Raw genomic sequence first — 43,746 nt, 5'->3', positions numbered from 1 at the left:
GGAAGAAAGAAACACTCGAAGATCAGAACGGTGAACGCTGGGTCCATCGCAATACACCCGGTTCTTGACCGGATCGAGGCGACCTTTTAATCTACCGTCAACTCAGGCTCCAACTGATGGCTGTGGGTTAAACATTCTATCGAGATGATGCGATGCTACATCTGCCATGAACCAACCAACTGAACGACCTGCTGGCTTCCAGGGCTATGTCCATCAATCACAAGCAAGTGAGGACGAGGAACTGACCCATGTCGATCACGGTACAGCCGGCGGGGAGTACCTGCGACGATTCTGGCAACCGGTTGCGATGTCCAGCGAACTGGGTGACCTGCCACTGGTGGTCAAGATACTGGGTGAAGAACTGGTCCTGTTTCGAGACAAATCTAACAGCGTTGGACTGCTGCACAAACATTGCGCCCATCGAGGTGCGTCATTGGAGTACGGCATTGTCGCGGAGCGCGGGATCATTTGCTGCTATCACGGCTGGCACTACGACATTGACGGCACGCTGATCCGAGCAGGTTCCGAGCGACTCGACAGCCCAATCTGCAGACAAGTGGTCCAAGGTGCCTATCCGGTGACGGAAAAAGACGGCATCTTGTTTACCTACATGGGCCCACCGGACAAACGACCTGATTTCCCCGAGTACGATACACAACATCTTCCTGGTGTGGAAAAGATCCCGTTTTCTCTGACCACACCGTGCAACTGGCTGCAGGTCTATGAAAACACCCAAGACCCGATTCATGTACTCCATCTGCATACCCATTCGAGCGGTGTGCAGTTTGGTGTGGCCTCGGGTGTAGACCAGATCATTGAATATGAGACGAGTTCCGCTGGGATGATCAACATTCAGACTCGACAGGTCGGCGAATACACCTGGGCACGAACGGTCGAGTCTATCCTGCCTAACGCTAATCAGACCGGCGCGATCTGGGAAGAGGCTGAAACCGAAAAATACTTTCAGCGTATCGCCATTCTGCGCTGGATGGTGCCGATCGACAACTTTGCAACCCGTACCATTGGCTGGCGGTATTTCAGCTCCGAGACCGATCCGCGGAATCAGGGTGACCGATCTCTGGTCGGTAAAGAAAGCATCGACTTTATCGGTCAAACCGAAGATGAGCGCCCTTACCATGAACGCCAGCAACAGCCGGGTGATTTTGAAGCGCAGGTTTCGCAACGTCCGATCGCGATCCACGCCGATGAGAACCTGGCAAGCTCCGACGGCGGCGTCGCTCGTTTAAGACAACTCTTAAGGGAGCATGTCCGTAACGTGGCGCAGGGCAATGATCCGCCTCAGCCCCCTCGGGGTTATAAAGGGTGGGTGTCAACCTACACCCAGGACACCGTCTATCCTATCACATTGGACGCGTCACAGCGCCGGGTATTTGGTCGCAAAATTGCAGCTACAATTCTTGACAGTGGTCACCTGAGCCACCAGGACAGAGCACGAGCCGTAGAACAACGATGTAAACAATTTCTGCCCTCCACCTCATGGTAAATTACGAACTAGACGTACCTATATAGATTCACCCAAGGAGACAACAATGAAATTGTTTAAACGATACGTTTTGTTCCTGGCCTGCCTCATCGGTTTGGCCGCAATGCAAACGGCACAAGCTCAAGACTCACTACTCAACACTATACTCAAAGAAGGCGTCCTGAAAGTTGGCACCACGGGGGATTGGGACCCCATGACGATGCGCGACCCTGCTGACAATTCGTATAAGGGTTTTGATATCGATGTCAGCACCGCATTGGCAGCAGATCTTGGCGTCAAAATTGAGTACGTTCCGACCGAATGGAAAACACTGGTTGCTGGCGTCACATCCGGCAAGTACCACATGACCGGGTCAGCTTCCGTTAACCCCAAGCGCGCAAAAGTTGCGGGTTACTCGATGTCTTATGTTGATGTTGGTCAGTTACCGCTGATACTTAAAAAGAACGCTGACCGGTTTAACGGCTGGGAAGATATCAACCAGGAAGGTGTCACTGTGGCCGCAATCCTCGGCACCACCCAAGAGCAATATGTAAAGTCGTTCTTTCCCAAAGCTAAGCATGCAATCGTCGAAGCACCCGCAACTGACTTCTCAGAAGTATTATCAGGCCGGGCTGACGTACACATCACATCAAACATTGCAGCCTATAAACTTATTGGCAAATATCCCCAGATGATGATCGTGCCAGTAGGTCACGCAAGAGCTCGTACACCGCTCGCGATCCTTTTGCCACAGGCAGATCAGGTCTGGATCAACTATGTCAACCACTGGATAAGCCTTCAAAAAGCTCGTGGGCTTTTTGACAAACTGAGCGCCAAGTGGGGACTATAGGACTTCGCCGCTTCGTTTGAAAATATGTAAAAGAGCCCGCCATGCGGGCTTTTTTATTTCTGGCCGGCCACCGACGGCAAATTTAACATGTCTTTGATGTTTTTTACACGCATCCCTTAAGCACTTATTGTGTGAAAGTTCGGTATCACGATACTCGTCTTGAGCCCGCGCTAAGAGTTCTGTTTGGATTTATCGGTGAGACGGACGCCAATCGAGTCGACCCTGCGGTGTCAGTTCTAACAAACTGCCTCTCACGGCTGGCCAACTTGGTGGATCCAGCACCCAATCTGTGGGCAGAGCAGTTGTGTCTTACCGATTGCGCCCATCCGACAACACTGTTCATGGCCCAGGACTTGTCCGCAGCACTGGGAAAAGCAATCGAACTTCCAGCAAAACTTCAGGCATGGTAGTCTGCTCTGTATTAAGACCAAGTCATTCAACAGGTGGTTGATAACAACCGGGCTACGGTAGCGGCCTGGATTGACTCTAAACAAGAGAGCAAGATAACTTGAAACTTGAAACCGCAACCAGTCGCGAAGTTGCCGATTATCTCGAAGAGTGTTCGGGCATCGTTCTGCCAACCGGCTCCCTAGAGCAACACGGGCCCATTGGCCTGATCGGCACAGACGCGCTTTGCGTTACCACTATTTCTGAACGGGCAGCCACAGAATCCACAATGCTGGTTGCGCCGACTCTTTGTTACACACCAGCTCAATTCAATATGAACTTTGCCGGTACGGTTTCGGTGACGGCGCGAGCATTTGCTCAACTGTTTGAGGACATTCTTCGATCACTACATCGACAGAAGTTTCAGTTCATCTATGTATTGAACGGCCATGGTGCCAATCTGGCTCCCATGCGCAGTGCAGTGCACGATCTATATCTTGATCTCGATGACCGAGCACCAAAGGTCAAGCTGCGAAGCTGGTGGGAATATCCCACAGTAGACACTATACGGAAGGAACTTTACGGCCACTGGGAGGGCATGCATGGCACACCCTCTGAGGTTGCAATCACCCAAGCCAGCGTACGAGTGGTTGAGTCACCAAGCCATCTGCCACCCGCACCATTGAGTGAAGAATTTATCCGGGATCACACAGGAGATTTTCACGGCCCCGCGAGTGAACACGCGCGTGATTTTCCTGACGGCCGGGTGGGTTCACATTCGGAACTCGCCAGTATTGAGCACGGTGAGGCCCTGATTGCAGCAGCGGCAAGCGCCTTAATTGGCGAGTTCAAATCATGGATGGCTGAATCTAATTGAAGAACGCCTAGTATCCATCAATCGCCAGATGCCGCTCCAGCCAGCGCACACCCGACGACACGATCAGAATCAACACAAGGTATTCCAGAAGCAAAAAAGTATAGATTTCCAGTGGCCGGTACTCCGTAACCACCAGTTCGTTTGCCCGACGGGTGAGTTCCTGCATCCCGATTACAGAAATAAGCGAGGACATTTTTAGCATATAAATTAGCTGGTTACCTAGTGGTGGGAGTATGCGCCGGATAGCCTGCGGCAACACGATGAATCGCATACTCTGGAAATAGTTCAGCCCCAGCGCTTTCGCGGCTTCGATTTGCCCCCGTTCAATAGATTGGATGCCTGCACGAAAAATCTCGGCTTGAAATGCGGAATCTGATATCGAGAGCGCCAAAACGCCTGCCGCGAAAGCACTTATTGAGATACCGGCCACCTGCGGCAAGCCGTAGTAGACCCAAAGAATCATGACTAGGAGAGGTATGGCCCTAATCAGTTCCACATAAGTCCAATTGATGCCTTTGGCGAGTCGATTCTTCGAGATCCCAGGTAGCGCAATCAACAACCCAAGAACAATTGCTATTACGATCGCGGTCACCGACAGCAGAATGGTAAATTTAAGGCCGCCGAGCAGAAACTTGATGTTGATGATTCCTTGATCTGTCGTCGGTGAGATGACATACCAACCAAAATTGCCTGAACAGCCGGTCAAACAAATAACCCCGGTTGTCAACGTTAGCCAGCGCACTAGATTAGCGATGATTAATTTCCCGCGACTCATTCGTTTCCCCTAAACAACAATGACACTACCAACATTCCAGACAGCCTCAACCGACCTGGCTATATGTGAGCTGTTGCGAATCAGGCCGATCTTCTAGATTGTCTGGCAAAAGATTAGGTCACCCGATTGCAAGCCGACTTCTCCGATCTGCACACAATCGCTATGATCGCACAGAACGCTATCTCGAGGGCCGAAACCTGTATCGATTGTTCAGACGCCAACGAAAACAATTGTCAATGCCGGGCAATTATCCAGGATTGACTAATCTCCGGATCCTCACCGTCGTTAAGATCAATCATCACCATGTCTTTGAATGATAAATACAGCTCTCCGGGCTGGAGTACGTATGCCGGATTAAAATTCGGGGCTGACGCCAAGTGATACGCGTTAAACGTTTTGAAGGATAGCAGGCCGCCGGGCCAGTAGCTGTTACCCCGACTATTGCGTCAGTGAGATCTTCTCTGAGCATAGCTGAAATCTCTACGAGTGAAATCCGCCCCGCTCAACTCACAACCCGGACATTTGTTGAGCGCTTTAAACCTTTTTAGATCGTTTTCATCATAGGCATTAATTGGAAACGCAAATAGTAGAGCAGCTACAAACAATAATAATTTCATCTGATTGACTCCAAATCGCGTCATAACGCAATCATAGTCTTTTACTTCCCAGACGTTAAATAATGCGTGAGTGTGTGTACACGCTTTATGTTTCCAAGCTAAAAGTAACCCCAAGACCCTTAGAGAAAGTTCAATCCCAGTCGTGCCCACCATTTTTTCCACTGTTCCTGCGACTTTCATTCGCCATTGACCAAGTTTCTCTGGTTCCGACTGTTCGACTAAAGCAAAAACTTAATAAATTGTTACCGATTGATTGACCGAAGGGCTGCAACTGGCTGATGTAACTGCTGATCTTGGGAATGAAGATACGGGGTGGTCGTTCGGACATTCGTACCGGGCGGGAAGGCTATAATCGGGTTCTGTTCATGCAGCGGAAAACAGTATGACCGAGGTTCAAGGGCGCCCCATTTACTTCGATTTGACGGAAGAATCCCGTGAAATATTTGAGAGCATTATCATTTCCCGCTTTTCGGTACGGGATGACGATGACGAAGTCTTGAGGACCGATGGTGGCCTGGCGTTCGTTGAGCAAGGAACGACAAACTGGAAACTGGTGCTCGCTGAAACCGAGATACTCGTTCACACCACTGGCCAGTCTCCCGCAGAGAGCAGCAGTTGTGACAAACCAGATATGGTGGCGGTCAAGGCCGCATGGTATAGACCTGAAGATGCCCGTAAAGCCTACGTCAACGTACAGGCGGGCGGCAATGCCAACGTGTTCTATGAACTGGGGGCGATTTTAGTGCCAGACGGCTTTCGCATCCCGGTCGTGACAGCGAGCAAGGAAAACGTCATGTACTACGGCCTTACGCTGGTTGAGAACGACCAGGCGTTCGAACTTCTGTCAGACGAGTTCGACATGGTACTGGCGAAATACCGTTACGGTAAAAACTATCAGGAAGACTTTTTAACCGAGTTAGCAGGAGGCGGCGGTTATTTTGTCGAGACTCATAATTTCCCGCATGTTCATGCACCTCTGTCCCCCGATTGCGGTGGCTACATAACAATCGGCAAAAGAGTCTCACCCGACGAGTTCAACTTCACCGCGTTCACTATCCCTTACGGGTATGCGCTGCATACACCCGCCAATACCATTCACGGCGATGGAACAATAGTCGGCGAGCATGCGATCACCGTGGCGACAACGTCGGCCGAAGCCGACACGGTACTTTTCTACAACGAGCACACCAAGGCTATGGCGCGCGACCTCTTTTCGGTGGCGTAAATCTATAGCTCTTACGCGCGACGCTACTCCGTTGGCAGGATCTTCATACTGCAGGCCTTTGCCTTCTATTTCGGATTGACCGCTGGCTGCCCGATGCTGTAATAGCGAAACGGCCTGTTGGTAATCCATTCCAGGTCGTAAAGATTCCTTCCGTCGAAGATTACGTCCCCTGCCATCAGCTCGGCATCCTGGCGAAGTCCGGTGTTCGGAACTCCTGCCACTCAGTGCAGACTAGCAGTGCGTCTGCGTCCTTGAGCGGGTCGTACATGTGTTGGCAGTATTCGATCTGCTTATCGCCCAGGACGGCTTTGGCGGTTTCCATGGCTTGGGGATCGTGGACCTCCAGAGACGCCCCGGCCCCAATAAGTCGCTGGGCGAGCGTAATTGCCGGACTCTCGCGTACATCGTTGGTGAGGGCTTTGAACGCCAAACCCCAGACAACGATCTTGCAGTTACCCAACTGGTCACCGAAGTAGTGCTCTATGCGATTGAACATGACTTCTCCTCTGGCCGGATAATCTTTTGCAATCACAGAGTCGATAGCCTTCAAGATGTTACCGAAACTCGGTCTCGCAAACGGCATGGTCTGGACTATGGCGAAGTAGAGCGTCTGATTTGGACGGACCACAAAGATTCCCGGCTCTACAAATAACGAGGGCTCCTCGATGCCAGCCCCGGAAACCATCGTCCCGATGGACCAAAGGCAGGTCATGCACTAACATCTAAACTGAACCAGTTAACGGGGGCGGGCCAGGTGCAAAACTTGCACCTGCGACTGAGAAAATTCAGGATGAGTAACGGGGGAAAAATATTTCAGCCGGAAATATTGCGAGCGCTTCGAGAGCCAGTCCTAGATAAAGCTCGGGGGTTACCCGCTTTCGTTTATACCAGCCAAACATTTTTTGAACTCGAACAAGAGCGGTTGTTCCCTAAAACTTGGGTGGGGATTGCATTTGATACTGACGTACCAAAGCGCGGTGACGCTGTACCCCTGACAGTTCACGGATTGCCCTTGATTCTTGTTCGGGACGACGATGACAATATTAGAGTCCTGCAGAATGTCTGTCGCCACAGAGCAACAATTGTTCTTGACAAGCCTTGCGAGGGACTGACCAATTTCAAGTGTCCCTATCACGGTTGGACCTACGACCTAATGGGAAGTCTGATTGCAACGCCATTCTGGGATGGTACAGCTGGATCAAGGGATAATCCGGTAGATCCCTTGAAGAATAGTTTGGTTCCTGTGCGGAGTCACGTTTGGAACCATGTTGTATTCATTAACATAGACGGTAAAGCAGCCAGTCTGCCCGACTATCTCGAACCAATGGATAGAGAACTTGCCCACTTAGACATTGACTCTCTCGAGATCGGTCATCGCCAGACATGGGACTTCCGAGCCAACTGGAAGCTGGTCATGGAAAACTGGGAGGTCTATCACCACGTCTGGGTTCACGACGGTGTGTTTGACAAAATGTCGGATGAAGTCGATTTGGATAGTGGAGAGCCGTATACCGATATGATTGCGGAAGGGAATACTATGATGTTGCGGACAAATGATAGACGACCGCCAATACCACAACCGGTTGAAGGTTCAAGTGGTTATCTGCCCTCACTGCCCCAAAAGTGGGAACCTGACGGACACACGAGTGCTGCAAATGCAGTATTGCCTAACACCACAGTGACTATCGGATCTATGGCTTACGCTCCAGCCGTTTACGTTCCCATAGCTCCAGGGGTGACCCAAGCGAGGATGGCTTGGTTTTTTGCGCCAGGAGTGATGGGTGAAATTTGTTTCGAAGGCGCGGTGAATAAAGTTCTAGATCGCTGGTTAGGTCCTGCGCGTGAGTTAACGGATCGCCGGGGAATTCGCCCGCAAGATCACCGCTGTATGGAGTTACAGCAGGAAGCCCGTTCGTCCCCGATTGCCAATGATGTCAAGTTTTCAACGACCTGGGAACAGAATGTTCGTTATTTCCAAAACTGGCTGGCAAACCACATTGACTCGACCTGAAACTCAACAAATTGGTCGCTCGAGTTCCCCAAAATGGTGGAAGAGTCGAGCGTTTGATGTGATCCAGTTCATTGTTTTCACCTGTGGTCTGGTATGGATAACCCTGCAGGGTGCCGCCAACATGCACTATGCCTGGCAGTGGCACCGAGTGCCTCAGTACCTCTACAAAGTGATCGACGGAGAACTGATCTGGGGTCCGCTCGTCGATGGGTTGTTTGTGACTCTTGAGATTGGAGGATACAGCATCGTGCTGGGGCTGTTCATTGGGCTGATCACTGCTTTTCTGCGCTTGTCGGGATCTTTTTCCGGTAGATTGCTGGCGACCGTCTACTTGGAAATCGTCCGCAACACACCGTTGCTAATCCAGCTCTTCGTATTCTATTTTATCCTCGGGCCGATACTGCAACTGGATCGTTTCTGGATCGCAGTGCTGTGCATTTCTTTTTTTGAGGGCTCATTTGCTTCGGAGATCATGCGGGCGGGTATCTTATCGGTGCCCAAAGGGCAATGGGAGGCAAGCGACAGCGTAGGGCTGAGCCGTGGGCAGGGTTATCTTTATGTGATTTTGCCCCAGGCAATACCGATTATGCTTCCTCCTTTGGCGGGCATTATTGTTAACCTAATCAAGCACTCCGCAATTGTCAGTGTCATCGCTGTGTTTGATCTCACAACAGCGGGGTTGGATATTATTTCGGAAACATTCATGGCTTTTGAGATATGGTTATTGGTAGCGGTGATTTATTTGTCGATAACAGTTACGTTGTCGATACTCATTGGTTTTCTGGAACGTCACATGAAACAGTCGGTTTAGTGGGGGTCTTGGTTTGCCCATCAAATTCGCCGACCGCATCATGAGGCGCGCTGGAAAAAGGGCCACACATTGTGTGGGGTTGTGACGTGTTACTTTAAACAAGGAGAAAACTATTATGCGTCCTGTTAAACAACTGATAGCGGGCATTACCTTTATGCTTGGACTTTTGTTGATTGCTTCGCCTGTGATGGCTGGTGAACTTCAACTGCAACTGACCACCGAGAGCGTAATCGAAACGATTATGAAGCGTGGCAAAGTGAGAGTGGGTATGGCGACATTTGTCCCTTGGGCCATGCGGAATAAGGCAGGCGATCTCATCGGCTTTGAGATCGATGTCGCGACCAAGCTGGCTGCGGACTTAGGTGTCGAGATTGAATTCGTGCCCACAGCATGGTCAGGCATCATTCCAGCGTTAATTGCTGGTAACTTTGACGTCATTATTGGTGGTATGAGTGTCACGCCAAAGAGAAATCTAACCATTAACTTTAGTAGACCCTATGCCCACTCTGGAATGGGAATCGTAGCCAACACAAAATTGGCAGGTGATCTTACATGGCCAGAGGGATACAACAGCTCAAAGGTGACGTTTACCTGTCGCCGTGGCGCGACTTCCTGTACTGATACCCAGGAATTGTTCCCGAAAGCGAAGCTGCGCCAGTTTGATGACAGTTCACTGGTTCTCCAGGAAGTCGTCAACGGTAACGCTCACGCTGTCTTGACAAGTTTTCCAAAACCCACTCTCTGGCAGGGTCAAAATCCCGACGTCCTATTTAATCCGACGCTCGAAAAGCTGACCGAGGGCGATGAGTCATTCGGGATACGGAAAGGTGATCCTGATGCGTTGAATGTCTTTTCAAACTGGATCATGGTTAATACGAGCAATGGTTGGCTCGATAAGACTTGGAAGTACTGGTTCACGACCATGGACTGGTCGGATCAGGTAGATCTCAAGAAGTGATTGTATAAGGGGTCCGGCTCATAGCCGGACCCCGACCTTTTTGTCTAAGCGTTTCAACAGTTAAATCGCCCCATCTATTCAGCGATAGGCGTATCTCATCATGAGAACCAGTAAATACTCGATCCGTATTCGAAGTACCCACTTGATCGATATCGCGGTAATTTCGGCTGTCATCGGCTTTATTGTGTACGTCGTGTACCGGGTCGACACAGTCTTGGTTTATAACTGGTACTGGGGGTTCATCCCCGATTACATCCTACGGTGGGACGAAGAGCTTGGCCGATATGCACCCAATCTTCTGCTAAAGGGGCTTTTTACGACTTTCAGGCTCGCAGTTTGGTCACTACTACTGGCCAGTTTAATCGGGGTCATCATGGGCGTGATGCGCACGAGCAAGCGCCTCTTCCCGAGGATGGTCAGCAGGTTGTACGTCGAATTTGTTCGAAATATGCCGCCTGTGGTATTTCTTTTTATTTTCTATTTCTTTATCAGTTCGCAATTGATTCCGATATTGGGAATCGACGAGATCTCCGTCCGGGCATCCCCGACAACGCTGGTTTTTCTGGAAATGGCCTTAGGTCCGCCCGAACTGTTCTCAAATGTTATCTCGGGGATAATTTGTCTGGCCATCTTTGAGGCCGCTTATATCACGGAGATCGTTCGCGCTGGCATACAATCAATCGACCGTGGTCAGATCGAGGCGGGCCAGTCAATCGGTCTTTCGCAATTCCAGGTTCTTCGATGGATCGTTCTTCCGCAAGCGGTACAGCGTATGGTTCCGCCGTTGGCAGGCCAGTTCATCACTCTGATCAAGGATTCTTCACTCGTCTCGTTGATTTCTATTCAGGAGCTTACTTTCCTCGCTCAGGAGGTCGCGTATTCGACACAATACGTGTTTGAAATATGGATTTTCGTTGCCGTTATGTACTTTTGCATTTGTTACTTGTTGGCTTGGTTATTCGGCCGCCTAGAGAAACGCCTGTCTGTTTATCGCGCGTGATCTATTTGACTACCGCTTAAATGTGCGCATAAATTGCGGTGAGAGGTAAAAGGACAATGGTTATTAAAGGGGGGAAACAGTATTACGGTGAGGCAATTGGTATCGCCCTGTTTGACGGTCGTCGTTACCCTATCCTTCCTGGTGACGTGGCGAATGCCAGTACCTATGACTATCCCGTACGGCTAAAGGTGATCGAAGGGTTGTTTGATACGCCGACACCATGGGATAAAAACCGTGCTGTTCCTGCCGATATCCAGAAAATTATTGATGCTGTTAAGTCTTTAGAGGATGACGGCGTTCGAGCAGTGGTGACGGCCTGTGGTTTCTTTTCTGTGGTGCAGGAGATACTGGCTGATGCCGTGAATATTCCGGTGTTTACATCGCCGCTAATGATGGTGCCTCAGATTGTTAGGATGATCCGAAGTGACCGTAGTGTCTGCATCATTACGGCATCTGAGCGTTTGCTCGTGTCCGACTATTTGACTGCAGTAGGCATTGAGTTAGATATGCCTGTTCACATTGTCGGTATGGAAGCCTCTACTGAATTTTTTGCGACTCATATGGGTGGTACACAAATAACCCTGGATGTCGACCTCCAGAGAAGAGAGCTTGTGGAAATTGTGCGGAATGCAGTTATACGATTTCCAGACATCGGGGCCTTGTTGCTGGAATGTTCGCAGTTGCCCACGTTTGCAGCTGATATTCAGGATGTCGTAAATCTCCCGGTATTCGATTACATCGGTTTTATTGACATGATTTACTGTTCTGTCGTGCAAAGACGTTATACGGGAATTCTTTAGAGTACGGGACACCCGCATGACAGTTTCGATGACACCTCCACCAATGTCCTACGGTGGGTATTACCAAACTGGAACACCAGCCGACGATCAAGAGTTGACCCGCGTTGGGCCTGGTACACCATGCGGGGAGTACATGCGGCGTTTCTGGTGGCCTGTCTCGATGGTTGAGCAGGTCACAGATCTGCCCCTATTAATCAAGGTGCTTGGTGAAGAGTTGGTTTTGTTTAGAGATCTGTCGGGTCGCCTTGGTTTATTGCATAAACACTGCAGCCATCGTCGCGCATCACTCGAATATGGAATTCCAGCGGAGCGTGGCCTACGCTGCTGCTACCACGGCTGGCTGTTTGACATTGACGGGCGAATTCTCGAGGTGCCGGGTGAACCCAAAAACAGCACAATTCCCCAACGTGTCTGTCATGGCGCCTATCCCGTAATAGAGCACAACGGACTGGTGTTTGCCTATATGGGTCCCCCGGAGCAGAAGCCGCCTTTCCTGCATCTCGACACCATGAGCATTGCTGACCACGACATGGTGCCTTACGCGATTGATTACCCGTGTAACTGGCTACAGGTTGCCGAAAATCCGATGGATCCGTTTCATAGCGTGTTTTTGCATACCCGAGTAACGCGGGCACACTTTAATACTGCCTGGGGTACCTTGCCGATTGTTGAATGGCATCCCATGAACGATGACATCGGTCTATTTTTGACCAATGCAAGACGATGGAAAGACTACATGTGGGTGCGTACCGCCGAGATATTTTTGCCGGCCACGGCACAGCCACCTGATATTTACCAGAATCCAGATCGGGAGAAGTTTTTTCCGAGAGTCGGTATTACCAAGTGGACGTTGCCGGTAGACGATACGCACTGCAAGATCATTGCCTGGCGGCACTTTGGCGATGATCTTGATTTAGATGGAAAGGGGAGTCGGGCTAATGTCGGTTTGAATAAAGTCGATTTTGTTGGCCAAACAGGGGATGAACGAAGTTATGAAGAAGGTCAGAGAATGCCGGGTGATTATGAAGCTCAGGTCTCGCAAGGGACAATAACGAAACATGAGGGCGAGCATCGGGGGAATACCGACGGTGGCGTCGCTCGTTATCGTCGTATGCTCAGGCAGGCGATTCGTAACCTCCAGGAGGGAATAGAACCGACGCGGCCGGATGTCAATGCAGATGGACACATTCCAACGATGGCAGGCGATGTGATTGTTCATTGCCCGGGCAGCGAAGCCGACCACCTGGATTGGCAGAAAAAGTTCGCCAATTTGGTCGGCCAGATTGTATCTGAGACCAAATTTCTTTCGGCGAATGAACGCAGTCACGAGATAGAACTCAGAGTAAAGTCGGTTCTTGCTGGAGGTGATCTCTAGATTCAGCCTCTGCAGGTGATGGATAGAATCTGATAATGCAGCGTTACTCAGCCTTAAGCTTGCTCCGAAATTCTCTGAGCTACCATGAGCAATGGAAGCAGGCCTGGCAAAGTCCAGAGCCAAAACGTCAATATGATGTGGTCATCATCGGCGGTGGCGGGCACGGTTTAGGTGCTGCGCACTACCTTGCAAAAGACCATGGCATCACCAATGTCGCTGTGTTGGAAAAAGGCTGGTTGGGTGGTGGCAATACAGGTCGAAATACGATGACCGTCCGTTCGAATTTTCTTCGCGAAGCAAGTGTGCCTTTCCATGAAGAATCGTTGGCGCTTTACCATGGTTTGAGCAAAGAATTGAACTACAACCTTATGGTGGGCAAGCGCGGCATGATCTCATTATTGCAAAGTTCAGGTGCGTCCCGACAGGCTACTCAGATGGCCAATACCATGCATATCTATGGTGCCCGCTATGAAATGATGTCCTTGGAAGAGATCAAGCGCCGACTGCCTATCTTTGAACCCTCGGCAGACACAAGAATGCCGATTGTGGGTGGGGTTTACCAGCCTGATGCGACCATGGTACGGCACGACGCCGTCGCTTGGGGTTTTGCCCGTTCAGCGGACAGCCGCGGTGTGGACATTATCCAGAATTGCGAAGTGACTGGAATTCTTCGCAATGGTTCAGGCGTTACGGGTGTCGAGACCACCCGAGGCACGATTAAGGCTAAGAAAGTGGGCATGGCCGTCGCAGGTCACGGCAGTGTGGTCGCAGCAATGGCGGGGCTGCGGCTACCCATAGTGACCCAGCCCCTTCAGGCATGGGTCTCTGAACCCATCAAACCCGTATTAGATGAAATAGTAGTCATCCGCAATTACTTCGGTACCTATCTCATGCAGTCGGATAAAGGCGAAATTGTGATCGGGCAAGGATGTGATCCCTATTCGTCTTACGCGCAACGCGGCACGTTTCCGATTATTGAGAATGCAACCTCTGCAATGCTGGAAATCTTTCCTCGGTTTAAACGGTTGAAACTCCTTAGACATTGGGCAGGTATGCTGGATATGACTTACGATGGCAGTCCGATCATCTCTAAAACCGATATTCCAGGGTTTTACATCGACGTTGCGGGCTCTGGCGGATTCAAGACAACGCCGATTGCCGCGAAGACGCATGCACATTTGATTGCGACGGACCAGCCCCATAAGCTAACACGGGATTTGGGTCTAAACCGGTTTGGTACGGGACACCTTGTTGTCGAGGGCGGTGTGTCGGCAAACCACTGATTGAGTCGAAGAGCATAGAACAATGATGCTGGTTTCCTGTCCGTGGTGTGGGCCACGCAATGAGGATGAATTTACCTGGGGTGGTGAAGCATCCCGGGTGCGCCCTGATGACCCTTCGGAGCTGACTGATGGGCAGTGGACCGACTATATGTATAACAACGACAACGAAAAAGGTTGGGTTGTCGAACGGTGGTGGCATGCTAAGGGCTGCGAACAGTGGTTTGAGATCTGCAGAAACAATGTAACACACGAGATAGCCTCCACCGGAACGGATGGAGAGACCTCCTGAATAATTTTCTGATACTGATTGAGCGGATCGTCTTGCGATGAATGCCTACCCCAGTCGAAGGACCAAAGGGGGGCTGATAGATCGGGATCGCGTTATTCCATTTCACTTTAACGGTAGGCACTACAAGGGATACCACGGTGATACGCTGGCGTCGGCGTTGTTGGCAAACGGGGTTCGAGTGGTGGCACGAAGTTTAAAGTATCACCGACCTCGGGGTGTTGTGGGGGCGGGATTCGAGGAGCCAAATGCACTGGTGCAACTTCAGGGGACATCTGAAGAGCCGAATGTGCTGGCAACGTGTTTGCCCCTGACTGATCATCTACATGCGAAAAGTCAGAACTGTTGGCCGGGGCCTCGGTTTGACCTGGGGGGTGTCAGCGATCGGATATCCCGGCTTATTCCCGCCGGGTTTTACTATAAAACCTTCATGTGGCGGCCATGGAGCAGCTATGCACGCATTATCCGTAAAGCTGCGGGTCTGGGTCAGATCCCCAAGACAACGGAATCTGAACATTACGAAAAACGATACCATCATTACGACATCCTGATCGTTGGTGCAGGACCGAGTGGCCTAGCCGCCGCTCTGGTTGCCGGTGAAAGCGGTGCCCGGGTTCTGATCGTGGATGATCAGAGTCAGCCGGGAGGACGGCTGCTCAGTGAGCCGGCGCAGATTGACGGGCAGTCCGCAGTGAACTGGGTTCAGCATGTCACCGCAGAAGTGGACCGTCTGCCCAATATTCGTAGACTTGCCAACAGTACGGTTGCAGGATACTACGATCACAATATGCTGACGATCGTCGAACGGAATCCTGAACAATCCTGGCTGCGTGAGCGATTTTGGCGCGTGCGTACAAAGCAGGTGATCATTGCCACAGGGGCAGTAGAGCGGCCGCTTGTTTTTCCGAACAATGATCGTCCTGGCATGATGCTCGTCTCGGCAGCAAGTACGTATGTACAGCGTTTCGCTATTAATCTTGGTCGACAGATCGTTATCACGACAAATAACAATAGCGCCTACCAGGCTGCTTTCAATCTTGTTGAGGCAGGACAAAATATTCACGCAATCGTGGATACTCGTCAGACGATTGATTATGAACTGTTGAAAAGATCGACAGACCAGGGCATAGAAGTGTTGAGCGCCTCGGGTATCAGCGCGGTTCACGGGCGTTCAAACGTGCATGGTGTAGAGGTGGTGTCTCTGGCTGATTCGTCACAGGTAAGTAAGCTTGCGTGTGATGTGGTCTGCTACTCTGGCGGCTGGAACCCACTGGTACATCTTCATTCACATTCCGGCGCAAAGCCGGTCTACGACCAGGGCCTTGCGTGTTTTGTGCCGGGCGAATCCGTTCAGCCCTCGTTGTGCGCAGGCGCTGTTCATGGCGTGTTTGATCTCAAAGGTTGTTTGCACGAAGGTCTGGAGGCTGGAAGGTACAGTGTCGAAGCATTGGGTCTGCGGCCAATGACGCTGCCGCAGCTCGATGTATCCTATACACCAGCACTTCAGATAGAAGCCATTTGGGAGATTCCGACTACATCCAGAGCCAAAGCATTTGTCGACTTTCAGAACGACGTGACGAGCAGTGACCTGAAATTGGCAGTGCGTGAGAACTATGTATCTATAGAGCACGTCAAGCGCTACACGACGGCTGGGATGGGAACGGACCAGGGCAAAATCAGTAATACCAATATAATAGGCCTGATCGCGAATCAACTTTCGGTTGAGCCGGATTCAGTGGGCACGACGACCTACAGGCCCCCTTACAGTCCGATCAGTTTTGGAGTTATCGCCGGATCACATGACGGTCCGCTGATACTTCCGCTGAGAACGACACCCATTACCCAGTGGCATATCGATGCCGGCGCATCGATGAATGAAGCGGGCTCCAATTTTCGTCGACCATTTTATTATCCTGGACCCGAGGAGGACATGAGTTCAGCGGTCAGCCGGGAGGCGTTGGCCGTACGGGAAAAGGTAGGTATTTATGACGGTACGCCGCTGGGCAAGTTTGAGCTTCATGGTCCAGATGTGACAACATTTCTGAATCGCGTCTACACCAATAGCTGGGACGACCTGCAAATTGGGCAGGGACGATTTGGGCTGATGTTGCATGAGGACGGCCGTCTGCTCGATGATGGTGTGACGTTCAGGTTGGGTGAGAACCATTACCTGCTTTCTGCTGGATCAGGAACCGCTGATGCGGTGTATACCCATATCGTGAGGTTGCTGCAGGTCGTATGGCCGAACTTAAGAGTGTATGTCACAACAGTAACCAGTCAGTGGGCCAATATTTGCGTCTGCGGACCTAAAGCCAGGGAAGTCTTGGTTTCAACGGAGATTGATATCAACCTGGACTCCGATTCGTTTCCATTTATGTCGATGCGCGAAGGTCAGGTGGCAGGAAAATTCGCGCGAGTTGCCCGCGTGAGTTACACCGGTGAACTCAGCTTTGAGGTCAATGTTCGTCGGCGTGATGGGCTTGCAGTGTGGGAGGCCCTGATGAATGCCGGGGCCACTTTCGGTATTACGCCGGTGGGTTCGGAGACCAGCGGTGTCTTAAGGATTGAAAAGGGTTATATCTCAGCCGGCGCAGAAGGTGATGGCATCACCAACCCTTTTGATGCCGGAATGGGCTGGGTGGTCAACATGAACAAACCAGATTTTGTCGGTAAACGGAGTCTGGTTAGAGACCGGTCTGTCGGTGGTGTCCGACAGCAGGTGGTCGGACTCCTGCCACAGGACGAACAGTTCGTGATGGTCGAAGGTAGTGCCATTATCGAGCCCGCGGCCGTTGGTGAGGCACCCAGCTTTCTGGGCCATGTCACTGCGTCATGTTTTAGCCCAAATCTCGATCGCTCCATATCCTTGGCGCTCCTCAAGAATGGGCGTGACCGGCACGGGGATACGGTCACTGTATCGGGTCTGGATCGAACCATTGAAGCGCTAGTGGCACCACCGGTATTCATCGACGCCAAAGGCGAGCGCATGAGAAGCTGAAATGCCCTACGATGTGACCGTTGAAAAACAAACACCTTGCGGCATGTTACTGCTGAAAGGTGGTCGTACTGCACAGGGTCGCTTTGCTGAAGTCTTGGGGATAGACATTCCTCAGATACCGAATACCGTGACGGTCCATGACATATATTCCGTACTGTGGTTGGGCCCTGAGGAATGGCTGTTGATCCTGCCAGAAACCGATGAGTATCGTATTGCCAGTGAGCTTTCTCACGATGCCGCCGGTGGTTGGGGGGTAGCCATCATTGTTTCTGATCATTACAGTGTCATTACAATACGAGGATCTGAAACAGCCGAGGTGTTACAGCAAGCCTGTGGCATAGATATACATCCCCAGGAATTTTCGGTTGGCCAGTGTTGCCGCTGTGCTTTTGCCCGAACAACGGCGATCGTGCGACCGCTGGACAGCCAAGATACTTATGAACTGATCGTGGAATCGAGCTATGCACGGTATGCGGAGCACTGGCTCTTCAGGGCAATGGGAGCCTGACATCTCACCCAGCTGGTGCGAACATGGACAATGCGGCACTGATCAATACTGAAGAACATAAATACTGGAACTCAGATTCTGCAGACTACTGGGTCACCCAGAAACAAGCACTGGATCAGTTGTTAGAGCCCTGGGCTCGCCTCCTGCTGGATTCGGCTGAACTTTCCGGCGGAGAACAAATCGCGGATATTGGCTGTGGCACCGGTGCCACGACATTGAAATTTGCAGCTCCAGTGGGTACCGGGGGTAGGATTATCGGAATCGATCTCTCCAGGAAACTGATTGATTCCGCTGTTGAATCGGCACGGGAACGCGCTATAGAAAATGTGATTTTTGTCGAGGCCGATGCCGCAGAGTACCGTTTTCCCTGTCCCCAAGACCTAATAATTTCACGCTGCGGGGTGATGTTCTTTGGTGATCTGGTGGCTGCTTTTTCAAATCTGCGAGCAAGCCTGACAACCACGGGCCGGCTATTATTTGTTGTCTGGCGAGCACCAGAACAAAATGAGTGGTATCAGTTTCCAGTGCGCTGTGCCGCTGCTTATTCTGATCAAAAACCCGAACATGATCCGGACGTACCGGGGGCGTTCACACTGGCAGATTCATCGAAAGTCAAACACATTCTTGAATCAGCAGGATTTCGAAACATCCGGTTGCGTGCAGTGACAGAGAAACTATGTGTGGGCCAGACAGTGAAATCGGCTGCAGACATGTTTATGGCAATGGGTACGATTCGGAATTTACTGGATCATGCGGACACCGAGTTGCTGAATAAGGTTAAACGCCATATGATTCAGGGACTTGAAGCTTACCGGCAGGAATCAGGGGTTTACATGAACGGAACCTGTTGGTTGGTACACGCCAGTGCATAATAGATGTGGTGTGGTACTTTGTGCCCTAGGCCGCAGCCCAGGGGCCTACACTGAGTGCAGTAATCTCAGTGGTGAAAGATCTGCCTCGGGTAAAGACGTCGGCCGAAGTATTCAGAACAGCCGAGATCAACGATAACATAAGCTCTGCGCTCTGGCAGAAACTTCTGCTGCCGGGTTTCCCCCACTTGTGCGGGCTTGATCTGCCTGCTGTATCGTTCGATGTGGCCGAATTTCATGGTAGCTTTCTAAAAGTAAATTTGAATTTCTCATAAATTCTTGCAGCAATAGGTTATTGTTATTCAGCTGGATACAGCAGTACAGCCGGCTAAATTTGGAATTTCGCTATGGTTCTACGAAGATGAGCCAACAGTTTTGTTAAGTCTGGAACAACATCATAGTGTGCGCAACGACTGATATCCTCTTCAAGCGTATCCCACTGGATAGCATCAAGCTGGGCACTTGAGAATGCAGAGAACACTTTTGGATTTTCCATTTGCAAAACTGGGTTGCACGTGCCATCCAGAAAAGCAACTCGAATCGCAGTATCCGGTTCGACGAGGTAATCCAGAAACGGGTGTGCCCAAGGTGACAACTCCGGTCGCATCAATGCGCATGTTACTTCGATGAATACGATACCGCCCAAACCACTAATCGGGCCGTGCGATGGGGTGACTGCCCTAACCTGCCCATGACCTTCCATCCTCGCTGGTGACGCTGTATAGATTCCGCCGCTGAGATAAAAGTCGATTTGGCCATCGATAAGCGCTTTATTCAGGCTATGATGATTATTGGTGACCAAAGCTGCATTGCGAAACCAGTCTTGAGCAGTATTCTTGAAAACACGTTCTTGAAGAGAATTAAGTGGCATGAAAGGATCAATGTCGGCCGCAATGCAGATGTGAAAAATATTAAAATCCTCGTACAAGAGAATTCCATAGCGTTGAACAAAATCTGGTTCAGCGGCGAGTTTGAAACCTTCGTCTTTAGCCAAGTGCTCAGAAATTATTTTGTCATTGATAACCAAATTAAATGTTCCAAATCGTTGGCAGATTCCAATCTTGTGATCACCATCGTCGGACCAGCCCCAGCGTTTAAGATCAGCAAACCGAGACGACGTTACCCGGGTTGTACTAAGGTCGTTGTCTTGTAGTGTCTGAACTGCGCCGCGGGGATACAGAAATCTCTGCACCCATGCATTATTTATATTGAGAATATCTACTCGATCATTCGGTAACTGGTTATCTATCTCATATGCTGCTTGTACATCAGAGATTAGGGTATCAGCATGAACTTCAATGTTGTGTCTACGTTGAAACGGATTCAGAATGACTGGGCTGTCATAGCCCTCCCAGCAGTAGACCCGAAGACTCTCTTTACCGTCAGGCATATTGACTGTGCGGGGCACCTACAGCGAGTGGTTTCAGTGCGACAGGATCTGGCTGAGAAATAACGTGGTGCGATCGTTTTTCGGTGAAGTGAAGAACTGATCCGGCGGTGCAACTTCAACGATTTTACCGTAGTCCATAAAAACCATGGTATCGGCTACAGTTTTCGCAAAACCCATCTCATGGGTCACGACGACCATAGTCATGCCTTCCTGGGCCAGTTCGGTCATGACGTCCAGAACTTCCTTGATCATTTCTGGATCAAGAGCCGATGTCGGCTCGTCGAACAGCATGATTTTGGGTTTCATACACAGGCTGCGCGCAATCGCAACTCGCTGCTGCTGGCCACCTGACAGCTGGCCTGGATACTTGTCAGCTTGCTCGGGAATGCGCACACGTTCCAGGTACTGCTTTGCAATATGCGTTGCATCCCTTTTTGACATTTTTCGGGATTTCATTGGCGCCAGGGTTAGGTTCTCAAGGACGGTCAGGTGTGGAAAAAGATTGAACTGTTGAAATACCATGCCGACCTCACGGCGGATCGTGAGTACATTGCTCATATCTTCTGTGAGTTCGATGCCGTCGACGACGATGGTGCCAGAATCGTGTGCTTCCAAGTGATTAATGCAACGAATCATGGTTGACTTACCGGATCCGGATGGTCCGCAGACCACAACACGTTCACCAAGTCTGACCGTCAGGCTGACATCTCTCAATGCCTGAAAATCGCCAAAGAACTTGTCGACGTTGTTTAATTCGATTATTGGTTGTGCGGACATGGTAAGCGGTGGACCCCGGAGGTCGGACACCAGAATGGAGATTATAAGGGTAGTCTTCTGTCGCTTAATTAATTTTGTCGGCGAGCCAGAGTAATTGAAGATGGCAAAAAGACCCAAAAGAAATTTCTTTCCTCCCTCCAAGGCGAAAGTGGGCTGCTGGGTGGCAAGCACCGGAACTGAAATTCGATTAATATCGGATAATCGATTTCGTGTCCAGTTAAGACAAAATCGTGTCTTGAAAATTCTGTGAGGAATCGCTGATGAGCTATGCCAGAGTAGAGCGTATTGAGGCCGATGATATTCCCGTGATCGATATTGCGAGTCTGAAATATGCCGATGATCGACAGTTGGGCGGGATTGCCGACGAATTGATTCGGGCTGCCGAAGGTTTGGGATTTTTTTATGTCAAAGGCCACGGGGTGTCCAGCAATCTGCTGGACCAGACTTATAACCTTGCGCAGTCTTTCTTTCTATCAGCTGACGATATCAAGGATTCGGTTGCGGTGACCGGCGGTCATAGAGGCTGGCTGCGAATCGGTGAGGCCCGGATGGAAGGTAGTAAGCATTTTGATCTCAAAGAAAGCTTCATCTGGGGCTTGGACGTGCCGTCTGACGACGGGGATGTGATTGCAAAAGATCGGCTCTTGGCCGCAAACCGCTGGCCGGATGCACCGACGGGTATGTGTAAAGTGTTTAACCAGTTTTTTGTTGAAATGCAGCACTGCGGTGAACAGCTTTTGCGTGCATTTGCGGTGAGTCTGGGTATCCAGTCGGATTATTTCGTTCGCCAGATTGATCGGCCGGTTTCCCGGGCCGCAGCGGTCTGGTATCCACCGCAGGCGCCGGATCTTGGAGACCGACAGTTTGGAGTGTCACCGCACACCGACTATGGAACACTGACCCTGGTAAAGCAGGACGATGTCGGTGGGCTGCAGGTTAAATCCAGCTCGGGCGAGTGGGTAACTGCACACCCGATTGCCGATACTTTTGTGGTTAATGTCGGTGATCTACTGGCGCGTTGGACGAACGACCGCTTTAAATCAACACCACACCGAGTGATAAATAGCTCTGGAAATGAAAGAATCTCACTGGCAATGTTTGTCGATCCCAACTGGGACATGATGATCCAACCCGTCGCCAGAGAAGGCGAGACTGTCCACTACGAGACGATCCGCTGCGCTGACTATGTCAACGAACGATATGACAATGCATTCGGTTATCGAAAGACCGATGCTGCCTGACATCCGGAAGACGCCTATTCGGGCGGTCTTGTAATCAGTAACTGGAACTTTATAGAAAGCGAGTTGAGTTGCCATCCGTCGGAGTGTGTTGGCTTTGCTTCCATCGAATCGGCTGTCTATCCAGACCTTGAACGATATTACAACCAGTACGGCGAGGCGTGGATTCATGAGCGACTATTCGCTTATATCGTATTAATCCATGACGTTAACGAAGACGAATGGCCGGAGTTTCTGGATCGACTCCATCCCGAGTGGACCCTAGATAGTCTCTCTAAGTTGCCTACCAAACCAGAAATTTGGAAACCCAATTCCTTAAGAATTGAATAAAACACTTATTAATCAACTAAATAAATGGTGAGCCCGGAAGACCTCACATTGATTGATAACTGATTGAATTGCTAGAAGTAGTCTCAGGCCACCCAAAAAGTTACCGTCAAAGTTACCGTCTAAAGCGCTGGCTTTGGTTGGATAGGAGTGGACGTAAGTACATTAGAAGAGATCATCCTGGTCGGTAGCAGCTAGAGTTGCATCGGGCTGTACGAAAAGTCACCATCTGCTAAAGCCCCCGACAGGGTTCCCAAAAAGTTAGAGTCGCGCCGTTTCAAGACTATTGGCTGAGTAAAATGTGGCCTGACAGAGGAGAGTTTTTTACTTTCTGTATGCTTATGACTGCTTTTTGTAGATATTCCATGGAGACCGAATATGTTTCGTTGGTTTGAATCCAGATTAAATCCCTACCCTGCGGAAGAACCAGGAGCACCACCGTCAGGATTCATTGCATTCTGCTGGCATTACACCAAACCGGCATGGCGTTGGTTGGCCTTCATGTCTTGTGTCACGGCGATGATTGCGGCTGGGGAAGTCTACCTGTTCGGGTTTTTTGGGAATGTGGTGGATTGGTTAGCAACCAGTGACAGGGAAGGGTTTCTAGATCGCGAAGGGAGTCGTTTGCTTTGGATGGGAATTGTGCTGTTGGTGGTGTTGCCCGGAATCACGCTGTTGCACTCGATGCTGATCCATCAAACATTACTAGGCAATTACCCGATGATCGCCCGCTGGAAGATGCATCGGTACCTGTTAAAACAGAGCATGGAGTTTTTTTCCAACGAATTTGCGGGGCGTGTTGTCACCAAAGTGATGCAGACATCTCTGGCAGTCCGAGAAAGCGTGATGAAATTGCTTGATGTGTTTATGTACGTTGGCGTCTTTTTCATCGCTATGACGATTCTTATGGCAGCAGCAGATTGGCGTCTGACGCTACCTCTGCTTCTCTGGGTGTCTGTGTACGTTTCACTGATCCGTTTCTTTGTCCCGCGACTGAAGAAGGTTTCTAGAGAGCAGGCGGATGCGCGCTCTGACATGACAGGTCGCGTAGTTGACAGCTACACGAACATTACCACTGTCAAACTTTTCTCCCACGCTGGACGCGAAGCCACCTACGCTCGAGAAAGTATGGATTCTTTTTTGATAACCGTGCATCACCAGATGCGACTTGTCACAAGATTCCAGTTCAGTGTCTACTTTATTAATGCCTTCGTGGTGTTTGCAGTCTCTGGAATGGCAATTTGGCTATGGTTGAACACCGTTGTGTCCATAGGTTCCATTGCCATTGCTATTGCTCTGTGTTTGAGAATCAATGGAATGTCACAGTGGGTCATGTGGGAGGTGTCTGGACTGTTCGAGAATATCGGTGTGGTGCACGATGGAATGTCCATGATGACCAAACCACATGACGTCAACGATATACCGGATTCCGAACAATTGGTTATTCAACAGGGCCGCATCGTATTCGAAGATATCGGCTTCCACTACGGTAAAAGTAGAAGCGTGATTGAGAAGCTTTCTCTAACTATCCGACCTGGTGAGAAAATCGGGGTAGTTGGTAGGTCCGGAGCCGGGAAGACCACGCTAATGAATCTGTTGCTGCGTTTCTATGACCTGAAGTCTGGGAGAATCTTCATCGACGGTCAGGATATCTCCGAAGTTACTCAGGATAGTCTTCGTTCAACAATTGGTGTCGTGACTCAGGACACCTCCTTGCTCCACCGATCAATTCGGGAAAACATCGCTTATTCCGCACCCGAGGCATCGGATGCAGAAGTAATCGAAGCCGCAAAGAATGCAAATGCCTGGGAGTTCATTCAGGAGCTTGAGGATTCGAATGGTAGAAAGGGGCTGGGTGCTCACGTTGGTGAGCGGGGAGTCAAGCTTTCCGGAGGGCAACGGCAGAGGATTGCAATTGCGCGGGTGTTCCTCAAGAATGCGCCGATTTTGGTATTGGATGAGGCCACTTCTGCACTTGATTCGGGGGTGGAAGCTGCTATTCAGGAAAATCTGTTCCAGCTCATGGAAGGCAAGACCGTTATTGCTATTGCACATCGGCTTTCCACCATTGCTCAGTTGGATCGCTTGATTGTGCTGGACCAGGGCAAAATTACCGAATTTGGAACTCACGCTGAACTCGTTCAAAAATCAGCAATCTACGCTGATCTTTGGTCTCGTCAGTCCGGTGGATTTCTTGCGCCGGATGAATATGAAGGGAGAGTTGAAGCTGCTTGAAGCGTAGTTAACTAATATCGTAAATCAATAGTTTAATGGTGGGCCCGGAAGACCTCACATTGATTGATAACTGATTGAATTGCTAGAAGTAGTCTCAGGCCACCCAAAAAGTTACCGTCAAAGTTACCGTCTAAAGCGCTGGCTTTGGTTGGATAGGAGTGGACGTAAGTTCATCAGAAGAGCTGGTCTTGGTCGATTGCGGTCAGAATTGCACACCCGATCCCGCGCGTAGGTGACTGGAATGGACTGTAGAGGACACGAATAGACAGGAGCCGGCTCCACTTTGGCTCCACCGCTTGGGGGCACCCACCCTCCATTAGAGATTCTTCGAATTAAATATATTATTTCCGCATACCGAGGGGTATTCTGAGCATCCTGATTTAAGTGCTCAAAATCCAGAATGAAAACATCACTTGGAAATGACTCTACGCTAGATGCCTTTAGCTTAGTCAGAGATATTGGTCCCGATCAATATAGAGTTCCAACTAAATCATATCCATTACCTTTTTCCCCAAAAGAGTATGAAGAGAGATTGGAACGATCCCGCAGAGAGATGGAAACACAGGGCATAGATCTGCTACTTGTGACTTGCCCTGAAGGTATGTGTTATCTCCATGGCTACGAAGTGACTTGGTATAAGGCGGCTTCTACGACTCATTGGTGTCCTACCACGACAACGGTGATACATGTGGATCACAACGAGCTAATACTATTCGACGGTGAGGATGCAGTTCCTTCAGCAGCTAATAGAAGACTATCAATTGATAATAGCTCGGCGGCGAATTTCGGGACGAGACTTTCGGTTGAAACCGCAACACGAGAAATTGTCAAACAACTCTCAGATATAGGTTGGTTGAGTAATAAAACGAGAGTTGGTCTTGAATTATGGAGTTATATTCCGCCACCTGCAGTAAGCACTCAGCTGACAGAGAGAATATTGTCAGTAGGTGCGAGCGTACTCGATGGCAGTCGGGTAATGAAAAATGTACGTAAGCTCAAATCTCCTGTGGAACTCGATGCAATTAGGCATGCGGCAAAAATCGCAGACATTGGTTTGAGAGCTGTGGCGAACAGTTTTCAGCCTGGTATGAGCCATGGTGAAGTTTTTGCAGAAGCTATGTATGCGATGTTGAACGCGGGTGGTGAAATACCAGGAATTCCTCAGGCAGTTCAGCCTGGCTGGCCGCAAAGTACCCATTTGTTACCGTCAAGAAGACAAATCAGTGCAGGAGAACCCTTTGCAGTCGACGTAGCAGGTGTGTTTAAGAGATATCACGCAAATTTAGATCGAACTTTTATATGGGGTGAGCCAAGTAACGTTCTCTGTGACATGAATCGGGCAGCAAAGGAAGCATTGGAAGTACTGGCGTGCACAGCGAAAGCAGGGACTTCAGTCGGGACAGTTAGCCGAGCTTTAAGGACACATTATATAGAGTCAGGAATCTGGAAATACCATCACTACTGTGGAGGTTACGAACTTGGTATAGCTTTCCCACCTGACTGGGTCGGTGAGTTTGAGTGGTCTGTGGATGATGACAATTGCTTCGATAGTTTTGAAGAGAATATGGTTACCAACTACGAGAATTCGTTTCGAAACGAAGATTTACAGTTTGAATTCGCGCAGATTGCGTTTAGCCGGGATACCCTAATTTATACATCTGACGGTGCAGAACGATTATCAACAATCCCAGTCGATCTTATTGTGATGGAAAACTAACCTCGGTGGATTTATTCGAAGGGTCTTTGATTAACGCAAACCTGACTGGGATAAATCTAACGCGGGCGGACCTTTTAAAGACATTTCTGAACGGGGCAAAACTGGAAAACGTAATTTTCTGTATGACCAGAATGCCTAATGGGACAGAAGATAATTCGGGGTGTTAAAAAAATTCGCCCCGAACTTTCGACTAAAGCCTCTGCTCTTAAATGCGTATAGCGCATCAGCCTGGTGTACCAGAAGCTTATGCGCGGCTGTCATAGACAAGCTGCGGTAGTGGCGGTGGCGGACCGTTCATGTCGAGACCGTGTACGTCCAGAACGAATTCAGCAAATTCGCCCTGCATAGCGGCCATCATCTTCCCGAAGCTCTCAGCAGGGTTTTCGCCCTCGAAGGTCAAGATGATGAAGTCACCATTAGGTGTTTCCTGCAAAAAGGTGCGTTCATGTACGCCGGCCTCCTCTCGGACCTTATCCGTTTCTGGCTTTGATGAGGCTTCATTCATACTATTCATCATCTGTTGCCACTTGTCTTTTTTGCCAGGCAGTATAGGCAGACACATAGAAAGCAAAGCCATGTTCTCTCTCCTTTAATTGGCGATGGGAATATTCCCTTCTGAATTAGCTTTTAAATTGTACTCCGACAATGTTAATTTTATAACGAAAGAGCAACTACCCCAGCCTCTCCACCAAATCCTCCACCCTCAAATGCGTATAGCGCATCAATATCTGGGTGACTCCCATGCTTTCAGCTGAGGCTGCCTCTAAGCCGTCATCCTCGCTCCATTACTAGCTACACCTTTCTCAGGGTGTTTGACCATCCAAGAAACGTTCCATATCCACCCCCTTGTAACTCTTGAATTAGGGGTTACCTCCAACTTCTCAATCTTCCGTAGTTTTCGCCTTCCGAATGCAAACGTCCTGGATACTTCCAGAGTGGCTGGTCATAAAGACCTGAAGACAACGCTGGAATACATCCATGTAGCGGATGATAGACTGCATCAAACGGTAGCAAACCTACCAAAGTTAGGCACACTTGAAGATTGGTAGCGGTGGGAATGTCAAAAAACATCGAGAAAACTGGCTCCCCGGGCAAGACTCGAACTTGCGACATATGGATTAACAGTCCACCGTTCCAACCACGGCTAATTCAAATAAACGCCTACAAATAAGCATAAACCTAAACTCTGATCCTGTGCTTGTAGGTTGTTTATGGTCGTTTCGCGACAGAAACGACGTTGAGTTAGTGTCATTTTAGTGACAGTAGTTAAATTCTTAACTCCGACATTACCTACGCCAACTGCGCCGGGCATGGCGCAAACGTTTGCGCCCGAAATATCAGTCTGTATCTTCTTTGAAGTCTCCGCCTTTAACTGGATTAAAGGATGCCGTGATCTGCGGCGTCTGGGTCAGTGTCTGGTAGACGACGCAGTAACGTTCCGTCAATTTGAGTAAGGTGGCTTGTCCTTCTTCATCAGCATCGCTGTTAACCTCGAATCTCAAGCTTATATTGCGAAATCCAACGGGTGCTGCCTTATCCACACCCAATGTGCCACGAAAGTCGAGATTGCCATCGGCATAGACTACGCCGTGATGTATCGTGATACCCATGGCGGTCGCAACGGCACGGAGCGTTACACCGGCACATGCCACTAGAGCCTCGAGAAGCATATCCCCGGAACAGGCAAAAGTTCCGTCACCACCAGTGGCTGGATGCAACCCAGCTTTGACCAAAGCGCGTCCCGTATCGACGCTACACGCAATCTCACTAGAATGCAGTTTCCCTGACGCGGATAGGGTGATAGTGGCAGAGTCCGGATCGGTCCGATAACGTTCCTTAATTGGCGTTTGCAGTTCCCGTAGTTCCCCCGCTGTTATCGTTGTCTTCGCCATCTCTTGCCTCCTTTCATGTTTACCTCTTACTGTAAGGACATAACGACAATCCGTTTAGTCAAAATATCCAGCTCTCACACACTTACCGATCATGTTTAGGATTAAATTTGTAGCGGTGATTGCGCTAATTTGATTGATGTCACGAGCGGGTGTTATTTCAACAATATCCATTCCTACTACGCGACCTTTGGAAACCAATCCATGAATTAGCTTTCGGGCTTGCGGATATGTCAGTCCGCCGGGTGCAGGACCAGCGACAGCAGGCATCACCGAAGGATCTAATCCATCTGCATCTATTGTGAGGTAATACAATCCACCTGGTGGTATTTTGCTGAGCACGTGATCCATACCATGGTCCTGGAGTTCTAGATCAGTAATCAGATGGGCGCCATATTCATTAGCCGCTTCTATCTCTTGCTGCCGACCACTACCTTGGCCTCGAAGTCCAATTTGGAAAATCTCATCTATATGGTCCATTTCTGATGCTCGGCGCATTGGACTTGAGTAACCTTCGCGGACACCGTCGAACTTTTGGTCTACCCAGTCTAAATGGGCATCGACCTGAACTAAAGTGATTGGCCCGGTATTTTCAAAAGCTCGCAATACAGGGATCGGTACACCGTGATCTCCACCTAAAATTATTGGCATCGCGCCTGAGCGTAAGATTAACCTGACTGCTTGCTCGGCGTGGTCGTAGTGTTCCTGTAAGTTTCGGGGGTTACCAATCACATCGCCACAATCGACTACACGAATGGATTTACCATTGAAAAGTGTTCCTCCAATATCAAAATCCCATCGCTCTAATCCACCGCTCGCTTTACGCGAGGCCTGTCGAATCGCGGTTGGCGCATTTGTCTGGTCATTAGTTACTTCGTCGATGTTATACGGGTCACCGTATGGTAGGCCAAGGATAACGATGTCTGCTTGTAGATTCCCAAGGTCAAGTTCGAGATCAAAGTCCATAAATGTCTGCCGGACTTGGCGGGGAGGTACAGTAAGTGTTGAATCTGATCTGTTAGTTGCCACCATATTGCTCATTTCTACTTCCTATAGTGATTGGGGTATTTAGCAACTATTATTGTCTCATGGGTATCCGTGGTGCGGATGATAGACTGCATGAAACAGTGGCACACTTGCCAAAAGTTAGCGACGTTTGAGAATTGAACGTGGAAGGACTGCTGAAAAACATCGAGAAAACTGGCTCCCCGGGCAAGACTCGAACTTGCGACATATGGATTAACAGTCCACCGTTCCAATTTTTTCTGTTACACGATAGTTCAGTAAATTCAACACATTCAAGCACCTCAACCCTGCGCTTGTTTGCCCTGAATGGACTGGAAGGGACAGAAAAGGACTCCAGTTAGGTACATTTTAGGTACAGTGACAATACGTTCCTCATTGACAGATATTCTGAGTCTTCTCACCAGATGCAACTAAAGCTCGCCAAGATAATCCTTCTCTGAAATTTCAGCAGGGGCCCCAGTCGGATTTGAAGATTGATCCGGCTTTTTAATGGAACGATCCATACCCCCTTAAGGCCAATAATCGAGATCGATCCACGCACATGCAGGCTTGAGGCCCAGCTTATTAATTTCCCCAAATATTGTTTTGGGAAATTTTCTATCAATTTTTTCAACAAATAATTCGTCGCTGAACCTGCTCGAAGTAGGGGAGTGGGTCAGAAGGTATGAAGGGGCCGTTTAGAGTGATTCGATGGAGATTCGGCCCTAATCCCTTGAGACCAATCCCAGTTTTCAGTGGAACGATCCACTGGCCCCAGTCCTGCTATCGGGACCCACACTTAGGGGTTATATCCAGTTTCTAATTGTCCCGTCGTAGTGGCCAGCGCGGTTGGGTATCGAGTCCTAGACGTTTTGCGATTCGGGCACCAACTTCACGCGAACTGTCGATCACCTCACGTGCATTCAGGCGTGTCGATTGATAGTCGTCGTAGATGATCTGGCCGTCGACGAGAACTGTGCGTACGCTTCTGCCATCAGTGGAATAAATCAGTGTGCGGACCACGTCATGTCCTGGTGCCCATTCAGGACCTGACGTATCGTAAAGAGTCAGATCGGCACGCTTGCCTTCTTCGATGGAACCTATTGTGTCGTCGGCGAGCGTAGCTTTAGCTCCTTCAATGGTAATCATCTCTAGTGCGGTCTCAGCAGGCACAAGCGTCGGGTCCATGCGAGCATCTTTGAAGAGCCCCGCAGTTAGAAATGCTAGACGCACAGGATCGAAAGTTCCACCAGACGATGCCCCATCAGCCCCGAGTGAAACTGTGACGCCGGAATCGATCATCTCGGGAATTTTCCCCACCTGCGTAGTGCCTTTTGCAAGCCTCATGGCGGCGCCTGGGCAGAACGCTACCTTTGTCCCGTGATCGGCGAGTAAAGCGACTTCCTCATTGGTTACAAACGTGCAATGGGTCAACAGTGTGCTTTCGTTCAAAACATCAAGGCGATCAAGATGGGTTATAGGCCAGCTCCCGGTCCGGGATTTGCTGAGTCTCGCCTCTTCTCGTGATGAGGCTATGTGATAAGCAATGGGAGATCCGTAGCTGTCGGCGAGCTTGCGGATTCCGCGAAACAAATTGTCGGAGGTGAAAAACATCAGGCCATAGATTGAGGCCCAGAGTCGTATGCGGCCATTGGCCCTTTCCGGTCCTCGGCTCAGTAGACCAGCCACCTCCGCCAGCGCCGCCTCGGTACTGGGGTGCCACAATGCTGTGCGCATCTCATCAGTCAATGTCTGAGACTCAGGCAAGATATCCGTTATACCGCGACCCAACACTGCGCGCATACCACTTTCCTCAACTGCCTGTGCGACAGCATCCACGTGTCCCAGAGAACCAAGGATATTAACGTCGACAAAGGTGCCGGTGCCGTTAGCTATCATTTCAAGGCAGGCTAACCGAGCGCTGACATATGCCTCCTCCTCGGTGAGAGTTGCGCAGAACGGATTAGCGTACTGGTTGGCCCAGTCAAAGGTTGAGAGAGTGTCCGGTATCAGTCCACGGCTCAGGTGTTCTACAGTATGGACATGTGTGTTCACGTAGGCCGGCCCGATGATGCAACCGGCGGCTTCAATTACCCTACCTTCTTGATGGGCGCGCGCCAGGTGATTGTGATCCAGCTTGGCAGTCTCAGCAATCTTGGTTATCAGACCATCTTCGATTAGCAAGGAATGATGAGGCAGGATTCGGCGATTGCCGTCCAGCGTTAAGATCGAGTCTGCGTCACGGATTAATAGCATTGAGGTGTTAAGTTGTTCTCATTTTTTCGTAAGCAGTTGTCTCGGGGTCGACAGGCGTGTGCGGTAATTTCTTGCTGGCATATACGTAAGCGTCCGGTCTGAACCAGCTGGCATCATCAATAACACCCACTCTAATTCCACGACGGTCCGGAGAATAACTACCCGACGAAAACATCTGTGATCCACAAGTTGGGCAAAACTCTTTAGTCATAGTGGAGCCTCGGTCACTCTGGTGTTGATAGGAGTGCGTCTCACCGGTGACTAGCAGGGTTTCAGTTGGCACGAATACAAATGAAGCATAGAGACTGCCACCCGAACGACGACAATCATCACAGTGACAACAGCCTTGGAACACAGGTTCCGCGCTGCATTCAAAACTGACGGACCCACACAAACAACGACCGCTGATATTTAATGTCATTACAGTCTCCAGTGTATATTTATTCTAAAACACGCCGTGGAAAATAAAGGGACACAACATTAATCGGTGTGTTGACCATTTCACTGATGACGAGATCGCCGCACACACTACAAAGCAAATAGGCATCAACTGGCGCTAATCCGTGTTCTCTTGCGAGGTAATCGATCATTTCAGTTGTTGCCATGCGTGCGGCCTCTCGGAGATCAGGTCCGACACCACAGGTGCCGTAGTAACCGCTACTATCGAGATGACGCACAACAGGACCAGGAGTAACGAATCTTGGCCCGCCTAGAGGATAGTCCTTCTCCAATTCCACCCGTAGTGCTACAGACATTGGTGATTCAAGTGCAGTCCCAGCAAGTTCACCATTGCCCTGGGTTGCATGGGTATCACCCAGCGATAGCAATCCCCCAGCTGTCTCGACGGGTAGATAAAGAATCGTGCCAGCTGCTAGATCGCGAAGGTCTAAGTTTCCGCCAGTAGGATACGGAGGAAGCGCAGGATGGGTACCTTCCGCACCGGGAGCTAACCCGATGATCCCTGGAAAAGGTTTAAGCGGAACACGGGCAATATCCGAGTAGGCAACTGGTTCGATACCAAGTTTGTCGTAGTGCCAAATTTTTAGGAAAGGTTCAAGGAATTGGTCATTCAAGATGCCGAAGATGTTGGTGATGGCACTCCATCCCCAGCCAGATGGCTGGAAGGACTCGATAGTTATCTTTAGTGCGTCCCCTGGTTCGGCACCATCTACCGCTAGCGGACCAGTTAGCGGTGCAAATTGTGTCCAGTCCACTGAAGCCAGGTCGGTGGCCACGGTATTTTCAGTGATTTGTCCTCCGGAACTATCGATGCAGTCGAACTCTACGGTATCTCCGGGAGCCACTGTTTGGACGGGAGTGTTGGCTGGATTCCAACCCATGTGGTGCTCGCGAGCGTGGATCGTATGTGCATTACCAAAAGACATGTCGATTCGTCCAGGACTGTGGTATAGAGACTATAGTTTTATCACTTTTCTTTCCGAAACAATATAGAGATTAGTAGCTTTGTCAGACGTCGAATTCCAGCATGATGTTGCTGAAAATTTTCTGCTGTCTAGTAAGACTTGCACCTCGCCCGCGTCGGCGAGTGAAAAGCTGTACCTTCGCGTTGTGACAGCACGCTTCACAATATCAGTCACAATTAATCAATCACTGCGCACGCCTATCCCACGCGAATGTGACTGAAAGTGACTCAAATAGCCTGGAATGGACTCCTGTCGGTTACGTTTTGGTCACGTTCCGAATCAAAGCCAACGTCCTAGGAACGATCTAACCCTAGTAAAGGGTTGATGTAGAAGGGAAGATTTGGTGGAGCCGAGGAGGATCGAACTTCCGACCTTCGCATTGCGATACCAAGCTTCACACTAGCAGTCAAATTTAATCAATCACTTACGCACACCGATCCCGCGCGGATGTGACTCAATGTGACCCAAATGGAGTGGAGTAAACACATTTCGGTCACATTCTGGTCACAGTGCTATTACCTTCCTCATTGACAGATATTGCGAGTCTTCTCACCAGATTCAACTTAAGTCTGGCGGAGAAATTCCTTCATTGAAATTCCAGCAGGGGCCCCAGTCGGGTCTGAAGGTCGATCCGGGTTTTTAGTGGAACGATCCCCCCTTAAGTTCGATAATCGAGACCGAACCACGCAAACGGACCTGAATAGACTGGAGAGGATAGTAACGGACCCGGTTTCAGCACATCGCGGCATTATTCGTCGACGGTTAATTGGTTCGATCTCTGTCTACAGTCGGGAAGTAAGATCAGGGCTCCCATTACGCAAACAAATAGCGTTAGGGGCCCGAATCCTTTGAAACCAACTACGAGATAGAGCCACCCTCCAAGGACAGACGCCGTGAGCCAACCGATGCTAGCCACAGAACTGTTCAAGCCCATAATAACTCCCCGTACTTCTGTAGGTACATCAGCCAAGGCTGCCATCAACGGTGGGCGAGATAAAGCGTTAAATAGGGAAAATCCAATCCCTAGAAATGCAGTGGTTACGAGACCTGGAGTCCAAAGGAACCACACTAGTGCAAAACTACCAGACAGCAATAGCATCCCTGCACTGCTCACTCTGCGAAAAGGAAATCTGTCTGCGAGTTGTCCTCCCAAAAGGGTGCCGGTGATGTTCCCAACGGCAAATCCTGCCAACGGTAGAGCAATTGCTTCGATTTCAAGATCATATATAGTTCGCAAAAATGATGGATAGTAAAAAGTAGCCAGTCCAAAGCCGATTCGCTCCATGATCAATGAGCTAAAAAGGCGTACGACAGGAGCTGTTAAGGCTTGCCTAAGTGTTAGTTGTTTGGAGCTGGCCCGCTTGTTTATTTCACTTGGTTTTTGTGAATTATTGTTTGCGTTAATTGCAAGGAGGATCCCAGCAAGAATCGCCACACTTGCAACGGAGATTTGTACACCGCGCCAGCCGATCCAACCTCCTATCCACGCAGCCAACGGTATGCCAATCAGTAGAGTAAGAGACTGGCCACTCATTACCCACCCTAACGCCCGGCCACGTTGTTGGTTGTCTGTTCGTAAAGACACTTCAGTCATCGAAGCAGTGCTAAACGAACCACAGAAAATGCTAACGAACCCGATACAAATCACTAGTGACCAATATTGTTCGATAATCACGGTGGCGACCAACGATGTTGCAAGACCAGCAGGGCTAATAACTAGAAATATTTGACGCCCCCATCGGTCTGCACCCTTTCCGGAAAGAAAAGACGATATTCCCCAGACAACGGCAGTTAGTCCAAACAGATTGGCGATTGCAGGCAAGCCAACTGCGAAGTCGGTTGCCATTTCAAGTAGAAAAGGGGCCCGCGTCGAACCACTCGCGGTCGCTGCGAACATGCCTATACAACAAGAGATCACAAGGGCCCAAGGCATTGTATGACTGCGACTCCAGGGTGGAGGTTAGGTGGTCCGCACTAGGTATCTTATGCTTCCGCATAGAGTTCCTAGTGGAACAGTAGGCTATTGAAGCACTACAAGTAAATCGAGGGTGCTGCAAAATTTGAACTTGCGATCCTTACCGCGTAATGCAGTAGTCTACCGGAACAAGTCCTAGAAACCCTTAACTTATCAGGCTCTGACTCCACGCAAACGGACCTGAATGGACTGGAGAGGACTGGAACGGACCCAGTTTCAGCACATTTTCAGCACACTAACTCAGGGGTACCCACACCCTTTGTATAAAATAACGAATTCGAATATCCAGCCCACAAAGCGGTGGGAATTTTAAGCACTGAGCAACCAGTCAGTTGTGATGGGTCTGCTTTATCTCGACTTCCACGAAAACAAATTCATAGTCGTTGTTGTTTATCACATTGTGTTCCACCCCGGCTTGGCGGAAGTACGAGTTGCCGGTGACCAGATCTGCTGTGACGGGGTCATCGGAAGTCTTGAGTAACAACTGCCCTGTGACCATTGGTATGACGACGTAGTCGTATGCGTGCCTGTGCCACCCGGTCTCAGCGTTTGGCGCGAAGCGCCACTCGGTTACGCGGGATTTGGCGTTATCAATCTGAATCGTGGGCACCACCGTTGGTCTGTTCTCCGTCATAATGAGCATTGCCTCGGTGTTAAATGTTGTTGGAAAGCCGAATTCTCATGGCCGGATGTAAATAGAGTGTCTGACGCAAGGGCCAGCAATATAGCGCGAGACCAGGCGGGTCAGTTAACATCCGCCAGTAGTAGTAAATTGCGTTCGCAAATCTGAACAGGACGCTGAGTTATTCTCTCAAAACGACCTATAAGTGAGCACAGTAGCAAACAGCATTAGCGCGGACCGTAGGGTACACGGCTGGTGTGCGCTTTGTCGGTCACGCTGTGGGTGTATTTCGATTGTCCGCGATGGCCGATTGACTGCGGTTGAGCCGGATCGCGACCACCCCACCGGCCGATCACTGTGTGCCAAGGGTCAGGCGGCGCCGGAACTGGTCTACAGTGCCGATCGGATACTTTACCCGATGAAACGGACCCGACCGAAAGGGGACAGTGATCCGGGCTGGTCTCGCATCAGCTGGGATGAGGCGCTCGACACTACGGCGTCGCAGCTGCTGGAAAATGCTCGCCAATTTGGCCCAGAGAGCGTTGCCTTTGCCATTACTACCCCGAGCGGTACTGCCATATCGGACTCTATCCACTGGGTCGAGCGGTTGATGCACGCCTTTGGCAGCGCTAACAACTGCTACGGGACTGAGATCTGTAACTGGCATAAAGATGTGGCACCTACTTACACATTTGGCACCGGTGTTGGTGTGCCTGACCTTGACCATGCTGGCTGTATTCTTCTGTGGGGATATAACCCGAATGGCTCCTGGTTGGCGCAGGCGCAACGCCTGGCCGACGCCAAACGTCGCGGGGCGCGTACTATCGTGGTGGATCCTAAACGAAGCGGACCTGGAGTGAAGGCCGACCAGTGGTTACAGGTTCGCCCCGGTACCGACGGCGCGCTCGCACTCGGCCTTGCCCATCTGATGATTGCAGAAGGCACCTACGACGCCGACTTTTTGCGTCGTCAAAGCAATGGCCCGGCGCTGGTTCACCCTAAGGAAAAGCGGCTGCTGGTTGAAGCAGACTTTTCTCGAAACGGTTCTATCTCCGCTTGCGTGGGCTGGGATCAAGCGTGTTCAGCTCCCGTGCCGCTAGGCCGGTCGGTATCTACAGGCGATTCTTCACCCGACTGGCTTCTCGAAGGTGAGGTCGAGGTCAACACTCTGACTGGACCGGTTATTTGTCGACCAGTTTTTGATCACTACGCCGTATTGTGCAAAGACTATTCGCCGCCGAAAGTCGAGGTCATCACGGGTGTACCCGCAGCTCAAGTGATTGAGACTGCCAGGTTAATCTGGGCGTCGCGACCCGTGTCATGGTATGCCTGGTCCGGTGTGGGCCAGCATACCAACGCAACCCAGACGGCCCGTGCAATTACGCTGCTTTATACGCTGACGGGCAGTCTCGGACGGGTCGGAGGCAATTATCAGGCTGCCAGGTTGCCGGTTCCTGATCTATCAGGCTTGGCGCTGAGGACTTCGCGCCAGCGGGCTTTGACACTCGGTCTTGCCAGTAAGCCACTGGGACCGCCGAAGGACGGTTGGTGTACATCGGACGATCTCTACCGTGCGATCATCGAAGCCGACCCCTATCCTGTGCGCAGCCTTCTGACTTTTGGCGCCAACCTGCTTGTTTCACATGCGGGAACCCGTCGAGGTGCCGAAGCACTGGAGATGCTCGACTTTCAGGTGCATGCTGATCTGTTTCTCAACCCGACCGCTGCATACGCGGACATCTTTCTGCCCGTCAATTCGCCTTGGGAGCGCGAGGTGCTGCGGGCGGGGTTCGAGATCAGCCCTCAGGCCCAGTCATGGGTCCAGTTAAGGCCCGCGGTCATTCCGAGCCGCGGTGAGTCGCGTGACGACGGCTGGATCGCATTCCAGCTCGCTAAGCGCCTGGGGCTAAGCGATGTCTTCTGGGACGGTGACCAGGAGGCTGCGCTGCGCGAATACCTGTCAGCAACGGGCCTGTCGTTGGAGACACTCCGCGCCAACCCTCAAGGGATGAATGCTGATCCTGAATCTATCCAGGATGCCAGTCAGGAGGTCGGTTTTGCCACGCCCAGCGGGCGAATTGAGATCTGGTCCGAGACGTTCAGGACTCACGGATATTCACCCCTGCCGGATTACGTCGAGCCGGCGCTCAGTCCAGTAAGTCGACCCGAACTGCTGGCTGAGTTTCCGCTGGTTCTGGGCTCCACAAAGCCTCATCAGTTCTGCCACAGTCAGCATAGAAACTTGCCATCTTTGCGTCGCATGTTGCCGGATCCTGTCATGGAGATACACCCGGACGCCGCCCAGGCACGCGATATTCAAGATGGCGACTGGGTCCGGATTAGCACACCGTCAGGTAGCGCCCATGCGCGTGCGCGATTGAACGCCTGGCTACGGCCCGACACGGTGATGGGTCAGCATGGCTGGTGGCAGGCGTGCGAAGCACTCGGCAAACCAGGATACCCGATACTTGGCGAGCACAGTGCCAACTTCAATCTGCTTGTTGATGATACGGAAGCTGACCCAATCAGCGGTTCTGTCCCACACCGATCCGGTCTGTGTCAGGTCACACGACTTGCCAAGCAGCAGGATCTAGAAGAACTGGAAGGGACAGGAATGGACTCAGTTTCAGCACGTTTTCAGCACACGACAAATTCGGAGCAGGAAGGGGCCAGCGGAACTGGCCTAAAAGCAGTGGAAAATGGTGGGCGCGGCTGGATTCGAACCTCCGGCCCCTGCCTCCCGAAGTAAGTGACTACGCCTACGATAATTAACTACCAATCCCATCTCCTTACCATAGTCTCGCCATATCACTCTATTAAGGTGAAGAGGTTTACGGTTTTAGTGGGATGTTGGGAATTAAACTTATCTACTACATAACTATTTGGATTTAAGATGGGGAGATGACACGCCTGTTCAACCGCTTTGGGATGTGTGTGCCTTGGACAATGTTGTTAGCTGTTATGTTGGTTGTATTTGTAGCAGCACAGCCCGCTCAAGCAGAGCAGAGGCCTGGCACGTTGCTACGTGAGACCGTAGACCAGTTGCTGGATGAACTCAGTAATAACCGGCCAAAATATGAAGCCGATAAGTGCCAGCTGTATTCCGTAGTAAATCGTCTTGTCCTACCGCTGTTTGCGATCGACAAGATCAACCGACTCATTCTGGGTAAGCATTTCAAGGCAGTCAGTCCTCAAATGCGAAATCGGTTCAGCCGTGCTTTTATGGAGATGCTAATAAGAACCTACGCGACAGCCATGTTCGAGTACACCGATCAGGAATTGGTGTTGAAACCACCAGAGAGCCTGGAGTTCGATAAGTCCGCAGGGACTGCCCTGTTGCGTCACCGCGTCCCGGTTTCTGGGCAGGCGCCAGTGCTGGTCGATTATGTTTTACGGAGAACAACGGACGGCCATTGGCAGATTTTGGATATCAAGATTGACCATATCAGTCTTGTGCTGACTTATCGCCTCCAGTACGACCATATGATCAGGAAAAAAGGGTTTGAACTACTTCTCTTTACGCTAGAGAAAAAGGTCGAAGATTGCTGAGGACCGTTACTGAAACGGTCTACTCTGATTTCGGTGAGTCCAGGTGAATAGAAATTAGCTACAAACGCGCTATGAAGCACATCCCCACATTCCTCTGCCTGTTCTTGCTTAGTGGTGTTGTAATTGCTGACATTACAGGTAAAGCCCACGTCACTGACGGCGATACGGTAAAGATAGGCGACATCCGTATCCGCCTGCATGGCATCGACGCACCAGAACAGAAACAAAAGTGTTGGAAGACTGGGCAAGCATGGTCATGCGGACAAGAATCGACGAAGACGCTGAACACTCTAATCAATAATCAGATCATCACTTGCAAAGGTGATACGACTGATCAATATGGAAAACTCATCGCTGTTTGCTACCTAAAAACAACGGATCTGAATGCAGCAATAGTTGAAGCCGGGATGGCTCTAGCTTCTCGCAAATATTCAATTCAGTATGTTCCCAACGAACAAAGCGCACGACAGAAAAACAAAGGCATTTACTGGGATCACCTTTTACATCCAAACACCTGATTTGTTCTGGCAAAAGAAAATCCTGTCGTAGCAGGGTTCTCCGGTAGATAATGGTTCTTTATATTGCCGCCACCTGAATTCCCTCCAGCATCGTTACCCATGCCAGCAGAGCTCCCATCTGCTCTGCCTTGGCTGATTTCAACTGTTGGTTCTCTTGTTGCAGGTCGAGTTCTATAACGACGATGTCAGCTCGTTGATAGAGGCGATCGACATCTGGCGGAAGCGGATAGATTTCCTGACGCAGGTTGTGGACCGAGCCGAGCGACCAGAGCTCACCGGCACGATCGCCCGTCACGCGCCAGACCGACGGCTTGCCCCACTCGGCAGCCGATAGCACCAACAGAGCGGGTATCAACAGCCTTACATTCGATCCGCCGCGTCGACCCAGTCAACCTCTGTCGTTATCTTACCGTCGGGTTCCAGTACCAGCCATCTCATGCCTGGCGGGCGACTGTCGAGTGCAAACAAATCGCTGTCGGGCAGGAACTGGAAGCACGTGGATGGCGTGCTCAAGAAACGCACGTTGTTTCGCTCTCGATCGGATGCCTGATGAACATGCCCCCAGAGCACGGCTCGCACCTGATCATGTCGATCAATGGTTTCCAGAAACTCCTGTGCATCGCGTAAGCCGACCTCGTCCAGCCATGCGCTGCCCATGGGGAGCGGCTGATGATGAATGCAGATCAAGACTTGCTCTTCCGAGTATCTTGACAACGACTCTTCCAGGACGGCGAGTCCATCGTGACCGAGCGCGCCCGCGTCCTCTCCCTTCTGAAACGTGCTGAGCAGCATGACGCGCCACTCACCCAGCTTCACGTCGCCGCACAGTTGAAACGGCGACGTCATCAGCAGCTCAGTCATGAGAACCGGATCGTCGTGATTGCCCGGGATGCAGAATACGGGCAGGCCGAAGGCCTGGAGCGTTTCCCGAAAGCGCTGATAACCGGCTCGGCTCTTATCCTGAACGATGTCTCCTGTGACGACGATAGCATCCGGCGGCCACCGGGAGTCCTTGCGGATATGGTTCAGTACATCAAGAAAGGTTTCCTGCGTGCTGACACCGCACATTCGGCTGTTTTGTTCGGCATGCAGGTGAGTGTCAGTGAGTTGCAGAAGCACCGTCGCGCGCTTGTCGCTACTCTGGGCCATATTTCAGAGCCATAATTTGAACCATCATCTTACGAAGGGTCGTGTGCGATTTAGGTATCATACTGAATTCTCCTATAGGCCGAACCAGCACTGGTTCACAGTTCAGCCGGTTGCGGAGACTGTCCTCAGCGAGCGACGATCTATACCTTCTACCAGATTTACCGCCAAAAGCAATGGCCCGATCGCATTGACCGGAAATTCCTTCGATCAACATGTCTTTAGGTAGAACTCACCTATTACCGCAACAATGAAACCCCTCACCTTCCTCTGCCTGTTCCTATAGAGTGGTGTTGCTAGTGCTAAAAGGTTTACGGTGTTAGTGGGATGTTGGAGAATTTCGTAACAGGAATAAGATAGCGGTATGAAATTTCTCTCCAAATTATTTCTAGCCGTTCTATTGCTGACAGTGACTTCTGTCAGTTGGGCGGCTTGTCCTGAAGGCACCAAGAACAACTACAAGGGGGAGTGTGTGTATGCCTCGGGATTTATTGGGCTGGCCGGGCATCCCTTGGCGGTGGAGCGTGTCTTCCCAAATCTTGATTTCTGGCATTTGACCAACCTAGAACAACCAGAAGACGGTTCAGGTAGGTTCTTTGTAACTGAACAGGGTGGTCTTATCCGTGTCTTCCCCAACCGGCCAGATGCCAACCAAGCACCTGTCTACCTGGACCTGAGTGGCCAGGTTAGTAACAAAAACAGCGAAGAGGGGCTCCTGGGGATGGCCTTCGACCCAAAGTTTAAAGACAACGGTTTTTTCTATGTTTATTACTCTGCCTCCAATCCTCGCCGCTCCGTCGTCTCCCGGTTCTCAGCTAGCATCGCTGACCCCGATTTAGCAGATCTTGGAAGTGAGTTAGTAATCCTAGAAATCCCGCAACCCGCGGGTAACCACAATGGGGGTCAACTGGCTTTTGGCCCCTACGGTTATCTATATATAGGCGTAGGCGATGGTGGATGGGGCGGAGACCCTTTTGGCAATGGGCAAAACACGGGAACACTTTTAGGCGCCATTCTGCGGATTGACATCTCCAGCGCCAGCGCCAGTGAAAGCTACAAGATACCCGCAAGCAACCCGTTTGCCAGTATAGAAGGGTCCCGCGGGGAGATTTTCGCCTACGGCCTGCGCAATCCCTGGCGTTTTTCTTTTGATATGGTGCACGGTGAAACGCGGCATTCCGATAGTGAGAAATACGAGCCGAAAGGACCCGTGGAGATTTGGGTGGGCGATGTTGGTCAAAATCTATGGGAAGAAATAGATCTGGTTCGCATTGGCCTTAACTACGGGTGGAACGTGATGGAAGGCAGTCACTGTTATTTCCCCAATACCAATTGTCTGACTTCTAGACTGGAGTTGCCAGTGCACGAATACGGAAGAGAGGGCGGGTGCTCAGTCACCGGCGGTTACGTGTATAGGGGAAACCGCTTACCCTCCTTGACTGGAACTTATGTTTTTGGTGACTTCTGCTCGGGCAAGATTTGGGGTATGCGTTATGACGGTACTTCGGTGACCTACAATCTCCTCTTGGCGGACACGGGGTTGAATATCACCTCCTTTGGCCAAGATTTAGAGGGGGAAATATACATCCTGTCTCGCAACGACGGAATCTACCGACTAGCGAACCCAGATGAGGACAACTGAAGACCCTACAATAGCGGTATAAGAACTTACATCACATTCCTCTGTCTGTTCCTGCAGAAAGGTTTACAGTTTTAGTGGGATGTTGGGAATGACTATCCCAGTCGCTCCACCTCAACTAACCATAACCAAAGGTCTAATTACAAACGACAACTAAACAACATTTACAAGAGAGGTGGAACCAATAGTAAGTCGGCAAAGAAATACCTTGATATGTTGATAGAAGGTTAGGAGGAAATATGACTAACTTTATTGTGTATGTTGAGCAACTGGAATATGAAGAATATGAAGTGGTTGTAGAGGCAAAAAGTATCAAATCAGTCGAGGAAGAATGGGAAGGGATTAGTAATGTTGTGGATGAGTATTGCTACAACGATGCCACAGAATATTTGGATGATGATGGAACGATATTTAGAACCGAGATAAAACTTGTCCTTGGAACACAAGAGAGGAAGAAACTATGGGTAGATGATTATGAAGTAGTTTCAGTAGTGAAGGTGGATGAAGGGGAATATGATCATGAATAGATACAAACTAACCTATCGTCGGTCAAGGGTAGAGGAATATGTCCTTGCCCTTAGTAGTGAAACACTTGATGAAGATGGTGTAGAAAAAAAAGTGATGGAAATATGGAAGGAACACGGTAGTGAAATAGTGGATAGATGGGGAGAGGATTATTCTAGCCTCAGAATAACTACAGGTCGGTTTGACCATTCCTCTTTATTGGAAGTGGAGTTGATAAATGTTGTTTTAGACAAGAGAGCCACTCAAGTAGACAAGAGTAATTTCTAATCGCGTCCTACACAGATAATCTGTGGTCGGTGGATACAGATGTATACCTCGCACACACACCCTTAACCCAGCCTTTCCACCAAACCCTCTGCTCTTAAATGCGTATAGCGCATCGTACTGTTGAGATGAATTTT

Annotated in this window: 40 protein-coding genes; 25 read left to right on the top strand and 15 right to left on the bottom strand. The window is 50.3% G+C overall.

Annotated elements, in window-relative coordinates; genetic code table 11:
- Positions 1–166 precede the first annotated feature (166 nt).
- From MK323_12435 to MK323_12420, 4 genes are all read left to right on the top strand, one after another.
- Positions 167–1,504 carry a Rieske 2Fe-2S domain-containing protein gene (locus MK323_12435; GenBank protein MCH2482957.1) on the top strand — a complete coding sequence of 446 codons (1,338 nt, stop codon included), beginning with the start codon at positions 167–169 and terminating at the stop codon, positions 1,502–1,504.
- 46 nt (positions 1,505–1,550) lie between these two features.
- Positions 1,551–2,333, top strand: coding sequence for a transporter substrate-binding domain-containing protein (locus tag MK323_12430; protein MCH2482956.1), 783 nt, complete (start codon positions 1,551–1,553; stop codon positions 2,331–2,333).
- A gap of 131 nt (positions 2,334–2,464) precedes the next feature.
- A complete protein-coding gene (locus MK323_12425; protein MCH2482955.1) occupies positions 2,465–2,743 on the top strand; it encodes a hypothetical protein in 279 nt (92 codons plus the stop codon).
- A gap of 98 nt (positions 2,744–2,841) precedes the next feature.
- Positions 2,842–3,597, top strand: a complete 756-nt coding sequence (locus MK323_12420) for a creatininase family protein (GenBank protein MCH2482954.1) — start codon at positions 2,842–2,844, stop codon at positions 3,595–3,597.
- Positions 3,598–3,604: 7 nt separating this feature from the next.
- Here the strand turns inward: MK323_12420 and MK323_12415 are convergent, their stop codons facing one another.
- Positions 3,605–4,372 carry an amino acid ABC transporter permease gene (locus MK323_12415; GenBank protein ID MCH2482953.1) on the bottom strand — a complete coding sequence of 256 codons (768 nt, stop codon included), beginning with the start codon at positions 4,370–4,372 and terminating at the stop codon, positions 3,605–3,607.
- Between the two features lie 446 nt (positions 4,373–4,818).
- Positions 4,819–5,169 carry a hypothetical protein gene (locus MK323_12410; protein ID MCH2482952.1) on the bottom strand — a complete coding sequence of 117 codons (351 nt, stop codon included), beginning with the start codon at positions 5,167–5,169 and terminating at the stop codon, positions 4,819–4,821.
- Between the two features lie 202 nt (positions 5,170–5,371).
- On the opposite strand from MK323_12410, the gene MK323_12405 reads away from it, so the two are divergent.
- On the top strand, positions 5,372–6,214 hold the full coding sequence (locus MK323_12405; GenBank protein MCH2482951.1) for a hypothetical protein: 843 nt from the start codon (positions 5,372–5,374) through the stop codon (positions 6,212–6,214).
- Between the two features lie 175 nt (positions 6,215–6,389).
- On the opposite strand, the gene MK323_12400 is transcribed toward MK323_12405, so the two are convergent.
- Complete coding sequence (locus tag MK323_12400; protein MCH2482950.1) at positions 6,390–6,926, bottom strand: UDP binding domain-containing protein; 537 nt, start codon at positions 6,924–6,926, stop codon at positions 6,390–6,392.
- A gap of 78 nt (positions 6,927–7,004) precedes the next feature.
- Here MK323_12400 and MK323_12395 point away from each other — a divergent pair, with 78 nt between their 5' ends.
- From MK323_12395 to MK323_12345, 11 genes are all read left to right on the top strand, one after another.
- Positions 7,005–8,225, top strand: coding sequence for an aromatic ring-hydroxylating dioxygenase subunit alpha (locus MK323_12395; GenBank protein ID MCH2482949.1), 1,221 nt, complete (start codon positions 7,005–7,007; stop codon positions 8,223–8,225).
- Positions 8,226–8,283: 58 nt separating this feature from the next.
- Positions 8,284–9,036 (top strand): amino acid ABC transporter permease, encoded by a 753-nt coding sequence (locus MK323_12390; protein ID MCH2482948.1) that lies wholly within the window; start codon positions 8,284–8,286, stop codon positions 9,034–9,036.
- Between the two features lie 115 nt (positions 9,037–9,151).
- Complete coding sequence (locus MK323_12385; protein MCH2482947.1) at positions 9,152–9,994, top strand: transporter substrate-binding domain-containing protein; 843 nt, start codon at positions 9,152–9,154, stop codon at positions 9,992–9,994.
- A 100-nt stretch (positions 9,995–10,094) separates the two neighbouring features.
- A complete protein-coding gene (locus MK323_12380) occupies positions 10,095–10,994 on the top strand; it encodes an amino acid ABC transporter permease (GenBank protein ID MCH2482946.1) in 900 nt (299 codons plus the stop codon).
- A 56-nt stretch (positions 10,995–11,050) separates the two neighbouring features.
- Entirely contained in the window at positions 11,051–11,794 is a 744-nt protein-coding gene (locus MK323_12375) for an aspartate/glutamate racemase family protein (protein ID MCH2482945.1), read from the top strand.
- Between the two features lie 16 nt (positions 11,795–11,810).
- Positions 11,811–13,169, top strand: coding sequence for a Rieske 2Fe-2S domain-containing protein (locus MK323_12370; GenBank protein ID MCH2482944.1), 1,359 nt, complete (start codon positions 11,811–11,813; stop codon positions 13,167–13,169).
- Positions 13,170–13,204: 35 nt separating this feature from the next.
- Positions 13,205–14,452, top strand: coding sequence for a sarcosine oxidase subunit beta family protein (locus MK323_12365; protein ID MCH2482943.1), 1,248 nt, complete (start codon positions 13,205–13,207; stop codon positions 14,450–14,452).
- 22 nt (positions 14,453–14,474) lie between these two features.
- A complete protein-coding gene (locus MK323_12360; protein ID MCH2482942.1) occupies positions 14,475–14,741 on the top strand; it encodes a sarcosine oxidase subunit delta in 267 nt (88 codons plus the stop codon).
- Positions 14,742–14,778: 37 nt separating this feature from the next.
- Positions 14,779–17,736 (top strand): sarcosine oxidase subunit alpha family protein, encoded by a 2,958-nt coding sequence (locus MK323_12355; GenBank protein MCH2482941.1) that lies wholly within the window; start codon positions 14,779–14,781, stop codon positions 17,734–17,736.
- Between the two features lies 1 nt (position 17,737).
- Positions 17,738–18,244, top strand: a complete 507-nt coding sequence (locus MK323_12350; GenBank protein ID MCH2482940.1) for a hypothetical protein — start codon at positions 17,738–17,740, stop codon at positions 18,242–18,244.
- A 23-nt stretch (positions 18,245–18,267) separates the two neighbouring features.
- Positions 18,268–19,116 (top strand): class I SAM-dependent methyltransferase, encoded by an 849-nt coding sequence (locus MK323_12345; GenBank protein ID MCH2482939.1) that lies wholly within the window; start codon positions 18,268–18,270, stop codon positions 19,114–19,116.
- A gap of 65 nt (positions 19,117–19,181) precedes the next feature.
- Here MK323_12345 and MK323_12340 read toward each other — a convergent pair whose 3' ends face one another.
- The 3 genes from MK323_12340 to MK323_12330 form a co-directional block, all read right to left on the bottom strand.
- On the bottom strand, positions 19,182–19,352 hold the full coding sequence (locus tag MK323_12340) for a hypothetical protein (GenBank protein ID MCH2482938.1): 171 nt from the start codon (positions 19,350–19,352) through the stop codon (positions 19,182–19,184).
- Between the two features lie 89 nt (positions 19,353–19,441).
- Positions 19,442–20,503, bottom strand: a complete 1,062-nt coding sequence (locus MK323_12335) for a hypothetical protein (GenBank protein MCH2482937.1) — start codon at positions 20,501–20,503, stop codon at positions 19,442–19,444.
- 33 nt (positions 20,504–20,536) lie between these two features.
- Complete coding sequence (locus MK323_12330; GenBank protein ID MCH2482936.1) at positions 20,537–21,265, bottom strand: amino acid ABC transporter ATP-binding protein; 729 nt, start codon at positions 21,263–21,265, stop codon at positions 20,537–20,539.
- 275 nt (positions 21,266–21,540) lie between these two features.
- Here MK323_12330 and MK323_12325 point away from each other — a divergent pair, with 275 nt between their 5' ends.
- The 3 genes from MK323_12325 to MK323_12315 all read left to right on the top strand — a co-directional run bounded on the left by MK323_12325 (position 21,541) and on the right by MK323_12315 (position 26,797).
- Positions 21,541–22,521: a 2OG-Fe(II) oxygenase gene (locus MK323_12325; GenBank protein ID MCH2482935.1), complete on the top strand. Its 981-nt coding sequence runs from the start codon at positions 21,541–21,543 to the stop codon at positions 22,519–22,521.
- A gap of 702 nt (positions 22,522–23,223) precedes the next feature.
- Entirely contained in the window at positions 23,224–25,080 is a 1,857-nt protein-coding gene (locus MK323_12320; GenBank protein MCH2482934.1) for an ABC transporter ATP-binding protein/permease, read from the top strand.
- 400 nt (positions 25,081–25,480) lie between these two features.
- The gene (locus tag MK323_12315; GenBank protein ID MCH2482933.1) at positions 25,481–26,797 is read left to right on the top strand and encodes a Xaa-Pro peptidase family protein; all 1,317 of its coding nucleotides are present in this window, start codon (positions 25,481–25,483) and stop codon (positions 26,795–26,797) included.
- Between the two features lie 244 nt (positions 26,798–27,041).
- Here MK323_12315 and MK323_12310 read toward each other — a convergent pair whose 3' ends face one another.
- From MK323_12310 to MK323_12280, 7 genes are all read right to left on the bottom strand, one after another.
- Positions 27,042–27,374 carry a hypothetical protein gene (locus MK323_12310; GenBank protein ID MCH2482932.1) on the bottom strand — a complete coding sequence of 111 codons (333 nt, stop codon included), beginning with the start codon at positions 27,372–27,374 and terminating at the stop codon, positions 27,042–27,044.
- A 760-nt stretch (positions 27,375–28,134) separates the two neighbouring features.
- Entirely contained in the window at positions 28,135–28,674 is a 540-nt protein-coding gene (locus MK323_12305) for an OsmC family protein (protein ID MCH2482931.1), read from the bottom strand.
- 69 nt (positions 28,675–28,743) lie between these two features.
- Positions 28,744–29,652 carry an agmatinase gene (locus MK323_12300; protein ID MCH2482930.1) on the bottom strand — a complete coding sequence of 303 codons (909 nt, stop codon included), beginning with the start codon at positions 29,650–29,652 and terminating at the stop codon, positions 28,744–28,746.
- An 858-nt stretch (positions 29,653–30,510) separates the two neighbouring features.
- Positions 30,511–31,947: an amidohydrolase family protein gene (locus MK323_12295; protein ID MCH2482929.1), complete on the bottom strand. Its 1,437-nt coding sequence runs from the start codon at positions 31,945–31,947 to the stop codon at positions 30,511–30,513.
- Positions 31,948–32,387: 440 nt separating this feature from the next.
- Positions 32,388–33,332, bottom strand: a complete 945-nt coding sequence (locus MK323_12290) for an acetamidase/formamidase family protein (GenBank protein ID MCH2482928.1) — start codon at positions 33,330–33,332, stop codon at positions 32,388–32,390.
- A gap of 787 nt (positions 33,333–34,119) precedes the next feature.
- Positions 34,120–35,217 (bottom strand): MFS transporter, encoded by a 1,098-nt coding sequence (locus MK323_12285; protein MCH2482927.1) that lies wholly within the window; start codon positions 35,215–35,217, stop codon positions 34,120–34,122.
- A 457-nt stretch (positions 35,218–35,674) separates the two neighbouring features.
- A complete protein-coding gene (locus tag MK323_12280; GenBank protein MCH2482926.1) occupies positions 35,675–35,980 on the bottom strand; it encodes a cupin domain-containing protein in 306 nt (101 codons plus the stop codon).
- Positions 35,981–36,173: 193 nt separating this feature from the next.
- On the opposite strand from MK323_12280, the gene MK323_12275 reads away from it, so the two are divergent.
- The 3 genes from MK323_12275 to MK323_12265 all read left to right on the top strand — a co-directional run bounded on the left by MK323_12275 (position 36,174) and on the right by MK323_12265 (position 40,035).
- Positions 36,174–38,717 (top strand): molybdopterin-dependent oxidoreductase, encoded by a 2,544-nt coding sequence (locus tag MK323_12275; protein MCH2482925.1) that lies wholly within the window; start codon positions 36,174–36,176, stop codon positions 38,715–38,717.
- A gap of 152 nt (positions 38,718–38,869) precedes the next feature.
- On the top strand, positions 38,870–39,517 hold the full coding sequence (locus MK323_12270; GenBank protein ID MCH2482924.1) for an ABC transporter substrate-binding protein: 648 nt from the start codon (positions 38,870–38,872) through the stop codon (positions 39,515–39,517).
- 71 nt (positions 39,518–39,588) lie between these two features.
- Entirely contained in the window at positions 39,589–40,035 is a 447-nt protein-coding gene (locus tag MK323_12265; GenBank protein ID MCH2482923.1) for a thermonuclease family protein, read from the top strand.
- Between the two features lie 58 nt (positions 40,036–40,093).
- Here the strand turns inward: MK323_12265 and MK323_12260 are convergent, their stop codons facing one another.
- On the bottom strand, positions 40,094–40,372 hold the full coding sequence (locus tag MK323_12260; protein MCH2482922.1) for a TraB/GumN family protein: 279 nt from the start codon (positions 40,370–40,372) through the stop codon (positions 40,094–40,096).
- A gap of 23 nt (positions 40,373–40,395) precedes the next feature.
- Entirely contained in the window at positions 40,396–41,184 is a 789-nt protein-coding gene (gene cpdA / locus MK323_12255; GenBank protein MCH2482921.1) for a 3',5'-cyclic-AMP phosphodiesterase, read from the bottom strand.
- A 361-nt stretch (positions 41,185–41,545) separates the two neighbouring features.
- Here cpdA and MK323_12250 point away from each other — a divergent pair, with 361 nt between their 5' ends.
- From MK323_12250 to MK323_12240, 3 genes are all read left to right on the top strand, one after another.
- On the top strand, positions 41,546–42,823 hold the full coding sequence (locus MK323_12250) for a PQQ-dependent sugar dehydrogenase (protein MCH2482920.1): 1,278 nt from the start codon (positions 41,546–41,548) through the stop codon (positions 42,821–42,823).
- A gap of 236 nt (positions 42,824–43,059) precedes the next feature.
- A complete protein-coding gene (locus MK323_12245; GenBank protein MCH2482919.1) occupies positions 43,060–43,347 on the top strand; it encodes a hypothetical protein in 288 nt (95 codons plus the stop codon).
- Complete coding sequence (locus MK323_12240) at positions 43,340–43,612, top strand: hypothetical protein (GenBank protein MCH2482918.1); 273 nt, start codon at positions 43,340–43,342, stop codon at positions 43,610–43,612. The genes MK323_12245 and MK323_12240 overlap by 8 nt, the downstream gene beginning before the upstream one ends.
- The last annotated feature ends 134 nt before the right edge of the window (positions 43,613–43,746 follow it).

It is taken from the genome of Gammaproteobacteria bacterium, assembly GCA_022450155.1.
Lineage (GTDB): Bacteria > Pseudomonadota > Gammaproteobacteria > Arenicellales > UBA868 > REDSEA-S09-B13.
Note: the sequence above shows the minus strand (reverse complement) of the source record. Positions and strands in the feature narration are given on the sequence as shown.

Coding starts and splice junctions, on each gene's coding strand:
- MK323_12435 (MCH2482957.1), top strand. CDS start 167: ATGAACCAACCAACTGAACGACCTGCTGGCTTCCAGGGCTATGTCCAT.
- MK323_12430 (MCH2482956.1), top strand. CDS start 1,551: ATGAAATTGTTTAAACGATACGTTTTGTTCCTGGCCTGCCTCATCGGT.
- MK323_12415 (MCH2482953.1), bottom strand. CDS start 4,372: ATGAGTCGCGGGAAATTAATCATCGCTAATCTAGTGCGCTGGCTAACG.
- MK323_12410 (MCH2482952.1), bottom strand. CDS start 5,169: ATGAAAGTCGCAGGAACAGTGGAAAAAATGGTGGGCACGACTGGGATT.
- MK323_12405 (MCH2482951.1), top strand. CDS start 5,372: ATGACCGAGGTTCAAGGGCGCCCCATTTACTTCGATTTGACGGAAGAA.
- MK323_12400 (MCH2482950.1), bottom strand. CDS start 6,926: ATGACCTGCCTTTGGTCCATCGGGACGATGGTTTCCGGGGCTGGCATC.
- MK323_12395 (MCH2482949.1), top strand. CDS start 7,005: ATGAGTAACGGGGGAAAAATATTTCAGCCGGAAATATTGCGAGCGCTT.
- MK323_12385 (MCH2482947.1), top strand. CDS start 9,152: ATGCGTCCTGTTAAACAACTGATAGCGGGCATTACCTTTATGCTTGGA.
- MK323_12380 (MCH2482946.1), top strand. CDS start 10,095: ATGAGAACCAGTAAATACTCGATCCGTATTCGAAGTACCCACTTGATC.
- MK323_12375 (MCH2482945.1), top strand. CDS start 11,051: ATGGTTATTAAAGGGGGGAAACAGTATTACGGTGAGGCAATTGGTATC.
- MK323_12370 (MCH2482944.1), top strand. CDS start 11,811: ATGACAGTTTCGATGACACCTCCACCAATGTCCTACGGTGGGTATTAC.
- MK323_12365 (MCH2482943.1), top strand. CDS start 13,205: ATGCAGCGTTACTCAGCCTTAAGCTTGCTCCGAAATTCTCTGAGCTAC.
- MK323_12360 (MCH2482942.1), top strand. CDS start 14,475: ATGATGCTGGTTTCCTGTCCGTGGTGTGGGCCACGCAATGAGGATGAA.
- MK323_12355 (MCH2482941.1), top strand. CDS start 14,779: ATGAATGCCTACCCCAGTCGAAGGACCAAAGGGGGGCTGATAGATCGG.
- MK323_12350 (MCH2482940.1), top strand. CDS start 17,738: ATGCCCTACGATGTGACCGTTGAAAAACAAACACCTTGCGGCATGTTA.
- MK323_12345 (MCH2482939.1), top strand. CDS start 18,268: ATGGACAATGCGGCACTGATCAATACTGAAGAACATAAATACTGGAAC.
- MK323_12340 (MCH2482938.1), bottom strand. CDS start 19,352: ATGAAATTCGGCCACATCGAACGATACAGCAGGCAGATCAAGCCCGCA.
- MK323_12335 (MCH2482937.1), bottom strand. CDS start 20,503: ATGCCTGACGGTAAAGAGAGTCTTCGGGTCTACTGCTGGGAGGGCTAT.
- MK323_12325 (MCH2482935.1), top strand. CDS start 21,541: ATGAGCTATGCCAGAGTAGAGCGTATTGAGGCCGATGATATTCCCGTG.
- MK323_12320 (MCH2482934.1), top strand. CDS start 23,224: ATGTTTCGTTGGTTTGAATCCAGATTAAATCCCTACCCTGCGGAAGAA.
- MK323_12315 (MCH2482933.1), top strand. CDS start 25,481: ATGAAAACATCACTTGGAAATGACTCTACGCTAGATGCCTTTAGCTTA.
- MK323_12310 (MCH2482932.1), bottom strand. CDS start 27,374: ATGGCTTTGCTTTCTATGTGTCTGCCTATACTGCCTGGCAAAAAAGAC.
- MK323_12300 (MCH2482930.1), bottom strand. CDS start 29,652: ATGGACTTTGATCTCGAACTTGACCTTGGGAATCTACAAGCAGACATC.
- MK323_12295 (MCH2482929.1), bottom strand. CDS start 31,947: ATGCTATTAATCCGTGACGCAGACTCGATCTTAACGCTGGACGGCAAT.
- MK323_12290 (MCH2482928.1), bottom strand. CDS start 33,332: ATGTCTTTTGGTAATGCACATACGATCCACGCTCGCGAGCACCACATG.
- MK323_12285 (MCH2482927.1), bottom strand. CDS start 35,217: ATGGCAACCGACTTCGCAGTTGGCTTGCCTGCAATCGCCAATCTGTTT.
- MK323_12280 (MCH2482926.1), bottom strand. CDS start 35,980: ATGACGGAGAACAGACCAACGGTGGTGCCCACGATTCAGATTGATAAC.
- MK323_12270 (MCH2482924.1), top strand. CDS start 38,870: ATGACACGCCTGTTCAACCGCTTTGGGATGTGTGTGCCTTGGACAATG.
- MK323_12265 (MCH2482923.1), top strand. CDS start 39,589: ATGAAGCACATCCCCACATTCCTCTGCCTGTTCTTGCTTAGTGGTGTT.
- cpdA (MCH2482921.1), bottom strand. CDS start 41,184: ATGGCCCAGAGTAGCGACAAGCGCGCGACGGTGCTTCTGCAACTCACT.
- MK323_12250 (MCH2482920.1), top strand. CDS start 41,546: ATGAAATTTCTCTCCAAATTATTTCTAGCCGTTCTATTGCTGACAGTG.
- MK323_12245 (MCH2482919.1), top strand. CDS start 43,060: ATGACTAACTTTATTGTGTATGTTGAGCAACTGGAATATGAAGAATAT.
- MK323_12240 (MCH2482918.1), top strand. CDS start 43,340: ATGAATAGATACAAACTAACCTATCGTCGGTCAAGGGTAGAGGAATAT.